The following is a 57,671-nucleotide window of genomic DNA, read 5'->3' as shown; positions in this document are numbered from 1 at the left end:
GGCGCGGTGGCGGCCCCCACCGCCGGACTGCATTTCACGCCGACGCTGGAACGGCGGCTGCGCGAGCGCGGCGTCGGGCTGCAGCGCGTCACCCTGCATGTCGGCGCCGGCACCTTCCTGCCCGTGAAGGTCGATGACACCGAAGGCCACCGCATGCATGCGGAGTGGGGCAGTCTGACGCCTGAGACCGCCGCTGCGCTGAACCAGGCCCGCGCCCAAGGCGGCCGCATCGTCGCGGTCGGAACGACGTCGCTGCGGCTGCTCGAGAGCGCGGCGCAGCCCGACGGCACGATCGCACCGTTCGAGGCGGAGACGTCGATCTTCATCACGCCCGGCTATCGCTTTCGCGCGGTCGACATCCTGATGACCAACTTCCATCTGCCGCGCTCGACCCTGTTCATGCTGGTCTCGGCCTTCGCCGGGCTCGAGACGATGCAGGCGGCTTACGCGCATGCGATTCAAAGCGGCTACCGGTTCTATTCCTACGGCGATGCGTGTCTGCTGTTCCGCCAGCCGGACGAGCGGGTCGTCGAGCCGTAGAGCGCAGAAACGTAGGGTGGGCAAGGCGGCGCCGAAGGCGATGCGTGCCCACCGTCTATCACCCGCTTTCGCGGGTGATGACAGTGTTGGTGAGGAGGGTGCGTGGCCGCCTCACGCCATGGCCTGCTCCGGCAAGAGCTCGGCGATCTGCACCGCATTCAGCGCAGCGCCCTTGAGCAGCTGATCGGCGGCGACGAACATCGCGATCGAGTGACCTGACGGATCGGACAGATCCGTCCTGATGCGGCCCACCAGCACGTCGTCCTGGCCGGAGGCGTCGACCGGCATCGGGAAGTAGTTCTTCGCGCGGTCGTCGACCACGCGCACGCCGGGCGCGGTCGCCAGGATGCGGCGGACGTCGTCCTCGGTGATCGGCTTCTCGCATTCGAAGGTGATCGCCTCGCAATGCGCGCGCAGCACCGGCACGCGGACGCAGGTGACGCCGACGGCGATCCCTTCATCCTCGAAGATCTTGCGGGTCTCGTTGATGACCTTGGTCTCTTCGTCGTTGTAGCCGGTGTCGGGATCGATGGCGGTGTTGTGGCTGAACAGGTTGAAGGCGAACGGGTGCGGCATCACCTTGGGCGCATAGACCTGGCCGTTGAGGCTCGCGCGGGTCGACTGCACCAGCTCGTCCATCGCCGCCGCACCGGCGCCGCTGGCGGCCTGGTAGGTCGAGATGATCATGCGCTTGATGCGGTTCTTCTGGTGGATCGGCCACAGCGGCACCAGCGCCGTGATGGCCGCGCAGTTCGGGTTGGCAATGATACCCTTGTGGTCGCGGATGCGGCGGGCGTTGATCTCCGGGATGACCAGCGGAACGTTCGGGTCCATCCGGAAGGCCGAGGAGTTGTCGACCACCACGGCGCCGGAGCGGACCGCAATCGGCGCAAACTTCTTGGAGATGCCGCTGCCGGCCGAGAACAGCGCGATGTCGACGCCTTCGAACGAGCGCTCGTTGAGCTCCTCGATCACGATCGTCTGGCCACGGAAGGTGAGGGTCTGCCCGGCCGAGCGGGCGCTTGCCAGCGCCTTGAGCTTGCCGACGCGGACATTACGGCGGTCCAGGGTGGCGATGAACTCGGCGCCGACGGCGCCGGTGACGCCGACGATGGCAATGGTGGGATCGTGAGGCACGTCTTCAAGTCTCCGGTTGGAATCTGGACATAAAAAAAGCCCCGGACCTTCATCAGGCGGGGCTTCGGTTCGAAGATGGTCGCAATCGAGTTCGACTACGCGCGCACGCCTCCCGAGGCCCGCAAGGGCTTGGTGGTTTTCGTCGTGCGTTTGGTCGAGGTCGACATGGCGCCGGACCATAGGGGCGGCCGGAACCGCCGTCAACGGCCGAAAGGCACCAAAACAGCGCCATCGCGGTTGAATCGGGGGCGGTCCTGACGCAATAAGCCGGCCATGAGCTCCTCGGTCAGCGACCTTCCCAACCATTTCGAACTGCTCGGCACAGACGGCGCGGCCCGTACCGGCCGGCTGACGACTCCGCACGGCGTGGTGCGCACCCCGGCCTTCATGCCGGTCGGCACCGCCGGCGCCATGAAGGGCATCCACTGGCGCGACGTCCGCGAGGCCGGCGCCGACATCGTGCTGGGCAACACCTATCACCTGATGCTGCGGCCAACGGCAGAGCGCATCGCCGCCCTTGGCGGCCTGCAGCGCTTCACCGGCTGGGGCGGTCCGATGCTGACCGATTCCGGCGGCTTCCAGGTGATGTCGCTGTCGGGCTTGCGCAAGGTGACCGAGCAGGCGGTGACGTTCCGCTCGCACATCGACGGCGCGAAGATCGAGCTGTCACCGGAGCGCGCCATCGAGGTGCAGCGCCTGCTCAACTCCGACATCGCGATGCAGCTCGACGAATGCGTGCGGCTGCCGGCCGAGCGCGACGATATCGAGCGCGCGATGCGGCTGTCGCTGCGCTGGGCCGAACGCTGCCGCCGCGCCTTCGAGAAGGCGCCGGCAGGCTACATGCTGTTCGGCATCGTGCAGGGCGGCGATGTGCCCGCATTGCGCGTCGCCAGCGCGCAGGCGCTGGTCGAGATCGGATTCCACGGCTATGCGATCGGCGGCCTGGCCGTCGGCGAGCCGCAGGCGGTCATGCTCGAGATGATCGAGGCGACCGCGCCGGCGCTGCCGGCCGACCGTCCGCGCTACCTGATGGGCGTCGGCACGCCTGACGATCTCCTGGAGTCGGTCCGGCGCGGCATCGACATGTTCGACTGCGTGCTGCCGACCCGCAACGGCCGCCACGGCGTCGCCTACACGCGCTTCGGGCCGGTGAACCTGCGCAACGCGCGTCATGCCGACGATGACAGGCCGCTGGATGAGGAGAGCCCGTGGCCGGCGGCGCGCAGCTATGCCCGCGCCTATCTGCATCATCTGATCAAGGCGGGCGAGGCGCTCGGCGCGACGCTGCTGTCGGAAATCAACATTGCCTATTTCCAGCAATTGATGGCCGGGATGCGCGAGGCGATTGCACAGGGGCGGTTCACGGAATTCTACGAGCGCACCAAGGCCGATTGGGCGCGCGGCGACATCGCCTCGCGCGCCGGCTGACGGCCGCTTCAGGTGAAGCCCGTCAGCTTGTTGTGAGCCCGGCCCTGTGCGCCGGCCCTCATGAAATTGTGCTGATCATGCACTGCCGACCGGCTCGATGGCCGACGGTTGCGTTATCCTCGGCCATCGAACGGCCGTGACATCACGTCGCGGAACTCTCTCGCCCTGGGGCCGTTCAGTTGCAGACGAAGCGGCTTTTCACGGAGTGCTTGGTGACGAAGCCATAGCCGCAGGTGTCGCAGGTCCAGAGATAGCTGATCGCATTGTCAGCCAAATATGCCGACGCCTCCGCGGCAATCATGGAGTCGGCGCAGACCGGGCATGTCGGCAGATCGCAGCCGCGGGGATTCGGGCGGGCGGTTGCGGTCGACACGAGATCAGCGAGTGCTGACATATTGACCTCCTGGACGATCTCTTTGTTGGCGATCTCTGCTTGAACGACGTCAATTTCGAAAAGGGTCGATTTCGAACAAGTCGCGTTCGAACGGGTCTATTTCCGACGAGTCCAACTTTCGCGGATATCAAATCCGTCACACAAAGAGTTTTGTCTGGGTGGTCTGTTCTTATATCTATTCTACAACGGCGCTGTCGTTTGGCACGAACGCCCCGATTGTATCACTCCGAAGATGACATCTTGCTGATGTCCGCCCGGGTTGCAGTCGACCTGCACCGTGAATCTTCATCCGGCTGAAATCAAGCATACACCGAGTTTATTGACCTTGTCGCAACACAAATGCGTTGGTTTTTCGCAATTTAGCCACGACTTGTTGTGCGCCGCGATCGTCCTAAGATCGCGCAAACGTGCTTGCGCAGCGCAACAGGCTCGCTGAAGATGGTCAGAAGCGTTGTCGACGTCGCGCGGGGCGCGCAGAGGAGTGATTTCATGGAGTCGTCAGCACAGCGTCCAGGACGCGGGCGCGTATTTGATTCAATTGTCGACGCGTTCGGCAATACGCCGATTGTGCGGTTGCGAAAGCTGCCGGAGCAACATGGAGTCAAGGCGACCATCCTCGCCAAGCTGGAATACTTCAATCCCGCCGCGAGCGTGAAGGATCGGATCGGCGTCGGCATGATCCTGGCGATGGAGCAGGCCGGCGTGATCAAGCCCGACACCGTGCTGATCGAGCCGACCTCGGGCAATACCGGCATCGCGCTGGCCTTCGTCGCGGCGGCGCGTGGCTACAAGCTCAAACTGGTGATGCCGGAGTCGATGTCGGTGGAGCGGCGCAAGATGCTCGCCTTCCTCGGCGCTGAGATCGTGCTGACGCCGGCGTCGCAGGGCATGAAAGGCGCCATCGCCACCGCCGAGGAGTTGTTGCGGACGACGCCGAACTCGGTGATGCCGCAGCAGTTCAAGAACCTCGCAAACCCGGACATCCATCGCCGCACCACGGCCGAGGAGATCTGGAACGACACGGCGGGCAATATCGACGTGTTCGTCGCCGGCGTCGGCACCGGCGGCACCATCACCGGCGTCGGCCAGGTGCTGAAGTCGCGCAAGCCCGGTCTCAAGGTCGTCGCGGTCGAGCCGGAGGAGAGCCCGGTGCTGTCGGGTGGGCAGCACTCGCCGCACAAGATCCAGGGCATCGGCGCCGGCTTCGTGCCGGACATTCTCGACCGCTCGGTGATCGACGAGATCGTCAAGATCAACAGCACCACCGCCATCGAGACCTCGCGCGCGCTGGCCCGCACCGAGGGCATTCCCGGCGGGATCTCCTCGGGCGCGGCGATTGCAGCCGCGATCGAGATCGGCAAGCGGCCGGAGAGCGCGGACAAGACGATCCTGGCGATCGTGCCGTCGTTCTCGGAGCGCTATCTGTCCACCGCGCTGTTCGAGGGGATCTGATCATGGCCGACCAGCCGCGGCGTCCGCGCACGCTCGCTGACGCCCGTACCGAGGCCGAGGCCGCGTTCAAGAAGGTGACCACCAAGCCGGTGGAGGCGCCGCCGAAGAAGGCGGCGGTTCCTGGTGTGCGCGAGCAGGTGACGTTGCGGATCGACCAGGACGTTCTCGAGCACTTTCAGTCTCAAGGGCCGGGCTGGCAGGACCGCATCAACGCGGCGCTGCGCAAGGCGGCAGGGCTCTGAGGGGCGGCTGCATTCTAACGAACAAGCCCGGAGCTCGTGCTCCGGGCTTTTTTACGGGGGAAAGACGAAGTCGCTTACCGGCGCAGCGCGCTGCCGAGCACACCGCCCATCATGCCACCGATGAAGGCGGCGCCGGCGGCGTTGCCCGAATTGTCCTGCGGCGGCGGATTGCGATAGACCGGCGCACCCTGAGGCGGCGGGCCGCCGGCAGCCACGTTGCCGGCCGGCTTGGCACGGCGCGGCCTGGCCTCGTCGCCGACTGCGGCGGTCGCCGGCGCGGGCTGCGGCTCTGCCAGCAGCGCCTTGTGCTGCAGCTTGGTCAGGAATCCAGTCGACGGATAGCCTCGGGCCGCCTGCCAGCGCTTCATGACGCCGCGGGTCTGGTCGTCGAACACGCCGGTCATCCTGGTGTCGAAGCCAAGACCGGTCAGCCGCCGCTGCACGTCGCGGCGCTTGGTCTTGTCGAGGCCGATCTGATCCTCGCTGACCTGAGTGCCTTCCTCGGTGTAGGTGGCGGGATCGACGCCCTTGGCGACGTTGCGAGTGGCGGTGTTGATGGCGCCGCTTTCGATCGCGGCGATGCGCGCCATCGCCAGCGACTTGAACTGCCCGTTCGGGTAGGTCGAGAGGTAGGCGTTCAGCTCTTCCGGCTTGTTGGAGTCCTTCACCGAGCGCCAGAATTCGAGCTCGGCTTCGCCTGCGGTCACGGTGGCCGTCGCGACGGCCGGCGTCGTCCCGGCCGTGGCGGCCGTTGCAGCAGGGGCCGCCGCCGGGTTGAGGTAGACGGCGCCGATCAGGTTGGTATGCCCCCAGGGCAATTGGCCCTTGCTGGTCTCCTCATTGACCTGGGCGCGCACGGCGGTCATGGCCTGCTGGATCTCGATGCCGGGCTGGGCGATGTGCGAGATCAGCGCGCGGGTGAACGGGCTGTTGGCGCCGGCCTCGCCGTCGAGGGCGGTCTGGCCCGGGCCGGTGGCGAACGCGATCAGCGTACCCTCGCCGGACTTCATCTCGGCCAGGCCGGTCTGCACCGACACGCTGCGGGTCGGCGAGTTCGACTTGATCTTGGCGGCGAACGGATTGTCGCGGCAGGCATCGAGGAAGACGAGCTTGACCTTGGCGTCGCCCATCGTCTGGTCGAGCGTCACGTCGATGTTGATGGCCGAGCCCAGCTTGACGTCCATCTCCGATTTCAGGTCGGCGTCGACCGGCAGCAGGTAGTTGGTGCCGGCGATCGCAATGCCGTGTCCGGCGTAATAGAACACCGCGATATCGGCGCCCTGCGCCTTGCGACCGAAATCGAGCAGCTTCTCGGTCATCTTGTCGCGGGTGAGATTGGTGCCCTCGACGACGTCGAAGCCGACGTTGCGCAGGGTGGCCGCCATGGCCTTGGCATCGACCGGCGGGTTCGGCAGTTGGGCCACGCTCTTATAGGCGCCGTTTCCAACGACAAAGGCGACCCGGCGGTCGGCCTTGGCGGCTTCAGCGGTCAGCACCACGCAGAGCAGGGACAGGGCGACGGTGAGATAGCGCATCAGGAGATCCCCCAACGATCAAGCGAAGCGTTCACTGCAGCATTTGTCGCGGATCGGCGCCAAAAGTCTTGTTCCCGGTCAAAAAATCACGCTTCCGCCATAAACCAGTTCGCGGGTGTTGCGCCAGATCCACGACGATCGCGTGTAGTGCGGCGGTTCCGTGATCCGGGTCACGCCGCTTGAGGGGATGCTCGGCGCCTCAGGTCCCTGCCGAACTGCCCATCGGCACCGGCCGAGGCTGCGGCGGACGCAGGTTCAGCAGGTTTCCGGCGAGAATCAACGCCGCGCCGACCACGGTCAATCCGTCGAGACGCTCCGCATAGACCAGCCAGCCGACAGTGGCGGTCAGCGGAACGCGGAGGAAATCCATGGGCACCACGATGGTGGCGTCGGCGTAGAGCAGCGCGCGCGCCATGCAGAAATGCGAGAAGGTGCCGCAGAGGGCGACGAGCAGGATCCAGCCCCAGGCGGTGGCCGATGGCGCCGTCCAGAATACGAGCGAAGGGATGAGGCCGGCGACGGATTGCACCACCAGCATCCAGAAGATGATCGACACGGTGGGCTCGGTGCGCGTCAGCAGCTTGACCAGTGCGATCGAGATACCGAAGCCGACCGCGGCGGCCAGCGCGATGAGCTGTCCCGGATTGATCGCCCCGGTATCCGGGCGGACGATCACGACGACGCCGACGAGGCCGAGCCCGATCGCCGCCAGCTTGAACAGGGTGATGCGTTCGCCGAGGAAGGCCGCCGCCAGCAGTGCCGTCCAGATCGGCATCGTGAACTCGATCGCCACCACCTGGCCGATCGGGATCAAGGTGAGCGCGAAGAACCAGCCGAGCTGCGCGCCGTAATGGACGAGGTTGCGCGCCGCGTGCTGCTTGAGCCGCGAGGTGCGCAAGGTGGCAAAGCCTCCGCTGAGGGCGATGACCGGCGAGAGCATCACCAGGCCGATCAGGCAGCGCAGCTCCATCAGCTCGAACACGTTGAGCTCGCGCATCGCTTCGCGTCCGGCCACCGCCATCACCAGCATCAGGCTGAGCCAGCCCGTCATCCACAGTGCGGCAATCAGTTTCGAAGCGGGACGATTCATGCGGTGGCGGGGAGAGCGAGGACGGCGGCGAAGGCGGGCTGTATCACCTCGCGCGCAGAGCAATGCAAACGAAATCAACGGTGCAGCGCACCAACGCCGCTGCAGGCTTTGCTCGCGACGGACGCGCGTCATCGAGAAAAACGTGGAGTGTGGCTGTGTTTCGTCCTAAAGCGACCGCCGCGATACAGCCCGCGAACAGCACAACACAGTCTAAGGCAGCCAGAGACGAGACATGACCGAACGCGCCGCTTCAGCCGACTTCGTGACCGCCTTTGCCACTGGCTGGCCGGAGCGGGAGCCTCATCTCATGGTGCTGTCGCTGACCACCCATAAAGGTGTTCAGGACTTCGCCATGACGCGGGAGCAGGCGCTGCTGGTCGCCAAGACCATCAAGCGCACCGCCGCGCAGCTTGCTCCGCCGCCGTCCGCAGGTGCGGTCCCCGGCGCCAGGCGCGGCAGTTGATCGGGATCACCGCGACAGTGAAATGTTGGCTGCGCGGAACTGGCTGTCGGCCCGGATCGACACGGACTGCCTCTTGCCGCGGGTGGCGAGCGCGATGTTGGCGTTGAAGCCGGCGGTGGTCGCGAGCAGCTGGAAGTTGCCGCCGCCGCCACGGCCCTGCAGCACGCCATTGATGCCGCGGCTGGTCTCACTCCAGGTTCCCGAGATGGCCGAGCCCTCAGCGATCACCTCGGCCTGCAGCCCGAACTTGTAGGCATCGCTGGCGCAGGTCAGGACGAGCGTCATCCGCGGTCCCGAGACGCCGTAATTGGCCCGGCACCGGATGCGCTCGGTTGAGCCGTCCTCGAGGGCAACCGTGCCGCTGCCGCCCCATGTTCCGGCCATGCCCGTGAAGGGACCAGGGTCGGCATGCCCCGGCGAGGCGGTCACGCCCGCCGTCAAAACAACGGCGGTGGCCGCGACCCGCCGCACCATCTTCAGGAGCGTGTGCGCGCCGTTACAGGCGCGAAGCCTGCCAGCGGCCGCTGCAGGGGATGCCTGCCGAGGCGCCGTTCCACTTGCCCGAGCCAGAATTGCCGTTGAGCTGCCCATTCGCATATGCGCCATTGATGGAGACCTTGACGAGGCCTTCGCGTCCAATCGAACCCGACACATTGGCGCCAGCCGCAGAAATCTTACCGTCTGCGACGATCAAGGTCGAGCTGGCCGTGGGCTCGCAGCTGCCACTGTTGGTGACGATCGTCACCTGCCACTGCCCGTCATAGGGCGACTGGGCGAATGCGGGGGCGGCCGAGCTGCCCACCAGGATCGACGCGGCGAAAGCCATTCCAATGCGGTCGAGACGCATGAATCGTTGTCCCTCAAATGTCGTTGATCACGACCTTATTTGGAAGAATTGTGACGAAAATTTGCCGCAGCGCCACAACGGATTTTTATCGAGCAATTTCAGTCCATTAACGATTAATGCGGAACCCGGCTTGGAGGCATTCGGGCGGCATTGTGCGCAAACTGCGCCTTCGCCCACGGCATAAGCGGGCGAACGCCCACATCTTTCCGCTGACCGCCCATGCTGCCGTTCGCAGGGCACCGCGAGGGCGCCAGCGGGGAGGATGTCCACAACTTATCAGGGCGATGCGATCAGATGCTCAGTGCGGGGTGAGGCTGGGCGCCTTGGTCGCGAACTGCTCGTCCTGCGGCTTGGCCGGAATCGCGCCGGTCGCCTTGGCCGATTCGACGACATCGCCGAGCAGCTTGAGCCCGAGCGGTGCGAGAGCGCGCTCCCACAGCTCGCGCGCGGTCTCTCCCTTCTTGACGAAGCACCATTCCTGGGCGGCGATGGCGCCCGCATCCATGCGGTCGGCGAGGTGATAGATGGTGCCGCCGGCGATCGGATCGCCTTCCTTGATGGTCCACTCCACCGCAGCGATGCCCCGGTGACGCGGCAGCAGCGACGGATGGTAGCCGATGCCGCCGAGCCGGGCGGCTGCCACCGCCTCGTGAGTGACGCGGGCGTGGCTATGCGCCGTGACGATCAGGTCCGTGCCGGGGGCGATCTCGCCGGCGGGCACGACCTTCGGATTGGCCTGGACCACGACCTCGATCCCGGCCGCCCGCGCCGCGGCTGCAAGCCGGTCCTCGCCATCATGAACGACGACCCGCGCGATCTCGATTCCTCTCTCGCGCAGCATGTTCAGTGTGGCGACACCGAAATGGCGGGAGCCGACGAGAGTGATGCGCATGGCCAGGGATCTTCCACGGTTGGGGGCTGGATCCGGTCGGAGGCTCTGACCGGGCGAAACGGGTCAAACCAAGCCTTGGCCTCCAGGTCAAGCGCCTGCTGGGCCGTCGTCACAGTCTGGCTTCGTCCGGCCGCCGGAGGCGCTGTGGGACCCAAACGGGAAAGGGGAAGGCCGCTCCGAGCCGGAGTTGGCGGGGACCCTCACGCCTATTGGCGCGCCGATCGCCATGGTCGCCATCAACCTGGCCGCCATCAAGATGCAGGCCGAGACGACCGTGGCGGATGACACGCCCTCGTCGGTACCGACGGCGGCCTCAGATGAACCGGGACGTCAGGACAGGTGCCGGAAATTCGCCTATAGGTTGTGTATAGACCGGTGCTGCATCACGGCATATTGCTCGACACAGCTCAACTAAAGGCGCCGAGCTATCAACTGTACTGATGAGGACAACCGAAGATGCCGCTCCTGTCGGCTCAACGGGCGCGATCTGGTCGGTCTTCGAACGCAATTTACTGGACCCATGGCTGAAGAGGTCATCTAACTTCTGGTTGTGTTATCAGTTGGCGCGTCTGCGTAGTAAAACTGACGCTTCTGCGTATGACGAATATAATTTCTTAAAGCCCCAGGAGCACAATGCTCGAGCCGCTCCGCCGCGCGGCCGGATAGCCGGGTGCCGCGCCTGTCACCGATCCCTGGGCAACAGCACCCGGTTATTTGCCGGCGGTCATGTGGTTTCCGGCGGCGGAAGGTCGATGCCGAGCGCCGCGCACAGCGGCCCAAGATGTTTCTCGTAGCGGCGCCAGCTTCCGATCGAGCGGCGGTAGATCGGCTCGCGCACCTGCATCAGGCTCGCCGTGCGCACCATGCGCTCGGTGCGATGGAAGTCGAGGCAGGCATCCTCCCAGTCGAGCCCGCAATGGGCGAGCACGCGGCGCGACACGCCGTCGAGGTCGTCGACCAGATCCTCGTATTGAACGTCCATCAGGATGCCGGGCGGTAGCACCTTGTGCCAGTGTTCCATCACGCCCTCATAACCCCGGTAGTAGTGGCCGAGTTCGGTCAGGTCGTAGGCGAATGGCTGTGAGCCTGTGAACAGCAGCGAGTAGCAGGAAATGCAATTGTCGAGCGGGTCGCGCCGCGCGTTGATGATCCTGGCGCGCGGGAACGCCGCATGGATCATCCCGACGAACAGGAAGTTCAGCGGCATCTTGTCGACGATGCGCTCGGCTTCGGGCGCTAGCGTCCGAACGCGGGCGGTGTACTCCTGACCGATCTTCGTCATTTCCTCGGGTGGCAGCAGCGTGATCAGATCGGGATACGCCGGAACGACCTTCTGGCGGTTGGCGCATTCGCCGACGAGATCCTTGAAGGTCTCGAGCTCGCCCGCGCCGAAGACCTTGGAATGGCTGGCCAGCACCTGCTCCATCAGGGTGGTTCCGGAGCGCGGCATGCCAACGATGAAGATCGGGGCCCAGGAATCGTCGCCGTGCCCTGCAACCATGCGAAAGAACTCGGGCGTGAAGCGCGTCGCGACGTTTTTCATCATGCCGAGCCGCTGCTCGGAGTCGTAGTCGAAGGTCTTGCGCTTGAGGGTGTTGGCCTTGTGCAGATGCGAGAAGGCCAGGTCGTAGTCCTTCAGGTCGGACAACGCCTTGCCAAACGCGAAATGGGCTGCGATCTGCTTCTCCTGATCGAGCTGGTCGACGCGTTCGATCAGCTGCCGCAGACCAGGAAGCCGGCTGTCGTCCGGCTTGAACTTCGACATGTTCGCGAGATTGAGGTGGATCGGCGCGTCGTCCGGCGCCAGCTCCAGGGCCTTCTGGAACGCTGCCGTTGCCTCCTCGAAACGGCCGAGCGCCTGGTAGGCGACGCCGAGATTGTTGTAGGAGCCGAAGCGTTCCGGCTTGATCTTGATGGCCAGCAGGTTCTGCTCGATCGATTCCTCGAGCCGGTTGAGCTCGAGGAAGGCGTTGCCGAGATTGCCATAGGCGTCGGCATAGTCGGGCCGGCTCGCGATCGCCCGCTTGTAGTGCTCGATGGCGCGCTCGCGATGGCCCTGGCGCAGCAGCACGTTGGCGATGTTGTTGTGGGTCTCGGCATGCTCCGGGCTGAAGTCGAGGACCTTGAGGTAGTGTTTCGCTGCCTCGATGTCTTTTCCTGTCGTGTAGAGCAGGTTGCCGAGTGCGAAATGCGCATCGAGGTGCTGCGGCTTGTTGTCGATCGCCCGCCGGAGCAGGGCCATCGCCTCGTCGATCAGCCCCTGGTTCTGGCGAACCATGGCGAAGGCGTAGAGGATGCCGGGGTGGCTCGGCGCCAGCGCGAGTGCCGTCTCGTAATGCTGTACGGCCGTCTCATAGTGGCCGGCGGAGGCCTCGACGGCTCCGATGCTGCCATGGGCCTCGGCGGATTTGTCGTTCACCGCGACCGCGCGCACGAAGAAGTCCTTGGCCTCGTCGAGCCGGTTGGCGGTGGTGCAGATCATGCCGAGTCCGACCAGCGCGTCGAACTGGTTCGGCTGCCTCGCCAGGATCAGGTTGTAGATCGTCTCGGCATCCTTGGAGTCGCCGCGGCCTTGCAGCCTCTTTGCCACGGCAGCGGCGCCTTCGACCAACGTCTGCAACGATCCGGCCTGCTGCGAAGCGAAGGAAAGCGATGCTGTTGTCGGCGTCACCACGGGCGGGGCCACGTTCACGGGCTGGGGCGGCTTGGCGCCCGCGATCGCCTCGGCAATGGTCGGCCGCACGGCTTCGCTGCCGAGCGCATCGAGCAGCGGCTTCAGCCGGTCGCCATACATCCGCCAGCGGCCGACCGATCCGGAGAACAGCGGCTTGCGGACCTGGACCAGGCTGGCCGTGTTCACCGGACGCTCGTTCTCGTGGAACGACAGGCAGGCGTCATCCCAGTCGAGCCCGCAATGCGCCACGATCTTGCGCGCATGCGCATCGAAGTCACGCACCACGTCCTCATACGCCACCTCCAGCATGACGCCGTCCGGCAGCACCTTGCGCCAATGACCCATCAGGGCATCGTAGGCGCGGTAGTAGCGGCCGAGCTCGGCGAGGTCGTAGGCGAAGGGCTGCGGCTCGGCGAACAGCTGCGTGTAGCAAGACAGGCAGGTGTCGATCGGATTGCGCCGGACGTGAATGATGCGCGCATTCGGTAGCGCGAGATGGATCAGCCCGGCGAACAGGAAGTTCGACGGCATCTTGTCGACGATGCGCTTGGTGTCCGCCGGCAGGTCGGTGAACCGCTCGAGATAGGCGCGCGCGAGGGCCTCAATGTCGGCGTCGGACAGCTTGGCGAGCATCTCCGGATAGTCGCCGCGGGCACGGTCGGTGAACAGTCCCGCGGCGGCCGCGAAATAGTTGACCTCGCCGGCGCCGTGCACGGCGGAATGGCTGGCGAGGAGCTGCTCGACCAGGCTGGTGCCGGACCGGGGCATGCCGATGACGAACACCGGCGCCGGCGATGGATCGCCATGGCCGGCGCGCGCCTGCAGCATGTCCTTGGAGAACACCGCGCGGATGCGCTCGATCTGGCGCAGCGTCTGGTTCTCGTCATAGTTGATGCGGCGGCGCTCGAGAGCATTGCCGGCGTTGAGGTGGACCAGCGACCGTTCGCCGTCCTTGATGTCGGTATAAGCCCGCCCGAGGGTGAAGTGCAGGGCGATGCGCGCATCCTCGGTGAGCGTCTCCGAGTTCGCGGTCAGATCCTGCAAGGGCGCCCAGCGCGCGTCGTCGACCGCGAACGGCTTGACCACGCCGTAGTTGAGGTGCGTGCCGATACTGCGCGGGTTGACAGCCAGGGCGGATTCATACGCGAGCGCCGCCTCGTCGAGCCGTCCCAGGATCATCAGCACGCCGGCGAGATGGTTCATCGTCGTCGCGTCGCGGGGATCGTGGGCGAGGGCCGTTCGATAGCTTGCGACGGCGTCCTCGTAGCGCTTGACGTCGCGCAGCGCATCGCCGCGGTTGCGGTGGGCGACGGCATAGTCGGGGCGCCGGCGCACCGCCTCGGCGTAATGCGCGAGCGCCAGGTCGTGCTTGCCGCGCGATTGCAGGGCATTGGCGAGATTGTTATGGGCCTCCGGGAAGTCCGGCCGTTCGGCGATGGCGCGCTCATAATGGAAGATGGCGGCAGGGACGCTCTTCATCTCCAGGTGCAGATTGCCGAGATTGTAGTGCGCCTCGGCGAGATGCGGGCTCAGGGCAAGGGCCTGCTGATAGGTGCGGATCGCGGCATCGAGCTCGCCGGCGGCCTGCTGGCAGCCGCCGATGTTGAGCAGCACGACCGGCGCATTGGGCTGGATCGCGAGCGCGCGCGTGTAATGGACAATGGCTTCCGAATGCCGCCCGAGCATGCGGCAGGCGTCGCCGAGGCTGGCGGCGGCCGCGGCGAAATCCGGCCGCGCGTCGAGCGCGGCCTCGTGATGCGCGAGCGCGCGCTCGTACTGGTCGAGGCGCTGCAAGGCAAAGCCGAGCGCCTGGTGCGCGTCGGCGCTGGTCGCGTCCGCGGCCAGCACCAGCTCCAGATGCCGAACCGCGCCGCCGGGGTCGCCAAGGCTGGTGAGCACGCTGCCGAGCAGCAGCCGGGCGTCGGTCGAGGTCTCGTCGAGCGCGACGGCGCGCTGCAGATGCGCGCTCGCTTTGGCGAGATCGCCGAGGCCTGCGAAGGTCTTGCCGAGCGACAGGTGCAGATCCGCGGCATCACCGGCTTCCTCTGCGGCCTGGTCGAGCAGGGCGCGTGCCTCATGCGCATCGCCAAGCTGCAGGCGGACCGCGGCGAGGCTGCACAGGGTGCGGAAATGACGGGGCTGAAGCGAAAGAACTTTCCGGTAGGCCTGCTCAGCGATGCGCAAGGCTTGATCGCTGAGCGCGGCCGCCGACGGCTGTCCGCCGTCCGACGCTGTGGGGACGAGGCGGGGGCGGAAGGCGACGGCGTGCTCGTTCATGATGGCAACTTGCTGAATGTTCGACGAATGCCGTTGTCGAGGCGGATTGAAGCGAAACGGAGGCTTAGACGAGGCCGATCGCAAGCGGTCGGCTAGAACCCTTCGAGCAGTGCATGGAATTTGTCCGGCCACGTGCAGCGTCGATGGCCGGTGCTGCCACAACGCAACGAGCCGGCGTAGACCCAAGGGTCTGCGCCGGCCAATGTTGGTCAGGTTGCCGAGGGCGTCAGCCCCACATGTGATGCATCGCGTGGTGGTGGGACATGTCCGGACCGCTCGATGCGGCTGCAGCGGTTGCGGCTGGCGCCGCCGCGGCCGCCGCCGTGTGGTGGCTGCTGTGATGGCTGTGGTGGCCGCCGCAGTGATGGGTCGTGGTGGTGTTGTTGTCGCCGCCGGTGGTTCCTCCGCCGGCCGTTCCACCGCCCGTCGTGCCGCCTCCGGTCGTCCCGCCACCCGTGGTGCCTCCGCCGGCAGTGCCGCCTCCGGTGGTGCCGCCACCTGTCGTGCCACCTCCGCCCATGCCGCCGCCGGGCGTGGTCGTGCTCGCAGGCGTTCCGCCCGTGCCGTTGGCGATGTTCGGCGTGGCGCCCGCCGGCATACCGGTGCCCTGGGCAATGCCATTGACCGCCGTCGCCGTCACGAAGCTCGTCGCGGACGTGACGTAGGCCGATCCGCCGATCGCGATATTGTTGCCCGCGATGTCTCCGGCATTGCCGATGTAGTTCGCGGCGGCAGCCTTCAACATCGCCTGATCGGTCGCCAGGGCGGCACCGGTGTCACCGTTCATGATGCCCATCAGGGCCTTCGTGGCCATGGTGGTGTCGGACTGCAGAGCGCCGGCGGCGAGCTCGTCGTCGAAGCGTCCCTTGAACACCGCGCCCTGCGCCGCATCGAATGCCGCACCGAAGTTCTGGTAGTTGGTGATCTGGTCGATCAGGGCCTGCGACGCCGTCCCCGTTCCATTGGCGACCGCAACCAGCTTCGCACCCAGCGTGTTGCCCTCGGCGAGGAAGTTGGCCCAGAAATTGGTCTGCGCCTGATTGTCCTGGAACTTCGTGACCGTGCCGGTCAGGCCGCCGGGCATCTCCGAGAAGCCGCCGCCGTGTCCCGGCATGCCGGTGCCGCCCGCCGCGGCGTTGAGGGCCGCGTCGTTCTGGAACACGTCGATCATGTCGACGATGTTGTCGGCGGAGCCGCGCAGCGCCGTCGGGCTGGCCATCGTTTCGGCGACGTTGTAGTTGTTGATTTGAAGGTTTGCCTGGCTGAGCAGCGTCATCAGATGCAGCGTCGTCGTCTGGGCATCGACAGCGGTTTGACCTGCTTCAATCGCAGCGAGCTTCGCGGGATCGTTCAGGATCGCTTGGAGGCCCTGCGCCACGGCCGTGAAGTCGGCTTGGACCTGGTTGATATTGTTGGCGCTCATGCCGCCCAGCGAAAGGTCAGCGACGGCATTGAACACCGTTCCGATGGCGGTCAGGTCGCCCGCGGCCGCTGCAGCGAGATTGGTGGCGCTGTCGTTGCCGGCGGGAAGGCTCTGGAACGCCACATCCATGGCACCCGTGTTGGCCAGGAAGGGAACGTTGTTGAGCGCGGCCGAGAGATGCGCGTCACCCTGGATCTGCGCCAGGATCTGCATCTGCACGTTGTGGATGGTCTGGTCGGCTTCGGCGAGGGTCGCCGGATTGGTTGTGTTCGGCGCCGCGTTGATCAGCGTCGTGATCTCGTTCGAGACCTGGGTGAGCACCGCGGTGTCGGTCGCGTTGAGCGTAAAGGCCTTGCCGCCGATCGTGACGTCTCCGGGATTGGCCAGCATCGCGTTGATGTCGTTCTGCACGGCATGCAGGTCGGTGGTGTAGCTGCCGAGGAACGGGTTCGAGTTGCCGCTGTTCTGCGGCGTCGACCACAGGCCGGTCGAGATGCGAACGGCGTCGTTGAAAACGACGCCGGCCTGCACGAGGTCGGTCGACAGGTTGAGCGCCGAGGCGCGAACCAGCAGGTTGGACGTGCCATTCGCCAGCGCCGTCGGGTTGAAGGTATTGGCTGCCATTGATCATCTCCCCAAGTTTCAACCCGGCGTCTGCTGCTTGGCGGTTCGGCAGCACGCGGGCGTTGATCGGGCTGAGACATCTCGTTCACCTCCTCGCGGAGCGGGCGAAATGTCGCAGCCTCAGAGCACCTGGGAATTATTTGCTCCAATGGGGCCAAAAGAAGCGCCGCGGAGTCCTCAAATATGATGTTGTTCGGGCAAACGACGATTGTCGCAGCCGGGTCACGGCCGCGCTCGGAAGCGTACTAACTCCTTGAATTCCGTCGTGGCATCCTTGCAACATCACCGCTCAGCGAAGCTTCGATGCACGGTCCAGACAAGAAGTTGCCCCGATCTTGCGGCTGGTCGCCGATCTCTCCTTAGAAAAGTTCCAGCGTAACGAGGGTTCACAGTGCGGAACGGAACATGCATCTTTGCTGATCTTCAGAGGCTTCCTTTCTTCAACGCGTGTCGTCTCGCCCGGCTCATCGTCCTTCTCATTTCCCCCGGGAGCACTGCGTGAGTTGACCTCATCTGCTTGCTCCCGGGTATCCGATCCGCAGCAGCTGCTGCGGCTGCCTCATCAACCCCACATGTGATGCATCGCGTGGAGATGCGACATGTCGGGACCGGCAGCCGCGGCCTGGTTCGTATGCGCGCCCTGGCTGTGATCGTGATGATGGTGATGATCGCTGTGATGCGCGGCGTTGCTGCCGTTGTTGGCCGTGGTACCTGTCGACGTGCCGCCAGCCGCCGCTCCGCCGGTCGACGTGCCTCCGTTCGCCGCGGTGCCACCGGCTGCCGCGCCACCGCCGGCGGTGGTTCCTGCCGCAGCTGTGCCGCCAGTGCCGTTGGCCAGGTTCGGTGTCGCGGTGACCGGAATGGTGCCGTGCGCGGTGCCCTTGATGGAGGTTGCCGTCGAGACCGTCGTGGCCGTCCCGACATAGGTGCCGCCATTGACGGGAATGTTGTTGCCTGAGACGTCCATGGCGTCCGCCGCGAAGCCTTGGCCTGCCGCGGCGATCATCGCCTTGTCTGCCGCAAGTGCTGCGCCGGTGTCGCCGTTGAGGATGCCTTGCAGGCCCTTGACGGCATGGGCAGTGTCAGCTTCGAGCGTGCCGCTGAGCAGCTCGTTGTCGAACCGACCCTGGAATACGGCCCCCTGCGCGGCGTCGAAATTGGCGCCGAACTGCTGGTAGTTCTGGATCTGCGTGATCAGGGCCGCGCTCGCCTGCGCACCGCCGGTCGAGATCTTCTGCAAGGTGGCGTTGATGGTGTTGGCCTCGGCCAGGAATGCAGCCCAGAAATTCGTCTGCGCCTGATTGTCCTGGAATTTGGTGACCGTGCCGGTCAGTCCACCCGGATCTTCGGCGAAGCCGCCGGAATGGCCGGCATTGCCGTTGCCGCCCGCGGCCATGTTGAGGTTGGTGTCACCCTGGACGATGTCGATGATGTCGAGCAGATTGTCGGCCGTGCCGCGCAGCGCCGCCTGATTTCCCGTGGTCGCCGCCGCGTCGTATTTGTTGAGCTGCAGGTTGATCTGACCGAGCGCGGTCTGCAGGTGGATCGTTGTCAGCGCCGCCGCGTTGGCGGTCTCGCCGGCCTCGATCTGCGCGAGTTGAGTCTTGTTGTTGAGGATGGCCGTCAGGCCCTGCGAGACCGCAGTCAGATCGGTGTTGACCTCCTGCAGGTGCGCCGCGTCGATGCCGCCGGAGGCGAGCTCGACCACCTTGTTGAAGACGAGGCCGACGTCCTTGAGGCTGGCGCCAGCGGTCGCCGCAGCAAGGCTCGCCGGATCGTCCGCGCCGGCGGGCGAGGTCTGGAAGGCGATGTCCTGGCCGCCTGTGTTGGCGAGGAAGGGCACATTGTTCAGCGCGTTCGCCAGATGGGCGTCGTTGTGGATCTCGCCCAGGATCTCCTGCTGGAGCGCATGAATGGTCTGGCTGGCGGCAGCCTGGGTGGTGGCGTTCGCGAACTGCCCCGCCGCCTGCAGCAGCGTCCCCAGCTGACCCTCGACGTTGGTGAGGACTGCCGTGTCAGTGGCGTTCAGTGCGAAGGTGTGTCCGCCGAGCGTGACCTGACCTGGATTGGCCAGCATGGCGGCGATATCGGTCTGCACCGCCGTGATGTCGGCCTGATAGCTGCTCAGGAACGTCGGCGAGTTGCCGCTGTTGGCGAGGCTGAACAGGCCGAGCGAAGCGCGGACCGCATCGTTGAAGACGACGCCGGCCTGCACCAGATCGGTCGAATGCTGAATAGCAGTGGCGCGAGTCAGCAGGTTCGACGTGCCGTTGGCGAGCGCGGTCGGACTGAAGTTGACTGGCGTGGCACCACCGCCGCTGCTCGGCGGCGTCGAAGTGGTGCCGCCGGTGCCGTTGGCGATGTTCGGGGTCGCCGTCACCGGGATCGTGCCGTGGGCGAGGCCGTGCACCGAGGTCGCCGTCGAGACCGTGGTGGCCGTGCCGACATAGGTCGCGCCGCCAATCGCGATGTTGTTGCCGGAGACGTCCATGGCGTCAGCGGCGAAGCCCTGTCCGGCGGCGTTGATCGCCGCCTTGTCCGCCGCGAGAGCCGCGCCGGTGTCGCCGTTCAGGATGCCCTGCAAGCCTTTCACGGCGGCCGCCGAGTCGGCTTCCAGCGTGCCGCTGAGCAGCTCGTTGTCGAAGCGGCCACGGAAGACATTGCCCTGGGCGGCGTCGAAATTGGCGCCGAACTGCTGGTAGTTCTGGATCTGCGTGATCAATGCCGCGCTGGCTTGCGCGCCGCCCGTCGAGATCTTCTGCAGGGTTGCGTTGATGGTGTTCGCTTCGGCCAGGAACGCGGCCCAGAAATTGGTCTGCGCCTGATTGTCCTGGAACTTGGTGACCGTGCCGGTCAATCCGCCGGGATCCTCCGCGAAGCCTCCGGCATGGCCCGGCATGCCGTTGCCGCCGGCTGCCATGTTCAGGTTGGCGTCGCCCTGGATGATGTCGATGCTGTCGAGCAGGTTGTCGGCCGTGCCGCGCAACGCAGCCTGATTGCCGGTCGTTTCCGCCTTGGCATACTGGTTGAGCTCGAGGTTGACCTGTCCGAGCACCGTCTGCAGATGGATGGTCGTGAGCGCGGCCGCGTTCGCCGTTTCGCCGTTCTCGATCTGTGCGAGCTGGGTCTTGTTGTTGAGAATGTTGGTCAGACCTTGCGAGATCGCGGTGAGGTCGGTCGTGACCTCCTGAAGATTGCCGGTGTGGATGCCGCCGGAGGCGAGGTCGACGACCTTGTTGAAGACGAGGCCGACATCCTTCAGCGTGTTGCCTGCGGTCGCTGCGGCCAGGGTCGCCGCATCATCGGCACCGGCCGGCGTGTTCTGGAAGCCGACGTCCTGGCCGCCGGTGTTGGCGAGGAAGTTGACCTTGTTGAGCGCGCCGGACAGATGCGCGTCGCCGTTGATCTCCTGCAGGATCTCCTGCTGGACCGCGTGCAGCGTCTGATCCGCGGCTGTGATCGTCGCAGCATTCGTGGTCTGCGGTGCGGCCGTAAGCAGCGTCGAGATCTGCGCCTGCACGTTGGTGAGAACGGCGGTGTCGGTCGCGTTCAGCGTGAAGGCCTGGCCGCCCAGGGTCACCTGGCCGGGATTTGCGAGCATCGCCGCGATGTCGTTCTGCACGGCGTGGAGATCGGTCGTGTAGCTGCCGAGGAACGGGTTCGAGTTGCCGCTGCCGGCCTGCGAGAACAGGCCGAGCGAGGCGCGCACCGCATCGTTGAACACCACGCCGGCTTGGACGAGGTCGGTCGACATGTTGAGCGCTGAGGCGCGCACCAGCAGGTTCGACGTTCCGTTGGCCAGCGCCGTCGGGTTGAAGGTGTTATTCGCCATAGATCATCTCTCCCCAAGTTCATCCGACGCCCGGCAGGGCCCCGTACCGAAACTGGCCGGACGATGCGGAAGCGCATCGGCCCTGCGTCGGACGTGATGCGCCGCGCCTCACGCCCGTGCGCCGCTGTGTCGCGCGTTCTTCTGACGCGCGCTACTTTGTCGCACCTCGCTATATGCTCGGAGCAATCGGGCCAAAAAAGGCGTGGGGGAGTCCGCAAATATGTTGTTCTCGGGACATCGCGGATCTGTGACAGATGCGCCGCGATCGCGTGCCAAGTGATTGATTTCTGGCGGCAAGCAGCAACTGCGCGGTGCGGCGACCGGGCGCGAATTGCATCTTGTCGTCAAGATGCTGCCTGCATCTCGCCGGTGAGTGGCCGGTCTCCAGCGATCAGACGCAGGGTTGGTCTGATGCTGTCAAGGCTGCCCGGCGACGCGGGCGCGCGGCATTGTCGCAGCGCCATCGCTGGAAAAACGCCACGATGGATTGTCTGTCGGGGGAGTTAGAGGCAAAGGCGCCTGGGCGTGTCGGCCGACCTCGCCGTGCGCCGTTCAGGACGGCGGCGCGGCCTGGCGCTGCGCCAGGAGCGCAGTCCTGATCTTCTGCAGCAGTGTGGTGTAGAGCTGATTCCAGGCCGGGTCATTCTGCCCGTTCGCGTCGAGCCCTTGCTTGGTCAGGCCCAGGCTGATCCGGTAGACGGCGAGGGCGCCGTCGATGTTGCCGAGCGGAAGGAAGGCATCGCCCAGACTCTGATAGGAATTTGCAAGCGCCTGCTGCAGCGACGGGTCGTTGGCGATCGTGTTGGCGAGATGGGTGATCAGCGCGGTGTTGGCGCGACGCTGCTCGAAGGCTTCGGCATGGCGGCCCTGGGCGGTGAGCACATCCGCCAGCAGAGCGTGGCACCAGGCGAGGTCGCGCTGAAAGCTGAGATTGCCGCGATGGGCCGCGGTCAGCTTCCGGATGATGGCGAGGCTGGCGGAATAGGCGGCATGCGCAGCCTCGAGGTTTCGCTGAACGAACAACACGGCGCCGATGCGGTTCAAGGCGACCGAGAGGTTGCGTTGAAACCCGGCGTCGTCCGGATTGGCTGCGGTCAGGTACCTGACGATGGCGATGCTCTGCTTGTAGTTCTGCAACGCGTCCATGAGATCGCTGGCGGTGGCTGCGCGATCGCCTTCCGCGATCCCGGCGGCAGCCTGATCCAGCAGCCTGCCGGCGGCGACCGTGACGCCGACCGCAAGGCCCCCGCGGGCGACATCGCCGCGCGGGCGTTCCAGCAGCGCGGCGAGCGCGACTGGCTCGTCGCTCTCCACGGATTCCGGCGCAGACTCTGCTCTCGAGGCTCGATCCCGATCAAAGGGCGCAGGCGGCGCCTGCTGCTGAGAGGCGCGCGGTTGCGGACGCAATCCCCGTCCGAAGCCGGGAATTCGGCGCAACATGCCCTCGACCTGCGCGGCCGTGATCAGGCGCGTGCATTCGAACTGCCGGGACGTGCCCTGCCATCGCGGGCACCACAGAAAGTCCTCATGGTCGAAGCGATGACGGGCATCATTCCAGCAACTGTTGCAGGCGTGATGGTTGATGACCCGATAGGGGGTCGCAAACTCGTTGGTCGGGTGGGTGAAGCCGCTGATAAGCACGACCGGAGTGCCGACCGCCCAGGCCAGCCATGACAGCCCCGAGGAAAGGCCGATGAAGAACGCGGCGTGCTTGAGCCAGCGGGCGCGCTCGGGCAGCGGCCGGTCGCCGGTCTGATCCTCGGCTTCGGCAGGAATCTGCGTTCGGAAAGCGCCGTGGCTGCGCTCCGCGGTCTGATCGACGCAGATCACGCGATAGCCGGTCGCGCGCAGGAAGGCCACGACGCTCTGCCAGCCCTCCGGATTGTTCCAGTGCTTGCATGCGGTCGTCGCCTGCACGGCGATGCAGACATAGGGGTCCTCGATGGGACGGCTCTCTTCGCTCAACGCGACGCGTGGCGGCTGCTCGGCCGGATCGACGCCGAGAATATGAGCTGCTGTCCGATGCAGACCGACCTGCCGGAAATCACAGGGATGATGCACGAACTCGGCATCGTCGAAGAACAGCGCGACCGAGTAGGTCGCGTAGTATCGCTCCGCCTGGACCGTGTCGTGGCTGAGGAACGTGATGTCTGGGTAGACGGCGCGGAACAGCGGGATCAGCGGCTCGCCCATCGCACAGCTCAGGCGGCATCGATGCAGGTCCTTGAACTTCACCACATAGCTCATCCAGCCGATGATGTCGCCGATCGTGCCAACCGGGAATTGGATCAGGACGTCGCGGTCGGTGGCGTCATAGTCGTGGCACAGCAGCAGCTCGGGCCCTGACCACACTTCCAGCCTGAACGGGACGAAGTAGCGCTTGCTGCTGTTGACGTGCCCAGAGCGCAGGTCGATGTCGAACAGGACGTTGGCGGTCTCGAGATCGCTCAACCGGACGCGCCAGGCGTGTCCGGTGTCGGGCAGCATGACACGACAGCCGTCGTTGAAATCGAAGCGCAGCCCTTGGGGACCCTCCTGGGTCGGCATGGCCGCTGGCGGTGGCAGTCGCGGCTTGCGTGCCTGATCAGACGCCTCGGTGCGGGCGCCGGGCTGGGCGGACGGTAACGCACTCGTCGGCACCATCGCCGGGTCCGAGGTGCGGAGAAAATTTGCAACGTTCATGTTGAGGTGCCGACGCGGTCTGCGTTCATTCGTGAGCGATGGCGCCGACCGCGGCGGTTCGGTCTTGTTACTCCACGAAGGCGCGGCGCCACTGATCGAGAACCGGCTTCATCAGATAGCTGAGCATCGTCCGGCTGCCGGTTTGAACGTAGACTTCGGCCTGCATGCCGGGCATCAGGTTGACGTTGCCGAGCCGCTTGCGCTCCTCGTCGGATAGCGTGATCCTGACCGTGTAGAAGGTAGAGCCGGTTCGTGGGTCATTGGTGATGTCAGGCGACACGAACGAGACTTGGCCGCTCAATTTCGGCGTGGTGCGCTGGTTGAAGGCGTTGAAGTGGACCATCGCATCCTGCCCGGTGTGGACGTGATCGATGTCCTTGGGCTGGACGTGCCCTTCGACCTGCAGTTCGTCCGAATCGGGGACCAGCTCCATGACGGTCTCACCCGGCTTGATGACGCCGCCGATGGTGTGGATCGCGAGCTGGTGGATAGTGCCGGAGTTCGGCGCGCGCATCTCGATGCGATCGAGCTGGTCGCGCGCGGCGACGCCCTTCTCGACCAGATCGCCTTCCTTGGCCTGTGACTCGCTGAGATCCTTGACCACCTCGCTGCGGAAATCCTGATCGATCTTGACGGTCTGGAGCTCGGCTTCGCTGATCTTGGACCTCGTCTCCGCCACGCTGGACACCAATTGGCCGCGTTCACCGTCGATTCGAGCGGCTTCCCGCTGCAGCGTAGTCAGTCGCGTCAGTGGAACGAGCCGCTTGTCATAGAGCTCCTGCACGCCGGCCAGCTCGCCCTTGATCAACTCGATCTGCTTGTTCTTGGATTCGAGCTGGGACTCCATGCCGCTGATCTCGTTGTTCAGCTGGACGATGCGGCCCTGCAGCAGCTCCTTCTGGCTCTTGCGGGTCGTGGCACGGGCCTTGAACAGCGCGTTCTCCGACGCGATCACGGTGCGGACATTCGGATCGTCCTGACGTGAGGTCAGAGTGGACGGATAGTCCGGCTGATCGAGACCGTCACGCTCGGCCGAGAGCCGTGCAATCTTGGCGCGCTGCTCGTTCAATTGCTTGGTGATCGCCTGGAGCTGGGCTTGGCTCTGCGTGGCGTCGAGCCGCACGAGCAGATCGCCCGCCGCGACGCGCGTGCCGTTGTCGACCTTGATTTCCGCGACAATGCCGCCTGTCGGATGCTGAATGGCCTTCACGTTGGATTGCACCACGAGATTGCCGGGGACCACGATCGCGCCGGCGAGCGGCACGAGGGTCAGCCAGCCGCCGCCGAGAACGGCGGCGACAAGCAGCACCCGCAAGCCGAGACGCAGCTCGTTCTCGAACATGCGGCTGACGCGCGGCACCAGCGATTCGTCCGAGCCGTCGTCGAGATCAGCCGCCGTTCCTTGCGTCGCAATGAAGGTCATGCCGGTGGTCAAGGCCGTGCCGGCGGTGCCGACCAGGCGGCCGACCCGGGTTTGCGGAACGACGGGCGCATGCGCCAGGCGGGCAGGGAGGTTCTGCTGTCCTATCGGTCGCGGCGCACCGACGCCGAAATTGCCGTCGCGCCGCGCATCCTGCAGGTCGAGCACGGGCGCCGAATTGCCGCCCGCCACGCGTGCAGGCGGATGGCGCGGCGGCGGCGATAGCTCCGGCTCGTAGCCACGCATCGGTGCGGGCTGCTGCCAGTCCATCTCGCGGATGCCTTCACCGCGGCGTGCCCGGGGCGCCTGGGCACCGAGACCGAACAGCGACAGCGACGCACCGAGGGCGCGGCCCATGGTGCTGCCCTTTTTCTTCGAGCGCGGCTTCGGCCTGCCCTGCGACGGCGGCGGACGCCGGCGCTTCTTGCCGCCGTCACGTGCACCGCGGCGTTGTCGCGGGTCCTCGTCGGAGCCGTCGTCGAATGCGCCCTGCAGCCGCTGCAGCTCGAGGATCAATGCGTCGCCCTGCGGACCGACCGCGCGAGTCTTCGGTCGTACATAGTCGTCGTCGTCGAACGGCCTGAAGTCGTTGATGTGTTTCATTGATCAAGCGCTTTCTGCTGGGGCGGCGCGACGAAGCGAGCGGGCGTTCGGATTTGGCGCCGCTGCGGGAGCAGCAACCCTGGGCGGAGCGGGGGCATGCGCGACGGCAGGTCCCGCGGCCTTGTTGGCCCCGGCGACTCGGGCAAAGATCTCCTGGCAGGGACCGAATGCGATCGCCTTGCCCTCGTACAGCACCAGCGCCATGTTGAGCGCATTCAGCGCGCTGGGACGGTGCGAAATCACGATCACGATGCTCTGGTTCTGCTGCCGCATGATCTGAATGGCGCGGCTGAGCGCGTTCTCCCCGTCGGTGTCCAGATTGGCATTCGGCTCGTCGAGGACGATGAGAAACGGATCGCCATACACCGCGCGGGCCAGACCGACGCGCTGCCGCTGACCGGCCGACAGCGACATGCCGCCTTGGCCGATTCGCGTCGAATAGCCCTCCGGCAGCCGCAGGATGATGTCGTGCACGCCGGCGATCTGCGCCGCCTTCAGGATCGCATCCGAGCTCGCATTCTCGTCGAAGCGGCAGATGTTGTCGGCGATGCTGCCATCGAACAGGGCAACGTCCTGCGGCAGGTAGCCGATATGGCGGCCGAGATCCTCGTTGCTCCATTGGTCGAGCGCTGCGCCGTCGAGGCGGACGGATCCATGCTGTGCAGGCCAGATGCCGACCAGCGCCTTCGAGAGCGAGGTCTTCCCGGAGGCACTCGCGCCGAGCAGCGCCAGACCCGTGCCTGCCTTGATCGAGAACGACACGTTTTGAACGATCGGCCGATCGGTGCCCGGCGCGGTGACCGTCAGCTCCTGTACGGTCAGCTCGCGGAATGGGCGGGGCAACGCGACCGGCGGCGCTTCCGGCCTGGCCGTGGCCTTGCAGATATCACGCAAACGCGCGATGCCCTGGCGCGCGGCGACCAGCTGTTTCCAGCTGCCAAGTGCGATCTCGATCGGGGCGAGCGCGCGGCCCATCAGGATCGACGAGGCCATCATCACGCCGCCGGACGCCTGTTCGGAGACGACGAGCGCCGCGCCGATACCGAGCATGCCCGACTGCAGGATGAAGCGCAGCACTTTCGCGGCGGCCCCGAGATTGGCGTAGACATCGCTGGCGCGAATATTGTCCTTCAGATAGCGCTCGTTGACGGCGTTCCAGCGTGCCGAGAAGCGATCCAGCATTCCGAGCGCGCGAATCACCTCGGCATTGCGCTGGGTGGCATCGGCGAGAACCTGCCGCGCGGCGCTCGTGTCGCTGGCGGATTTGCTCGCCTGACGCGACAACCGGTCGGTCACCAGCGTCATCGAGATGATTCCGGCCGTGCCGATGACGGCCGTGATGCCGATCAGCGGATGAAACAGAAACATCCCGATCAGGAAGATCGGTATCCATGGCATGTCGAGAAAGGCGGTTGGTCCCATGCTCGACATGAAGGCGCGCAGCTGGTCGAGATCGCGCAGCGGCTGCTGCATCAGCATCGGCTTGGTGCCGCGCAGGGGCAGGGTGGCCAGAGCGTGATGAATCGCGTCCTGCAAGCTCGCGTCGAACACGGTCGCCACCCGGCACAGCATGCGGGTGCGCAACGCGTCGAAATAACCCTGAATCAGATAGACGGCCAGAATCATCACCGACAGGCCGACGAGCGTGGCGAGATTTTTGCTCGGAACGACGCGATCATTGACCTGCATCATATAAACCGAGCCCGAGAGCATCAGGATGTTGATGACGCCGCTGAACACGCCGATGCCGGCCATGCGCTTCACAGCCTGGCGCAACCCGCGCGTCACCGGATCGTCGCTTCCCGAGAGAAGGTCGTTGAGGGCAGCCGCGGCTTTCGTTCTCGGGCGCTCTTGAGCCAGACTCATCCAGGCGCGTCTCCCAAAACACAGTGCTTCACTCCGCGCTATTGACAGTCGATACCGACGATTTTCCGGCAACAATTGGACATGTGGGCAATTCCGTCGCAGCGTCGCGGGCACACGACCGGCGCGAGACGCAATGCGCCGGGTCGGCTCTGAAAAGTTGTGGCGTCGTTCGGAGCGATCGGGTCTGTGCGAAATCTGTCCGCGATCGTCGATGGTTGCAGCGTGATAACAGCCATCGGCACGCGACGCGCGTCACACATTCGTCCGTCTATCACCTTGGTTCCGTACTCATTGGTCGCGGTCCGGGCCGAATGACGCCACGAAGCCGAATAAATCTTCCTGCGGTGCAACGCACAGGCGTTGTCATCTCGATCATGCGGTATTCGATGATGGTGCGGAGAACGATCATGATGGCGGCGGCAACACGAGGACATGCGGCCCCGCGCACCAATCCAGGACGTGCAATCAGCTCGGCCAGGCATGGCGGCCGACGATGTGTTCTATCATCGAACGTGCGGCCGCTGTGGAACCAGTGACCCGTCAAGCATCGGGCGCACGAGATCAACATCAGCTCCAGGGAGGACCAAGCAGATCAGTCCGCGTGCAATCCGAGCAACTCGTCACCGGCTCGGGCCACGGCAGTTGATCAACCATAGGCGTGATCCAACCGGTCACGCTCAAGCGTAGCGGGGCAACGATTGGGTGCAGAACGGCGCCGTAACGCCGAAGTCGGACGAAGTTGCTCACTTAGTAAAGCGTATCCGGGGGACGACAAAGTTGCTGAACGACATCACCATCGAGACGCGTGATGCGGGAATGGATTCGGGTCGAGGGGCGGCCCGCAGGAGTGAATACTTCATCATCCTGCGCCGGATCGGTCCGCTGAGACGAAATACGGTCGCCAGGTCGGCGGTAAATCGCGCCGATCGCGTGCGCGCAGCTCTGGAGGCGCACGCATGAAGATCCGCAAGACCGACTATGGAACGATCATCCTGCACTGGACCCTGGTTGGGGCCACTGTGATCGCGTTCTTGACGGGGCTTCGCATGGCGACCGAAGCGCCTGGACACGCGTGGATCGCCAACAATCTCGACTGGCTGCTGCCCCGGCACCGGACCTGGACCTGGCACATGCCGGCTGGGGTCGTGCTTGCGAGCGTCGCCGTCGCCTACATGATTTATATCTCGAAGTCGGGGCTCGGTCGCCGCGTCACCATCGACAAGATGCGCTTCAAGGGCCTGCTCGGCCGCCGGCCGGCGCGGCTGGGCTCGATCAGTGTGATGCTGCACTGGGTGCTTTTCATCTCCATGGCGATCCTGATCGTCACCGGAGGCATGCTCTTCTTCGGCGTGGCCTCCGGCTACGTCACCATGATGATCCACTGGTACGCGACCTGGGTGATCCCGGCCTTCGTGGTGCTGCACGTCCTGGTTCATTTCAGCATCGGCGGAAAGATGCAGCTCTATCGCGTGTTCCGGCCGGCGCCCTTGCCGCCGCCGCCGCCGAAGCTCGATCCCGTCGAACTGCTCACGATGCTGGTCGAGCAGTCGGAAAAGCTGGAGGAGGCGGAGGCGCCTCCGAAGCGGCCTGCGCCGGCCGCGCGGCCTGCAGCGCGTGAGCCGATGCCGGCGCCGCGGCGCATGGAGGAGCCGCTGCGGGCGCGCTCCGAACCGCGGGTGCCGCCAGGCCGCATGCGTCCGCCGCCGGCACCTGCCAAGGGCAACTCCCGTCGCCGCAATCCGAGCTTCCAGTCCAACCCGTTCATGGTCGCGATCGCCGCAGCCATTGTGATCGGCTCGGCGATGTTCGCCGCCGACTACTACGCCGAGGACACCGTCACGGTGTACCGAATCGCGACATCGGATGCGCCGACGCTTGACGGCGATTCGTCGGATCGTGTCTGGCGCAACATCCAGCCGCACATGGTGACGACCAACCAGGGCGACAATTTCGACGGTACCGGCGAATCGCGCGTCTGGATCAAGGCCGCGCATGACGGCACGTGGGTGTATTTCCTCGTCATCTGGGAGGACCCGACGCGGTCGCTGAAGCAGTTGCCGCTGATCAAGAAGGCCGACGGCTGGCATCTGCTGCAGAACGGATTCGACAAGGGCGACGAGAACGACTTCAACGAGGACAAGTTCTCGCTGTTGTTCACGACGCTGCCGATCACCCTGGCCGCGGACCGAACCTTTCACATGAGCTCGCAGCCGATGCCGGACAAGCCGCCGACGCTGTCGGGTCGCGGCATCCACTATACGCCGGCGCCGAATCTCTATGCCGACGCCTGGCTGTGGAAGGCGACGAGCGGCGGCCCGACCGGATGGATGGATGATGATCATTTCGGTCCGCCTGCAGAACCCACGCCGGATCAGGTCAAGGGACTCACGCCCTACAAGGGCGGGTTCGCACCGGATCCGGGGACCGCGAACTATTCCGACAATTTCGTGATCGACAGGGAGGCCGCAAGACTGGGGAATCGGGGCGTGAGACCGAAGCGCCTTCCGAAGGACGTCGCCGCGATGACCGCGGCGATGGGCGAGATCAATCTCGATCCGAACATCGGCGAGAGCGAAGGCGCACGCTGGTTCATGACCGAGGCCGAATCGGTGCCGTATTCGGCCGAGGCGGATGCCCAGACGCCGATCGGGACCGTCGTGCCCGGTGTGCTCGTCAGCGGCGAGTTCACCGGCGATCGCGCGGACATCCGTTGCGCAGCGCGTTGGGCCGCGGGCCACTGGACGCTCGAAATTGCCCGCAAAATGGACACGAAAAGCAAGTACGACGTCCCGATCAAGAACGGTGTCTTCATGCGAGTCGCTGCGTTCGACCACACCCAGATCCGACATACGAGGCAGATCCGGCCGATGCGACTTGAGGTGCAGTGATGGGTAAGATTTGCAAAATCCAGTACAACAGGGAAACGTTCTACGCGAATGTGGGCGATATCCTGCTCGACGGCGCCATCAACAGTGGCGTGGATCTGCCCCATGACTGCCGCAGCGGAATCTGCGGCTCCTGCAAGGTAACGGTCGTCGACGGCAAGCTGTTCGGCGGGATGGAAGGCGACATGGCGCATGCGTGCCAGGCGCGTGTCGTGTCCGACCTCAAGATCATCACCGAGCCCGTGCCGGATACGGTGACGATGAATTGCGAGGTGGGCGATCTCGTGCGGCTCGCGCCCGACGTCGTCGGCGTCACCCTCGAGATGCCGAAGCCGCTGCGATTCTTCCCCGGGCAATACGCCAAGGTCCAGTACCGCGGTTTTCCGACCCGCTGCTACAGCCCGACCTATCCGATGGTCGGCGCGCCCGACAGCCATTTGCTGTATCTGCACATCCGCATCCTGAAGGATGGCCTGGTGTCGTCGGCGCTCGGCCGCGACATCCAGGTCGGCCATCGCGTCAAGCTGACGGCGCCGCTGGGCACCGCGTTCTTCCGACAGAAGCATCGCGGCCGGATCATCCTGGTGGCGAGCGGCACCGGCTTCGCGCCGATGTGGGCGATCGCTGTCGCCGCCATCACCGAGAATCCGAAGCGCGAGATCGTCTTCATCGTCGTGTCGCGCACCTTGCAGTCGTTCTACATGCATCAGGCGTTGTGCCGCCTGGCGCGCTTCCCGAACGTGAAGATCATTCCGATCGTGTCGGAGCCGCAGAACGTCTCGCCCGCGATTCGCAGCGGCCGGCCGACCGAACACATGCCGGAGCTCACGCCCAACGACGTCGTCTACACCTGCGGCGCGCCGGCCATGACTGAGGCGGTCGCGAAGATGTCACGCGCGGCCGGCGCGAAGTGTCATTGCGATCCGTTCGTGTCGTCGGCGCAACCTTCGGAGACCCGCGGCGGACTCATGGATCGTCTCGCCGGATGGCTCGACAGCCAGCGCGGCCGGCCGGCGATGTTCCAGCCGGCCGAATGACATCGAGGCAGCCACGGCCCGTGGCCGCCTCGCGAAAGTCTAGCCGGCCACGAAGCTGAGCAGGGTGCCCGTCGCTGACGCCGGCGGAACAACGAGGCTCGCGCCGCTGCGCACCGCCGCCGCGCCAAGCGCCTTTTCCGTCGTTGCGAGATCATGTGAAGCCAGCACCAGGCCGGCGCCGCCGCGCTCCGGCAAGCCGGCGAGCGACACGCCGGGATAACGCGCTGCGAGCTGCTCCCCGGTCAGGAACACGAAATCGGCGCGATCGCCGCCCGAGGTCACGGTCACGGCGCCGTCGGCCTCGGCTCGCCCGTCGCGATCGATCAGGCGCGACAGATGGGCTGCGTCCTTGGTCGGATCCGGCGTCACGATCAGGGCCTGCCTCAGCTGCTTGGCGGCGTTGGCATGGCGCATCAATTCCGGGATCCAGACCGTCTCGCGCGTCTTGTGCTGGCATGCGAAGATGCGCAGGCCGCCCGGAGCCTCCGCGACCGGCCATTGAAACACCCGGAATTTCGCTGCCGAGATGGAGCCGTCGGGCAGGGGCACCGGCCGTTCGAAATCGATCGGGCCAATCGGCTCAAAACCCTTGGCGCGGATTTCCTCGGCGCCGGCCGCCGAGTCGATCGCGGTGAAGGCGATGCGCTCGATGCCTTCGCCGCGCTGGGCGAGGAAATTGCGGGTCGGAACGTTGTGGTCGGTCTCGGCGAGGATGCCGAGCAGCTCGATGTAATCAGGATCGAGCATGATGGTGTAATTGCCAGACCCCATCTTGGCGCTGTGCGTCCCGCGCGGAGACAGCGTGAAGCCCAGCCGCTTCCAGGTCTCCGCCGCCGTGTCGAGATCCTTCACCACGACGACCGCGTGATCGATACCGATGACATTCTTGAGGGCCACGCGTTTGTCTCCTTGCAGCGAAGTTGGCATATTGGCGGCCGAACTATGCCCAATCGACCCATGCGCCGCAACCGGCGCGGATGGGCGCTCGGCGCAAGGCAAGACCGTCTTCCTGGAGGGCGGTCGATCAGCAGGGATGAGCTGTTCACGATGAGCATGACGATGGAAAACGTTCAATGGCCGCCGTCCTTGTGGGCTGCGCAGACCCCGTCTGGACCTGACCTGTCCGAGCTTCAGGGCAGTGTGCAGGCCGATGTCGTGATCATCGGCGGCGGCTTCACCGGATTGTCGACGGCGCTGCATCTGCGCGAGGCCGGTGTCGATGTCGCGATCGTCGAAGCCATGGAGCCGGGCTGGGGCGCCTCGGGTCGGAACAACGGCCAGGTGATCCCGACACTGTCGCGCCCGGATCCCGAGGATCTCATCGCCCGTCACGGCGCCGCCGGCGAGCGCTTCGTTGCGATGCTGCGCGACAGTGCCTCAGCGCTGTTCGAGACCGTCAGGCGCTACGGCATCGACGCCGAGCATGAGCAGGCCGGCTGGGTCCAGCCGGTGCATACGCCCGGCCGCATCAAGATCGCCGAGCGCAGGTTCAAGCAGTGGTCGAAGTTCGGCGCGGAAGTCGAGCTGCTGTCACGCGACCAGACGCGCGACATGCTCGGCTCGGATGCATGGCATGGGGGCTTCTGGAACAGGACCGGCGGTCACATCAATCCGCTGGCGCTCGCGCGCGGGCTGGCGCGAACCGTGCTGAGCCTGGGGGGCCGCATCTATGCGCGCTCGCCGGCGATCGATTTCGAGCGGCGCGGGAATCGTTGGATCGTCCGCACCACGCAAGGCGAGGTGTCGGCGCGCGCGCTGGTGCTGGCGAGCAATGCCTATAGCGGCGAGTTCTCCAAGGCTCTCGCACCCGAGATCGCGCATGAGGTGATGCCGGTGCTGTCCTGGCAGATGGCGACGCAGCCGCTGTCGGACAATGTGCGGAAGACCATCATCCCGGCGCGGCAGGCGATGTCCGATACTCATGGTGAGCTCTATTTCGCCCGCTACGATGCGCGCAACCGCCTGGTGACGGGCGGCGCCGTGATCGGTCCCGGCAACAAGTCCGAGCGGCTGAAGGCGAGGGTCGCCGAGCGCCTGCAGCGCCTGTGGCCGCAGATCGGCGAGGTCCGGTTCGACTATGTCTGGAATGGCTATGTCGGCATGACCACGGACTACATGCCGCGAATTCACCGCCTCGGTCCCGATGCCTATGGCTGGACCGGTTGCAACGGCCGGGCAGTCGCACTGACGATCCCCCTTGGTGCGGAGCTTGCGAAGGCGGTGCGCGGCGTGCCCGCGAACGAGCTGGCCTTGCCGTTCACGGAGCCGGTCACCATTCCGGCGCACGCCCTGCTGCGTCCATTCGCGCCACTGATGCTGCTCCTGTACCGGTACCGCGACGCGCGCGAGATCGGCTAATACGTGGGATGTTGGGTCCGGGCGAAGTCGCCGCCCGGAATGGCCTCCAGCAGCGCCTGCGTATAGGCATGCTGCGGGTTGCCGAACACGTCGTGCGTGGGCCCATGCTCGACGACGACGCCGTCCTTCATGACCGCGACCAGATCGCAGATCTGGGCTGCGACCCGCAGGTCGTGCGTGATGAAGATGATCGACAGGTCGAGCCGTTCGCGCAGGCTGGTCAGCAGCTTCAACACCTGCGCCTGAACGGAGACGTCGAGCGCGGACACCGGCTCGTCCGCGACCAGCACCTTGGGCTTCAGCGCCAGCGCGCGCGCAAGCCCGATGCGCTGGCGCTGACCTCCGGAGAACTCATGCGGAAAGCGGTCGGCGGCGGACGGGTCGAGCCCCACCAGGCTGAACAGCTCGCGCGCCTCGGTCAGCGCCTGCGCTCGCGCGGTGCCGTGCACGATCGGTCCCTGCGCCACCAGCTCGACCGCCTTGCGCCGCGGATTCAACGAGGCGAACGGGTCCTGAAACACCATCTGCATCTGCTGGGTTCTGTTTCTGACCTCGCTGCGCGAGAGGCGTGCCCAGTCCTCGCCGTCGAGCAGGATCGTTCCTGTGTCGGGATCGATCAGGCGAATGATGCAGCGGGCGAGGGTGGATTTGCCGGAGCCGGACTCGCCGACGATGCCGAGCGTTGCCCCCTTCGGCAGTGAAAGCGAAACGTCCCTGATTGCATGGGTAGTGCGCTCGCCGCGGCCGAGGAAGCCGCCGGTGCGATAGGTCTTCGAGATACCGGAGATGGCGAGGATCATCTGGTCCGATAATCTGCGTGCCGGAGGGGCCGCCACGGGTGGCACCGCAGCGATCAGTTGCCTGGTGTAGTCATGCTGCGGCCGTTGCAGGACATCCGCCGCCGCGCCCTGTTCGACGACGCTGCCATGCTGCATCACGACGACGCGGTCGGCGATCTCGGCGACGACCCCGAAGTCATGCGTGATGAACAGCACCGCCGTCCTGCGCCGCTGCTGCAGCTCTCGGATGAGCTTGAGGATCTGGGCCTGCGTCGTGACGTCGAGCGCCGTCGTCGGCTCGTCGGCGATCAGCAGCTTCGGATCAAGCGCCAAGGCCATGGCGATCATGGCGCGCTGGCGCTGGCCGCCGGACAGCTCGTGCGGATAGGCCTTCGCCGCGCGCGGCGGATCGGGAATGTTGACGTCGGACAGGAGCGACAGCACGCGCGATTTGATCTCGGCTTTCGACAGATCGGTATGGATGTCCAGCACCTCGCCGATCTGGTCGCCGATCGTGCGCAACGGATTGAGCGCGGTCATCGGCTCCTGGAACACCATCGCGACCTCGGCGCCACGCATGCTGCGCATCTCTGCCGCCGTGGCGGTGCAGAGATCGCGCCCGGCAAACAGGATGCGTCCGCCGTCGGTGCCCACACCGTCGGGCAACAGCCGCATGATGGCATTGGCCATCATCGACTTGCCGGAGCCGGATTCTCCGACGATGCAGACGATTTCGTTCTCGGCGACCGAAAGCGAGACCTCGGAGATCGCATGCGTGCGGTCGGCGCCCTTCGGCAAACGCACGCTGAGGCGGTCGACGGTCAGAATGGGCTGTGCGGGACTCATCGCTGTTTCAGCCGGGGATTCAGTGCGTCATTGAGCCCCTGGCCGACCAGCGACACCGCGAGCACAGTGACGAGAATGGCGACGCCCGGGATCGCGGAGACGTACCACTGCACGCGCAGCACGTCGCGCCCGAGCCCGATCAGGTTGCCCCAGGAGGCGACATTGGCGTCGGACAGCCGTAGGAAGGCGAGCGCGCTCTCCAAGAGGATCGCGACCGCCATCACGACACCGGCATAGACGATCACCGGCGGCAGCGCGTTCGGCAGGATCTCGCGCAGGATCAGCTGGGTGTCGCGCATGCCGAGGGTGCGGCCGGCCTGGACGAATTCGCGGCTGCGCAGCGACAGGAACTCCGCCCGTGTCAGCCGGGCCGGTGCCGGCCAGGAGACGATGCCGACGGCAATCGTCACCGTCGTCAAAGTCGAGCCGAACACCGCGACCAGGACCAGCAGCAGGACGAAGTTCGGCAGCGTCTGGAAGGCTTCGGTGATGCGCATCAGGATGTTGTCGACCCAGCCGCCGTAGTAGCCCGCGAGCGCACCGACCAACACGCCGATCGCCACGGCAATGAGCGTGGCGACGCCGCCGATCAGGAGCGAGATGCGGGCGCCGTAGAAGATCTGGGCGGCGATGTCGCGGCCGGAATTGTCGGTGCCGAGCAGGAAGCGCGGATTGGCGAGCGGCCAGATCAGGGGCCGGCCGGCGAGCGCGAGCGGATCGCGTGGATAGAAATAGCCGGCGCTGAGCGCCATGCCGATGACGATCAGCAGGAGCACGAGGCCCAGGACGGCAGCGGGACTGCGGAAATAGCGTTTGACCGCGTCCATGCGCTAGCTCTCCGCCGTGATGCGCGGATCGAGCCGCGCGTAAAGCAGATCGGTCACGAAGTTGACGGCGATCACGAGCAGCGCCGAGACGAAGACGATGCCGAGCAGGGTGTTGAGGTCGCGCTGGACGACCGACTCATAAGCGAGACGTCCGAGGCCGGGCAGCGAGAACACCGTCTCGACCACCACGGAGCCGCCGAGCATCGTGCCGGCCTGGAGTCCGATCAGCGTCACCATCGGCAGCAGCGCGTTGCGCAGCACGTGGCGGGTGACGATGCGGGTCTCGTCGAGGCCCTTGGCGCGCGCGGTGCGGACGAAATCGAGGTTCAGGACCTCGAGCATGGAGGCGCGCATGATGCGGAGATAGATGGCGAGGAAGATCAGGCCGAGTGTCAAGGACGGCAACACCAGGTGTCGTGCGATATCGAGCACGCGCCAGACGCCGGTCGTGACCGCGCCGATATCCTCGAAGCCGCCGGCGGGCAGCCACTGCAGGTAGATCGAGAACACGACGATGGCCATCAGTCCGAACCAGAACGACGGGGTGGCATAGAAGATCAGGCCCACCGTGGAGATCAGCGTATCCGGCCAGCGGTTGACGCCGCGCGCGGCGATCACCCCGAAAACAAGACCGAAGGAGAAGGCAAAGGACAGCGCCGATGTCATCAGCAGCAGCGTCGGTGGCAGCCGCTCCAGGATCACGGCAGCGACGGGCTTGCCGTAGATCGCGGAGAACCCGAGATCGAGACGCACCAGCCGCCACAGATAATTGGCGAGCTGCATCGGGACCGACAGGTCCAGTCCATAGAAGCGACGCAACTCGCGAGCGGTGGCGGCATCGCCGCCGCCCATCTGCGCCATCATCGCGTCGACCGTATCGCCGGGCGCGAGTTGCAGCAGCAGGAAGACGCCGATCAGGATCAGGAACAGGGTGGGGATCGAGGCGGCGAGCCGCCGCCCCGCAAGGCTCAAGATGCGCATGGCCTCATCCTGACGGATTCCGGCTCAGGCGGAAAGCCACAGATCGTGCCAGCTCGACGATCCCCAGCGCGGCGTGTTCGAGTGGTTGCGCGCCTTGGCCGTGATCACGGTGACGAAGATCTGCTCGATCGGCATCCACACCGGCAGCTCGGTATTGGCCTCGCGCACGAAATCGGCATAGAGCGCCTTGCGCTTGGCCGGATCGACCTCGGTCGCCGCGTCATCGATGATCTTGTCGATCTTGGGATCGTCCCAACCCCACTGATTGGTCCACGGCGCGCCCTTGGGCTGGCCGGAGCGATACCAGACCGTGGTCGAAACCGCGGGGTCGTTGCGGTACTGGTGCCAGCCGGTCGCGAGATCGAAGGCGTGCTCGTCATAGACCTGCTTGAGAAAGCCGCCGCCATCGTTGCGCACGATCTCGATCGCGATGCCGACCTCGCCAAGCGACTGCTGAAGGAAGGTCGACCACAGCGAGATGTCCTCACCCCACGGCGCAGGCAGCAGCCGCAGCGAGAAGCGGGTTCCGCCGGCGCCGGGCTTGTAGCCGGCTTCGTCCAGGAGCGCCGCCGCCTTGGCCTTGTCGTAGGGATATTGCGGCGTATTGGCGCCGGGGTAGAAGTCGGTCGAGGTCGACGGGATCGGACCGGTGCCCAGCTTGGCGAAATCGCCGAGGAAGTTCTCGATGAAGAAGGGAACGTTGATCGCATGCGCGATGGCACGGCGGACCTTCACGTCCGCCAGCTCCTTGCGGCGGACGTTGAACTCGAGCGTGTTGGTGCGCGCGTTGCCCTCATTGCCCTTGGTGGACACGATGAAACGCTTGTCCTTGCCGAGCCGCGCCATGTCGGAGATCGTCAGGCCCGAGAACGGGCTGTAGTGCAGCTCGCCAGCCTCCATCTGCGCCGCCGCCGCGGCACGGTCGGTAATCACCTTCCACACGATGCGGTCGAGATAGGGTGCGTTCGGCCGCCAGTAGTCGGCATTGCGCTCGGCGATGATATACTGGCCGCGCTCGTACTTCACGAATTTGAACGGACCAGTGCCGATGGGGGCGAGGTTGGCGGGGTTCTGCCTGATGTCGCCGCTCTCGTAGATGTGCTTGGCCGAGACGTAGCCGAGATCGGGCAGGGCGCGCAGCAGCAGGTTGAGCGGCATCGGCCGCTCGTAGCGGAAGATCGCGGTTTGCGGATCTGGCGTGTCGACCGCAGTCAGGAACAACTGCAGGGTCGATCCGTAGTTGAGGATCTTCTTCCACATGTTCATCGCGGTGAAGGCAACGTCCTCCGACGTGAACGGCTTGCCGTCATGCCAGGTGATGCCCTTGCGCAGCTTGAAAGTGACGGTCTTGCCGTCCGGCGTCGCCTCCCAGCTCTCGGCCAGCACGCCGACCGGCTGGCCATTGGCGTCGAGGTCGACGAGGTTCTCCTGGATCTTGCCGCCGATGATGTAGACACCGGTCGAAGCCTGGAGGCTCGGATTGAGCTGGCGCTGCTCGGCGCCGTAGTGAACGTTGAACACGCCACCCTTGCGCGGCGTCTCCTGGGCGAAGGCGCGGAATGGATTGACCACGTTCGCTGCGATGGCAGCGGAGGTCAGGAGGGCGGTCCGGCGGCTGATCTCGAAACGGCTCGAATTCATCAAGGTCTCCCGAAGGCCAAGCGGGACGCTGGCCGATGGTGCAATCGGGGCGAAGATTACGCGGATCGCGGGTCCAAGTCATTTGCGAATTGCCATGCAGTTCTGCGGCATTCTCGTGCGGCCCATGCAGCCGGCGGCACCGTGGCATACATTGCTCGTATACGAACGAATGAGAGAAGACCTTCGTCGACAAGGCCCTGAATGTGGTGGGGATTGCCGGCGGCGATTGAGCGACCGGAAGCAACTTTGACGTGGCGCCGCAGAGAGCACGCTATCTTAAGTCGGCGTCCCGCGTCTGCATTCGATCGGTAGCCGCAGCACGAATGCGACACCGGTCTCGCTCGGCCGCAGCGAGATCTCGCCGCCATGGTTTGCCATGATGGCGCGCACGATCGCCAGCCCCATGCCGGTACCGCCGCTGTCGCGCCGGGTCGTGAAGAAGGCGTCGAAGATGCGGTCGCGGTTGTCAGGCGAGATCGGATCGCCGTCATTGCTGGCGATGACGATCAGCATCTCCTTGCTCTCCTCGGCCTCGAGGCGGATGCGCAGGGCGCCATGCCGGACGGCGTTGTCGACGAGATGCGTGAGCACGATGAGCACGGTTTCGTTCGGCAATGTCGTGCTACGTTCGACCGGCCCTGATGTCTCGATGACAACCGACGGGAAACGCGATCGCAGCGTGCCGACGGCCTCGGCGATGCTACCGGCCTCGACCGCCGACACCGTCTCCGCCCGTGCCAGCTCGCGCAAGCGCTGGGCCAGTGCCGCGAGGCGGTCGGCGTCGCCAAGGATGTTGGTGAGGAACGTCTCCTGCTCGGCGCGCGTCAAGGTCTCAGAAGGGCTGGCCAGAGAGTCGAGCAGCAGCTCGGCTGCGCCCTTGATCGAGGTGAGCGGTGATTTGAGTTCGTGGGTCAGATGCGCGGAAAAGCTCCTGATGTAGTTGGAGCGTTGCGCCAGTTGCTCGGCCATGGCGAAGAAGTGCTCGGCGAGCTCCGCGAAGTCGCGGGTGCCGTAATGGGCGAGCGGACGGAAGCCTGCGGGATCGTTGCGTCCGATCCGGCCGGCGCGATCGACCAGCTCGCGCATCGGGCGCGTGATCGTGCGCGCCACGATGAGGCCGACCAGCAGCGTCGTGAGGACAATGGTGGAGCCGGCCGCGATGAACTTGCCGCGCTCCTGATAGAGATGCTCGAAGATGTTGCGCGGCGTGCGCGAGGTATAGATGACCCCGGCGACGTGATCGTCGACGATCACGGGCATGGCCGAGAACACATGGACGCCGACGCCGCGGCTGATCGAATAGATCGGTGGTGGGGCCTTGTCGGGAATGCGGATGCGGAGCGCGGCGCTGTAGCGTCCCTTCAGGGCGGCGGCCACCTCGTCGATATGGGCGAGGGATTTGCCCATCTCGTCGCGGCCGGCGATCACGACGCCCTGGGGATCGAGCACGCGATACCCGGCCAAGGTGACCTTCTGCGTCTCCCTGACGATCGGCAGCAGGCGCGCGCCGATCGCGACGTAGGCCGGATCCGCAGGATGGACCGCATCGCGTGCGTCGGGCCGGCGGACGAACAGATCGTTGGCCAGGAGATCGAGCAGGGGGCGAATCGGCGTCACCTCGTCGGAGGCATCTGGACGTGACTCGGGCGGGATCTCGGCGCCGAGCGGCACGCCGGCGGCAAGGCGCGCGGAAACCTCCTCGGCAAAGACCGCCGCCAGCACGCGGCTCTGCGCGATCAGCTCCGCCTGGGTCTGGCGGATCAGCTGGTTGTCATAGATGCGAAAGAAGAACAGCCCGACCAGCGGCAAGGTGCCGACCAGCGCCAGAACGCCGAAGACGATCTGTCCCAGCGACGGCCGCCATTTTGCCTTGGGCTTGGGCGCGATCATGGGGCGCCGCAGCGGCCGAGCCGGAAGCCGACGCCATGCACCGTCTCGATGGCGTCCTCGCAATGCGCGGCTGCCAGCTTGGCCCTGATGTTGCGGATGTGGCTGTCGATGGTGCGGTCGGAAACCTGGATGTTGAGCTGATAGGCGGCGCTCATGATCTGCTCGCGGCTGAACACGACGGCAGGGCGCGTCATCAGCGTGCGCAGGATGCTGAATTCCAGGGCGGTAAGTGTCAGCGGCGCGTCGCCGAAGCGCGCCAGATGCTGCTGCGGGTCGAGACGAAGCCTGCCATGCGCCAGCTCCTCCGGTTCGGGCGCACGATCCGCCCCACCGGATGAGACCCTGCGGAGAATGACGTTGACGCGGGCGACGAGCTCGCGCGGACTGAACGGCTTGGTCACGTAGTCGTCGCCGCCGATCTCGAGCCCGAGAATACGGTCGATCTCCTCGTCGCGCGCCGACAGGAACAGGATCGGCACCTGCGAGGTCCGGCGAATCCGCCGGCAGACCTCGAGGCCGTCGTACTCCGGCATGCCGACGTCGAGCACGATCAGGTCCGGACGGTCTTCGGCGAACCTGGCCAGCGCGGCGCGGCCGTCGGCGGCTTCCTTGACCGCCATGCCGGCCTTGCTCAAGGCCACGCGCAGGACCTCGCGGATATGCGGGTCGTCGTCGACGATGAGGATTCGGGGAGACACGTGCTTTCCTCCGCGGCGAGGCATCAGCTTGGTTTCTGCGACACGGGATGTGTATCGAGATAGCGCTGCAGGCGCCAGCCGCGAAAACTCCAGGATCGCCAGGACGCCATGCTGCTTTGCTGTTGCGCGAGGAGCCGATCGCGGTCGCTCGCCAGTCCCCGGTCCGTCGGTCGCAACAGCATCGCCCGCTCGATGGCCGGCAGCGCCTCTGGCCCGAGCCAGACGAGATAGGAGCCGTCGATGAGAGGGCCGCTCTGCCCCGCCTCACGACTATGGGAGACATTGAAGTCTGCGATCGGCCGGTCGAAATTGATCAGTGCACAGCCGTAAATGGTCGCCGAGAGCACCAGGATGTTCATGCGGACGAGCCACGCGTTGGACTTGGCGAGAGCGATCCTGAGCACGATGAGGATCAGGCCGATCGCAACCAGGATCATCCATATCAAGGCCGCGATCCGCCAATAGGTCAGAGCATAAGTCTCGATATACATGTGAAGCCGTTGGATCGAGGATACGACCAGCATCACGTTCTGTGCCACCCAGAGATAGACCAGCGGCCGGACCAATCGCGACTCGTTTGCCGTGGTCTCGGAGCGGACGGCGACGATGACGAAGGCCGCCGCGAGCAGCGCTGTGACGATCAAGGGATAGGCGCCCCGGTGCGCATAGGCCGCATAGGTCATGCCGTCCGGAAGCGCGGCATGTCCCCACAGATAGGCGCCGTCGAGCGCCGTCTGGAGAGCAAACAGGATGTTGAACAGGATCAGCGCCCGAAGCACCGTTTCAGGGCCGAGCACGGTCGCCAGGATTGACGGCTGATCGGGTTCGCTTTCGATCGGCGAGCTCCAAGTCTTGGTCCGCTCGCGCCAGCGAAGATTGATGAACGGCCAGACCATGGACAACGTGACGAGCCAGAAGATCGCGCGCCCCATCGTGAGTTGGGAAGCGACCTGCTCGGGACTGAGAACGGCGAACCAGCGCTCAATGACCGGATTGGCTGCCGCGAACAGAGCCAGGAACACGCAACCGAGTGCCAGCGGGATGCTCCAGACAAGGAGAGTTCGCATGACCATGTTCGTGCGTAGCGTCACGATCGCATCCGGTATCAGCCGAAACGGTCCGATGAGCAGCAATTGCCGTGCGGCGGTCAGCGGAAGCCGGAAGCCGCGCGCGGATCGGTTGGTCGCCAGCGCGACGGCCGACAGCGTCGTGAGCAGCAGGACAGGAAAAGAAAGCAGGTTCAGTTCCTCGATGGCGGGAGCCAGGCCGGCACCGAAGAGAACTGCGGCTCCGACCAGACGGCCTCGATTGGTCTTGGCGAGGTTGGCAAGAACGCTGGCGGAGGCGAGCGCGGCGAAAAACAGCGGGAATGCCAGGCCAATCGGCCGGCCGTCGTACAGCAGCGGATCGGCGAGGCCGACGAGGCCTGCAGCGAGGGCGAATTTGAGCCACATGGAATCGGGCGCGACGGGTGCAGCCGTCGGCTCGGCAAGGGTGGTCATGGAGGAATCCTTGGTTTGGGTCATCGCTCGGGCCGGAAGGCACAAGCCGATGAGCCCAGCATGACGCCTGCCTATGCAGCGGCTCACGAGGGGATCTGCAGCATTTCAGGATTTGTTTGCAGATTTGGTGCAGACGCGATTCTGCTGCTGGCGCGGGCGAAACGTGATTGTTACGCAATGGCCGTCTTTCCCCTGGGATGATCGGCTGCACACATGCTTGGACGTATCAGGACCGCGGTTCTCTGGATCCTTGCTCTGCTCTTCATTTTCGTCACGCTGAACAGCAACGAGCCCTATCTGGTTCGGCTGCGGGGCAGCGGCCATGTGGCCCTGCTCCTCATCGGGCTTGCTGTCCCGCTGCTGCTGATGCTCGGCGGCCGGTGGCGGCAGGGGGCCGCCGGACGCGCGCTCGTGCTGGCATGGTGCGTTCCGCTGATCATGCTGACGTCGACGCAGTTCATGTTTGCCTGGCGCAAGTACGAGACGTTCCGCACGCCCCCGGACGTGGCGCGTCTGCTCGGCCGGCATTTCATCGTCGGCTACACGGCCGTGGGCGACGCAGCCGCGTTGGCGCGGCAGGGGTTGATCGCGGGAGTCTATGTCACTCACCACAACGTCCGTGGCCGGACCGAGCCGCAACTCCGTGCCGAGATCGCGCGGTTGCAGGACGCGCGCCGGAGTGCCGGGCTGCCGTCCCTGCTGGTCGCGGCGGATCAGGAGGGAGGCTCCGTCGCGCACCTGTCTCCGACACTGCCGAACATGCCCGGCCTCGCCACGCTGGCCGATCTGCCGGCCTCGCGGCGCGCGCAGGATGCGTTCGCGATGGGGCGCGCCCAAGGTGAGGCGCTCGCGGCTGCCGGCATCACCTTCAACCTGGCGCCTGTCGTCGACCTTCGCCCGAGCTGGACACGCAATCGACTGGACTTTCACACCTTGATCGGCCGCCGCGCGATCTCCAACGATCCCGCGGTGGTTGGCGACATTGCGCTCGGCTACGTCCGTGGCCTGGAAGCTAGCGGTGTCCGCGCGGCCATCAAGCATTTCCCTGGTCTGGGTCGCGTCGCAGCCGATACGCATCATTTCTCGGCACAGCTCGGCACACCGGCAGATGTCCTGGAACGGTCGGATTGGCGGCCATTTCGACAGGTGCTGCAGGGCTCGCACGCGGCGATGATGGTCGGTCACGTGACGGTCGATGCGGTCGATCCGGAGCGGCCTGCCTCACATTCCAAAGCCGTGCTCGAGGGACTCATTCGCGGCCGCTGGAACTATCAGGGTGTGATTGTGACGGATGATCTCGTGATGGGGGCGATCTACGGCCGCGATCTCTGCAAAGCTGTCGTGGAGGCTCTGAACGGCGGTGCCGATCTGTTGCTGGTGGCCTATGACGGCACCCAGTTTCATCGCGTGCTGGCCTGCGCCAAGGAGGCTCTGGCGCAAGGACGCATCGACCTCGATGCTCTCAGCCGAAGCGATGAGCGGCTGAAGCGCTGGGCGCCGGCGGTTGACAGATCAGAGCCGTCGAATGTGTCCACGGTTCTGCAAGAGACTGGAGCCGAGCATCAGAAAATCGTCGACTGAAGGGCAGGACAGCGCGAGTCCTCAGCGCGGGCCGTTGCCGGTCCAGTTGCGCCAGGCGACGTTCGAGAGGCTTCTCAGGTCGGTCGCCAGCGGGCGTCGTACTTGTTTGTCGTGCTGGGTAATGAGGTGCTCGGACTCGCGTATCTTGAGCTGGAGTTCCGCGACCTGCCGCTTGGTGTGTTCGAGCGCCTTCGCATCGGCGCTCTCGCCCACCGTGAACCGCGCCGTCTCAATCTGCTTCAAGGCAGCACGATTCTTTTTGAGCTGGGCGCGATGCCAGGCAACCTTGCTGTCACTGTCCGCAACCATGGTGGACTCCCGCGAAATGCCGCGAAGACTAAACGACCGATTTCTGATTCGCGACAGCCTAGGCCCGGCATCGGCAACATCGGAATACCGATCTGCCGAATCATCGTCTCGATGACTTGAACTTGGCCAGCTCAATCCAACCTCGCGGCGCGTCTCATCTCATCGATCAGTTCGGACGCTTCAGCCTTCGTCATCTCCGCTTGCGTGGGGGCAGGGCGACCGGCCTGCTCGCTGAGCGTCTTCAAGCAGGACGCGTGGGCATCGGTCATCGGATCGGCTCCGGAACCCCAGTCCTCGGGTTCTTTCTGCAGCCGTTCAGCCATGGGGCTCTGCCGTTCTTGGCGGGCTCAATGCGCCAGCTTGCAGAATGTTCCCATTTTGTTCTATGGTGTAATGATCATCGTCTGAGGGGGGCTCCATGCGCGATCTCGATCTGGTTCGAGCCGAAATCGACCGTCTGCGCCTTCAGGTCGGGCGGCAGCGTCGCGAAATCGTGCAATTGCGGCGGGCCGGCGTGCCGGCGGCGGCGGCCGAAGCGCTGTTGCAGCGGATGTTGGGAACGCTTGAGGGACTGCGGCAACAACGCGAGCAGCTCAAGCTGGAAGAGGCGAGCAGGCTGCCTCCCAGACAGAGAGGGGCCCGGCACGCATGACATTCCGGCGACAAGGTCGAGCGATCCGCTGCTCGTCGGTATTCAGCTCGCCGAGACGGCCATGGCGGGTCCGCGCCCGGTCATGAGGAGGTCCGCGTCCTTGGCTTGGGCAGCGAGGGCAAAGGTGGGTCGGCGGTCCCGTGCCGCTCGCCAACATGGGGCGTGTGAGCTTCGGGCAATACGATGTCCGGCGGTACGGCCGTCAGCTCTTCCGGAGTGGCCTCGCATGATTTGATCTCGAAATTGTTGTCCAGAATTTTCTCGCCATGCGTGCCGAACGTGATGAGATCGGCCTGTTCCGCGGCCTCCCAGACCTCGCGCTCGGTGCGAAACGGGCGGGTCATCTGTTCGTCATTCTCAAACAATGCGTAGGGCACGAGCGCCTCCAGATTGCGATCCGCCGACGCAGCGATGCCGTGCCGCCCGACGCCGCCCATCCATTTCAAGGCAGGGACGTCCAACAAACTGCGGCACGTGCGGGCTGGTTCCACCCCCCGGGAGAGCGTCAAGCGATTGACCAGTTGTGACGGTCCTCGCGCTTTCCAGGTGGAACATGCCCGCCAGCGGGAGGTTGCCCGCGGTGCGAATGGCCAGGAGAGTTCAATGGATATCAAGGGAAAGAAGATCGCGATCCTCGCAACCAACGGGTTCGAGCAATCCGAGCTCGAAGTGCCCCGCGATCGCCTCAAGCAGGCGGGCGCGACCGTCGAGATCGTCTCGCTCGCGCTGGGCGAGATCAAGGGATGGAATGAGAAGGATTGGGGACGGCCCGTCAAGGTCGACAAGACGTTGGACCAGGCTTCTGCTGCGGACTACGACGCCGTCGTGCTGCCGGGCGGCCAGATCAATCCGGATCTGTTGCGGCTCGAGCCGAAGGCGCTGCGGTTCATCAAGGAGATCTTCGAAGCCAAGAAGATCGTCGCGGCGGTCTGTCATGCGCCGTGGCTCCTGAGCGAGACCGGCATCGCCAAGGGGCGCAAAATGACGTCGTACAAATCGATCAAGACGGACGTTGCCAATGCCGGCGCGCAGTGGCAGGACGCGGAGGTCGTCGTCGATCAAGGCGTGATCACCTCGCGCAATCCCGGCGATCTGGAAGCTTTCAGCGCCAAGATCATCGAGGAGGTCAGGGAAGGCCGCCATCTCAAGCGCAGCGCGGCTTGAAGCTGAGATCGGAAGCCGGGAGAAATCCCGGCCACCTCAGGAGGGACAGGCCCAGCGCCCGAGGGGTCGAACGCTGGGCCGCAGTCCACACGGAGTGCCTCCAGCGAGATGGGGGAACGCCGCCAGAGGCACGGACATGACTCGCGGCGGGCTGGGTCGTTCCTAATTCCTATGTTCGGCCCTTCGCCCGCGTGACTTCGATGATAGCCTCGCAAGGTTCAGTGAGGAATCGGAACTTCGCTGCTCATCCCGGGTTTGCCGCTTTTGACCAGGCCGCGGAGATGCGTCGTGAGCGAGAAGGCAAAAATCCAGGACTACAAATCTCCGGCTGGCGGTTGGGGGTCGGTGCACGCGGTCGCGAGCATCCTGACGCAGGAGGAGGTGACGCTGCTCGGCAGCGAGATCCTGCTGAAACAGAACAAGCCGGGCGGCTTCATGTGCGTCAGCTGCTCCTGGGCCAAGCCGGCAAAGCCGCACCCGTTCGAATTTTGCGAGAATGGCGCCAAGGCGACCGCGTGGGAAATCACCGGCAAGACCGTCGGACTGGAGTTCTTTGCTCGGCACAGTCTGACAGAGTTGCGAGGCTGGTCGGATCATCAGCTCGAAGAGCAGGGGCGTCTCGCTCATCCCATGCGCTACGACGCTGCGGCGGATCGCTATGTTGCCGTGAGCTGGGACGAGGCCTTCCGCGACATCGGGGCGGAGTTGAACAGGCTCGATCCACGGTCGGTCGTGATGTACACGTCGGGCCGGGCCTCGCTCGAGACGAGCTACATGTATCAGCTGTTCGGCCGGATGTACGGCACCAACAATTTTCCCGACAGCTCCAACATGTGCCACGAGTCGACGTCGGTAGCGCTGCCTGAGGTGATCGGCGTGCCCGTCGGCACGGTGCTGCTGGAGGATTTCGACAAAGCGGATTGCATATTTTTCTTCGGCCAGAACACGACGACGAACTCGCCGCGCATGCTGCATCCGTTGCAGCGGGCGGCGCAACGCGGCGTACCCATCATCACCTTCAACCCGCTGCGTGAGCGGGGGCTGGAGCGCTTCACCGATCCGCAGAACCCGATTCAGATGGTGCTGACCGGCGGGACGCGGATCAGCACGCAATATCATCAGCTGCGCGTCGGCGGAGATGGGGCGACGCTGCTCGGATTGTGCAAGGCGGTCATCGAGGCGGATGACGCGGCGGTCGCCACGAAGAGCCCGCGTGTGCTGGATGTCGCCTTCATCGAGCAGCACACGTCCGGCTTCGAGGCCTTTGCGACCTTCTGCCGGCAGGCGTCGTGGAGCGATATCGAGCGGTCTTCCGGCCTCGAGCGCGCCGCTATTCTGGAGGCAGCCAAGGTCTACGCGAACTCGCACGCTGTGATCGCCAATTACGGCATGGGAATTACGCAGCATCGGCATGGCGTCGAGACGGCCAAGATGATCGTGAATCTCCTGCTGTTGCGCGGCAATATGGGCAAGCCCGGGGCCGGCATCTCGCCTGTCCGCGGCCATTCCAACGTGCAGGGTCAGCGCACCGTGGGAATCTCCGAGAAGACCAAGCTGGTGCCACTCGACAAACTGGCCGATCTCTATTCCTTCGAGCCGCCGCGATGGAACGGTCTCAGCACGGTGGATGCCTGCCAGGGCATCATCAAGGGCGACGTGAAGGGCTTCATCAGTCTCGGCGGCAACTTCCTGCGCGCCGTCCCGGAACGTTCGCTGATGGAGCCGGCGTGGTCGAAGCTGCGGCTGTCTGTGCAGATCGCAACCAAGCTCAATCGCAGCCACATCGTCGCAGGCGAGGTGACCTATCTGCTGCCGTGCCTCGGCCGCATCGAAATCGACCGGCAGGCCAGCGGAGATCAGGCGGTCTCGATGGAGGACTCCACCACCTGCATTCACGGCTCGCGCGGGCAGCGCCAACCCGTCGCCGAGACCCTGTTGTCCGAACCAGCCATTGTCGCCGGTCTCGCCAAGGCCACCCTGAAGCCAAATCCGCGCGTCGACTGGGATGCCTGGGTTGGCGACTACGCGCGCGTCAGAGACGCGATCGAGCGGACCTATCCCGAGCAGTTCAAAGACTTCAACAAGCGCCTGTTTGAGCCCGGCGGCTTTCCGCGGCCGCTTGGCGCCCGCGAACGCAAATGGAAAACGCCGACCGGCAAGGCGAACTTCACCGTGCCCAAGGCGGCGCTCAATCCGCCGGAGGAAGGCAATGGCGTGTATCAGCTGATGACCTTGCGCGCCGACGGCCAGTTCAACACCACCATCTACAACGAGGACGACCGTTTTCGCGGCGTCACCGGTGGCCGTCAGATCGTCTTCATGAACGCGAGCGACATGGCTGATCTGGGCATCAAGCAGGGCGAACCGGTTCGGCTCTCGACCGAGGCCGATGACGGCGTGGAGCGCTCGCTGGGCGGGCTCCAGGCAGTGGCGTTCGACATTCCGCGCTACAGCGTTGCGGCCTACTACCCCGAATGCAACGGATTGATTCCGCTATGGCACTATGCGGAGGGCAGCAAGGTGCCCGCCGCCAAGTCGATCCCGGTCCGGATCTCGCGCGACATGGCCTGAGCTACCCGGGGCGGTCAGCCCGCAGCCCGTTGTCGTGCGTCGTCCGGAGCCGCCGTTGCGCAAGGGCTCGTGATCTCCGGCGGGGTCGCGCCGGGGCGGAGCGGGACGACCAGCCGGCACACCAATCCCTCTGGACGCCAGTCGAAGGAGGCGCGCCCACCGAGCTGGCTTTCCACACTGGCCATCAGGCTGCGCGTGCCGAAGCCGCGCGAGGTCGGTGCGCGCACCAAGGGACCGCCGGTTTCAATCCAGATCAGATCCAGGCGCTCATCCTCGATGGTCCATTTGACCGAGAGATGTCCGGAGCGGACCGACAGCGCGCCGTATTTGGCCGAGTTTGTCACCAGCTCGTGCAGCGCCAACGCCAGCGTCTGTGCGGTCGCAGGCTCGAGTTGCAGCTCGGCACCGTCAAAGGCGACCTGGCCGCCCGGTGCATAGGGTGCAAGTTCTTCGGCCACCAACCTGCTTATCTTCGCACCTTCCCAGCTTGATAGCGAGAGGATGGTGTGAACGCGGGCCAGTGCGCTGATGCGCCCCTCTACCGCGTTGACATAGGTCTTCACGCTGTCCGCCTTGGTGAGCCGCACGATCGACTGGGCCAAGGTCAGCGCATTCTTGGCACGATGATCGACCTCGCGGGTCAGCAGGTTCTGTCGTTCCTCGGCGCGCTTGCGCTCGGTGATGTCGATCGTGACCCCGCTGACGCGGATCACGCGGCCAGTCCTGTCGGTGGTCGCCGCGGCCGTTCCAACGCACCACCGCTCTTCGCCATCGGGCCGGTTGATCCGGAACTCAGCCTCATACGAAGCCGTGCCACGGCTGAATTCCGCGACCACCTGGCGGGCGCGCTCGGCATCCTCCCGGTGCAGCAGCGCCATGATGTTCACGGTGTTCAGCTCGAAGTTCTGCGGCGTGACGCCGAAGATGCGGTACTGGCCCTCGTCCCACATCCAGTCGCCATTGACACCGTCCCAGTCCCATGAGCCCATCCGGCCGGCCGCGATCGCCATGCTCCGACGCTGCTCGCTCTCGACGAGCTTTGCTGTTGATCGCTCAAGCTCGGCCGTGCGAGCCCGTACCCGGTCCTCCAGCTCAAGGTTCAGATGTTCGAGCTCGCGTGTCTTGCGATAGAGCTCGGCAAAGACCTTGATTTTGGCGCGCAGCACCTCCGGCACGACGGGAACCGGCACGTAATCGACGGCGCCCATCTCATAACCGCGCAGGCGATCGAAGTCGCTTACCTGGATGGCGGAGATGAAGATGATCGCAATCTTCTGGAACCTCGGATGCTCACGGATCATTTGCGCCAGCTCGAAACCGTCGAGCTCAGGCATGCAGACGTCGACGAGGATCACGGCGATCTCGTTCTTCAACAGAATTTCGAGCGCCTCGCGACCAGAGGTGGCGACTACGAGGTTTTCGCCGAGTTCCTTCAGGATGACCTCGTAGGCCAGCAGCTTCGCGGGCTGATCGTCGACCAGGAGGATGTTGACCTTCGCATGTTCCATCATGATGAGCCGTTCAGCGGTGCAGCCACATGCGAATCGCAAGAAGCAGCTGCTCGGTGTTGACGGGTTTTGCCAGATAATCGGAGGCGCCGGCCTCGAGACACTTTTCGCGGTCTCCCTTCATGGCTTTCGCGGTCAACGCGATGATGGGGAGCCGGACGAAGGCGGGGTTTTGCCTAATGACGCCGATCGTCTGATAACCATCCATCTGCGGCATCATGATGTCCATGAGGACGATCGCGATTGCAGGATTGCTCTGCACCAGGTCGATCGCTTCGCTGCCGGTGGTCGCCGTCAGCACTTTCATGCCGCGGCGTTCCAGCACGCTGGAGAGAGCAAAGATGTTGCGGGCGTCGTCGTCGACCAGCAGCACCGTCTTGCCGATCAGATCCTCGTCGGAACTGTTCAGCTTCTCGAGCATGCGCTGCTTCTCGAGCGGCAGTTCCGTAATCACACGGTGCAGGAACAACGACGTCTCGTCGAGCAGCCGCTCCGGCGATTCCACGCCCTTGACGACGATGCTCCGCGCCATCGTATGCAGTTCCGCATCCTCCTCGGCCGACAATTCCCGCCCGGTGAAGACGACCACCGGAACGCTCGACAAGAACTCGTCGGAGCGCAATTGATCGAGGACGTCGAACCCGCTCATGTCGGGCAGCCGCAGATCGAGAACCACGCAATCGCATGGGGCGCGACGCAGCGTATCGAGCGCCGCAGCTCCCGTATCCGCCGCGATGATCTCGATGTCGTCGTGATCCAACAGCTGGCGGATGCTGAGCTGCTCGGCCGCGTTGTCCTCGACGATCAGCAGCCGCTTGCGTCGCGGCTTGGCGTATTCCTTGATCTGCGACAGTGCCGCGCTGACGCCTTCTGTTGTCGTGGGCTTGCTGACAAAGGAGAAGGCGCCACGCGCCAAAGCGTGCTGGCGATCTTCGTCGAGCGTGATGATCTGCACCGGGATGTGCCGCGTCAGCGGATTATGCTTGAGCTGGCTCAGAACGGTCCAGCCGAGCATATCCGGCAGGAAGACGTCCAGAGAGATCGCGGCTGGTTGATACTGCTTGGCGAGATCCAGCGCTTCGGCGCCGCGGCCGGCGATCAGGACCTTGAAGCCCTTATCGCGCGCGAGGTCGATCAGGACGCGCGCGTAGTGTGGATCGTCCTCGACCACGAGCAGGATCGTATCGCCGGGTTCGAGATCGAGACGATCGTCCGGCGGCGGCTCGATCCCGCGCTCCGGCGCGGCCGCTTGCTGCAGGGCTGGAGGTTGAACGTAGGGAACGGGCGATGCGGGACTGACGCGCGGCGTCGTTGCGGGACCTGAATATTTGAGCGGCAGATAGAGCGTGAAGGTGCTGCCTTTGCCGGGGGCGCTCTTGAGATGGATCTCGCCGCCCAGGAGGTTGGCGAGCTCGCGGCTGATCGCGAGCCCGAGACCGGTGCCGCCATATTTGCGGCTCGTGCCGGCATCCGCCTGCTGGAACGCCTCGAAGATCAGCTTCTGCTTGTCTTGCGGAATGCCGATGCCGGTGTCCGAGACCTCGAACGCGATCACGGCCGGCGCAGTGTTGAGCACCGGATGTTCTGCGCTCCATCCGCCGAGCGCCGCAGACACCTTCAAGCGCACCCCTCCTTCGGCGGTGAACTTGAAGGCGTTCGAAAGCAGGTTCTTCAGCACCTGCTGCAAGCGCTTGGAATCCGTGACGATGCTGCGGGCCAGGTTCGGGTCGACGTCGATGTTGAAGGCGAGCAGGCGGTTTTCTGCCTCGTGGCGGAACGGACGTCCCACGGTATCCAGGAGGTTGGTGGTGAGGATCTCCTCGGCATCGACCGTCACGGTGCCGGACTCGATCTTGGAGAGATCGAGGATGTCGCTGATCAGATTGAGCAGATCGGTGCCGGCGCCATGGATGGTGCGGGCGAACTCGACCTGCTTGAGAGTGAGATTGCCGTCCGGATTCTCGGTCAGCTGCTGGCCGAGGATCAGGATGCTGTTGAGCGGCGTGCGCAGCTCGTGCGACATGTTGGCGAGGAACTCGGACTTGTACTTGGATGTCAGCGCGAGTTCGGTCGCCTTTTCCTCGAGCGCGCGGCGGGCCTGCTCGATCTCCTGGTTCTTGCGCTCGACCTCGACGTTGCGCTCGGCGAGCTGTTGCGCCTTCTGCTCGAGCTGTTCGTTGGTCTGCTGCAGCTCGCGCTGCTGGGTCTGAAGCTCCGCGGCGAGCTGCTGCGACTGCTTCAACAGTCCCTCGGTCTGCATCGTGGCTTCGATCGAATTGAGCACGATGCCGATGGAGTCGGTGAGCTGCTCGAGGAACGTCATCTGCGACGTCGTGAATGGGCTGAGCGACGCCAGCTCGATCACCGCCTTGACCTGGTTCTCGAACAACACCGGCAGCACCACGAGGTTCTTCGGGACGGCGCGGAGCAGGGCGGAGCCCACGGGGATGACGTCGGCTGGGATCTCCGAGACCAGCCGCTGGCGTTTGTCGATCGCGCATTGCCCGATGAGGCCCTCGCCGAACTGGACATGCGTCCGGTGAGGATAGATGCCGTCATCGGCGTATGAGGCGAGCAGGCGCAGCTGTGGCGCGGACTCGGTCTCGACCTGATAGATCACACCGCGATGGGCGTTCACCAGCGGCGTCAGCTCGGTCAGCAGCAGGCGGCCGACGGTGGTCAGGTCGCGCTGGCCCTGCAGCATGTTGGTGAACTTGGCGAGGTTCGTCTTGAGCCAATCCTGCTCGGTGTTGAGGTCGGTGGTGAGCCTCAGATTGGTGATCATCGTATTGATGTTGTCTTTGAGCTCGGCCACCTCGCCGCGGGCATCGACCTGGATGGAGCGGGTGAGATCGCCCTTGGTCACGGCCGTCGCGACCTCGGCGATAGCGCGCACCTGGGACGTCAGATTGGCCGCGAGCAGGTTGACGTTGCCGGTCAGGTCCTTCCACGTGCCGGCCGCGCCGGGCACGTTGGCCTGACCGCCGAGCCTGCCCTCGACGCCGACCTCGCGGGCCACGCTCGTCACCTGGTCGGCGAAGGTCGCCAGCGTCTCCGTCATGTTGTTGATGGTGTCGGCGAGCGCTGCGACCTCGCCCTTCGATTTGACCGTGAGATTCTGCTTGAGATCGCCGTTGGCGACGGCGGTCACGACCTTGACGATGCCGCGGACCTGCTCGGTCAGGTTCGCGGCCATGAAGTTCACGGTATCGGTGAGATCCTTCCAGGTGCCGGCAACGCCCGGCACCTGCGCCTGCCCGCCGAGCTTGCCTTCGGTGCCGACCTCGCGCGCCACGCGCGTCACCTCGCCGGCGAAGGCGTTGAGCTGATCGACCATGGTGTTGATGGTGTTCTTCAGCTCGAGGATTTCGCCCTTCACGTCGACGGTGATCTTGCGCGACAGGTCGCCGCGCGCCACCGCGGTGGTGACCTCTGCGATGTTGCGGACCTGCGTGGTCAGGTTGGCCGCGAGCAGGTTGACGTTGTCGGTCAAATCCTTCCAGGTGCCGCCGACCCCGGGCACAACGGCCTGGCCGCCCAGCCGGCCCTCGGTGCCGACCTCGCGCGCGACGCGCGTCACTTCGGCCGCGAACGAGCGCAACTGCTCCACCATCGTGTTCAGGGTGTCCTTGAGCAGCAGGATTTCGCCGCGCACGTCGACCGTGATCTTCTTCGATAGGTCGCCGCCGGCGATGGCGGTCGCGACCTCGGCGATGTTGCGGACCTGCGCGGTCAGGTTCGAGGCCATGAAGTTGACGCTGTCGGTGAGGTCCTTCCAGGTACCAGCGACTTCGGGCACCTCGGCCTGGCCGCCGAGCTTGCCTTCGGTGCCGACCTCACGGGCGACGCGCGTCACTTCGGACGCGAAGGCGTTGAGCTGGTCCACCATCGTGTTGATGGTGTTTTTCAGCTCGAGGATTTCGCCCTTCACGTCCACGGTGATCTTGCGGGAGAGGTCACCGCGCGCCACGGCCGTGGTCACCTCGGCGATGTTGCGGACCTGGGCCGTCAGATTGCCGGCCATCGAGTTGACGCTGTCGGTGAGATCCTTCCAGGTGCCGGCGACGCCGGGGACGTTGGCCTGGCCGCCGAGCCGGCCCTCGGTGCCGACCTCGCGCGCCACGCGCGTCACCTCGCCCGCGAAGCGGTTGAGCTGATCCACCATCGTGTTCAGCGTCTCCTTGAGGCTCAGGATCTCGCCGCGGACGTCCACCGTGATCTTGCGCGACAGGTCGCCGCCGGCGATGGCGGTTGCGACCTCGGCGATGTTGCGCACTTGGGCGGTCAGATTGCCGGCCATCGAGTTGACGCTGTCGGTGAGGTCCTTCCAGGTGCCGGCGACGCCGGGCACCTCGGCCTGGCCGCCGAGCTTGCCGTCGGTGCCGACCTCGCGCGCCACGCGGGTGACTTCGCCAGCAAAGGCGTTGAGCTGGTCGACCATCGTGTTAAGCGTCTCCTTCAGTTGAAGGATCTCGCCGGAGACGTTGACCGTGATCTTCTTCGACAGGTCGCCCTTGGCGACGGCGGTGGCGACCTCCGCGATGTTGCGGACCTGGCCGGTCAGGTTCGAGGCCATCGAGTTGACGCTGTCGGTGAGGTCTTTCCAGGTGCCGGCGACTCCACGCACCATGGCCTGGCCGCCGAGCTTGCCCTCGGTGCCGACCTCGCGCGCCACGCGCGTCACCTCGCCGGCGAAGGCGTTGAGCTGGTCGACCATCGTGTTGATGGTGTCCTTCAGCTCCAGGATCTCGCCCCGCACATCGACGGTGATCTTCTTGGACAGGTCGCCATTGGCGACGGCGGTCGTCACCTCCGCGATGTTGCGGACCTGCGCCGTCAGGTTCGACGCCATCGAGTTGACGCTCTCGGTGAGATCCTTCCAGGTGCCGGCAACGCCGAGCACGTTGGCCTGGCCGCCGAGCCGACCGTCGGTGCCGACCTCGCGCGCGACGCGCGTGACCTCGCCGGCGAACGCGTTGAGCTGGTCGACCATCGTGTTCAGCGTTTCCTTCAGCTGAAGGATCTCGCCGGAGACGTTGACCGTGATCTTCTTTGATAGATCGCCGCTGGCGATGGCGGTCGCGACGTCGGCGATGTTGCGGACCTGGGCCGTCAGGTTCGACGCCATGAAGTTCACGTTGTCGGTGAGATCCTTCCAGGTGCCGGCAACGCCCGGCACCTGCGCCTGACCGCCGAGCTTGCCCTCGGTGCCGACCTCGCGCGCCACGCGCGTCACCTCGGAGGCGAAGGCGTTGAGCTGGTCGACCATCGTGTTGATGGTGTCCTTCAGCTCCAGGATCTCGCCGCGCACGTCGACCGTGATCTTGCGTGACAGGTCGCCGCGAGCGACCGCAGTGGTGACGTTGGCAATGTTGCGGACCTGAGCGGTGAGGTTGCCGCACATCGCGTTGACGGAGTCGGTGAGGTCCTTCCAGGTGCCGGCAACGCCGGGAACGATCGCCTGGCCGCCGAGCTTGCCGTCGGTGCCGACCTCGCGCGCCACGCGCGTCACCTCAGAGGCGAACGAGCGCAACTGATCGACCATCGTGTTGATGGCTTCCTTCAGCTGCAGGATCTCGCCGCGCACGTCGACGGTGATCTTCTTCGACAGGTCGCCATTGGCCACCGCGATCGTCACCTCCGCGATGTTGCGGACCTGGCCGGTGAGGTTGTTGGCCATCGAGTTGACGCTCTCGGTCAGGTCCTTCCAGACGCCCGTGACCTCGGGAACCTGGGCTTGGCCGCCGAGCTTGCCCTCGCTGCCGACCTCGCGCGCCACGCGCGTCACCTCGGAGGTGAAGACGCTGAGCTGCTTGATCATCGTGTTGACGATGGTCGCCGACTGCAGGAACTCGCCGCCCAGAGGCCGCCCATCGACGTCCAGCTTCACGGTCTGCAGGAGGTCGCCTTGGGCCACGGCGGCGACCGCGCGCGTCACCTCGCGGGTGGGCCATAGAAGATCGTCGATCAACGTGTTGATCGAGCTCTCCATGTCCGCCCAGGAGCCGCTGGCAATGCCGAATCGCACGCGCTGGCGCGTCTTTCCCTCCCGTCCCACGACCTGGCCGACGCGTTCGAGCTGCTGCGCCATCCGCTCGTTGGCTGCAATGATCTCGTTGAACGTGTCGGCGATCTTGCCGTCAATGCCGAGATAGTCGCCGCTCATGCGCACGGAGAAATCTCCGGAACGCATCGCCTGGAGGACACGGAGCAGATCCTGGCTGGCATCGGCCGCCTCGGCTCCGTTGCCTTGGCGACCAAACCCTTGGCGCAGGGGCATCGGACCGGCAGCAGAATCGACATCGCTCATCAAGTTCCCCCGTGGCAGACCGCCTGCCAGCAAGAATCCGAGATTCGTATAGCCGGCGGCATACAAGCCGCCGCAACTACCCAAATCAAGCCGGGACGCCGATTTCTCAGGCTTATGGAACCGGCTTCTGCTGGCACAAGCGCCTCAACTCCCCTCCAGCAAAAGGGTTCCAAAGGATTTAACTGCCAACGAGGACGGCCATTTCCATGGAACAACGAAGAGACGCCGTCGGAGAACCGCGGGTCGAGATCGGTAGCTCAGTCGCCGCGATGGCCTCCGAAGGCACGACGAGGAATGGTGCGGGAGACAGGAGGAGGTCGGATGGCGCTGCAATGCGCGCCATGTTCCATCGAGCGCAGGGCGAATATTAATATCATGTAACAGAGTTGCACCGCTCCGCCGCGTCTACCAACTCATTGGGATGAAACAATCAGATCTTTTCAGAGAGAACGCAGACAACTGTCTTCAGCTCGCGGAGCGCGCCGACGGAGAGCCGGCGTTCCGGCGCTATCAACGGATGGCCCAGGGCTGGAACGCCCTCGCCCTCCAGCAGGATTGGCTCGATGGCGAGATTGCGCCGCTCGGAGAGCCCCGGACTGCGCTGCCCAAGTAACAAATCCGAATGGAGGAGCGTCCCATGACAGCCCGCACCGTTCTCATTGCACTGCTGACGGCCTTCGGCCTGGCATCGGCCGTCGCTGCGTTCACGAC

42 protein-coding genes (2 of these 42 cut by a window edge) are annotated in these 57,671 nt (G+C 65.2%); 15 read left to right on the top strand and 27 right to left on the bottom strand.

Going from position 1 to position 57,671, the window contains the following annotated elements; translation table 11 throughout:
* On the top strand, positions 1 to 540 hold the final stretch of the coding sequence (gene queA, locus ACQR1H_RS13400) for a tRNA preQ1(34) S-adenosylmethionine ribosyltransferase-isomerase QueA (RefSeq protein ID WP_316178612.1). It extends 555 nt beyond the left edge of the window; the window shows 540 of its 1,095 coding nt (coding positions 556-1,095); its start codon lies beyond the left edge, outside the window; it ends in the stop codon at positions 538 to 540.
* Between the two features lie 111 nt (positions 541 to 651).
* On the opposite strand, the gene ACQR1H_RS13395 is transcribed toward queA, so the two are convergent.
* Positions 652 to 1,677 carry an aspartate-semialdehyde dehydrogenase gene (locus ACQR1H_RS13395; RefSeq protein WP_315799862.1) on the bottom strand — a complete coding sequence of 342 codons (1,026 nt, stop codon included), beginning with the start codon at positions 1,675 to 1,677 and terminating at the stop codon, positions 652 to 654.
* A 273-nt stretch (positions 1,678 to 1,950) separates the two neighbouring features.
* Here ACQR1H_RS13395 and tgt point away from each other — a divergent pair, with 273 nt between their 5' ends.
* Complete coding sequence (gene tgt, locus ACQR1H_RS13390) at positions 1,951 to 3,105, top strand: tRNA guanosine(34) transglycosylase Tgt (RefSeq protein WP_316178614.1); 1,155 nt, start codon at positions 1,951 to 1,953, stop codon at positions 3,103 to 3,105.
* A 175-nt stretch (positions 3,106 to 3,280) separates the two neighbouring features.
* Here tgt and ACQR1H_RS13385 read toward each other — a convergent pair whose 3' ends face one another.
* A complete protein-coding gene (locus ACQR1H_RS13385) occupies positions 3,281 to 3,499 on the bottom strand; it encodes a hypothetical protein (RefSeq protein ID WP_315711782.1) in 219 nt (72 codons plus the stop codon).
* Between the two features lie 489 nt (positions 3,500 to 3,988).
* Between ACQR1H_RS13385 and cysK the strand changes: the two genes are divergently transcribed.
* On the top strand, positions 3,989 to 4,951 hold the full coding sequence (gene cysK / locus ACQR1H_RS13380; RefSeq protein WP_434895084.1) for a cysteine synthase A: 963 nt from the start codon (positions 3,989 to 3,991) through the stop codon (positions 4,949 to 4,951).
* A gap of 2 nt (positions 4,952 to 4,953) precedes the next feature.
* A complete protein-coding gene (locus tag ACQR1H_RS13375) occupies positions 4,954 to 5,193 on the top strand; it encodes a BrnA antitoxin family protein (RefSeq protein WP_315799865.1) in 240 nt (79 codons plus the stop codon).
* Between the two features lie 74 nt (positions 5,194 to 5,267).
* On the opposite strand, the gene ACQR1H_RS13370 is transcribed toward ACQR1H_RS13375, so the two are convergent.
* Positions 5,268 to 6,728, bottom strand: a complete 1,461-nt coding sequence (locus ACQR1H_RS13370; protein WP_315799866.1) for a caspase family protein — start codon at positions 6,726 to 6,728, stop codon at positions 5,268 to 5,270.
* Positions 6,729 to 6,927: 199 nt separating this feature from the next.
* Positions 6,928 to 7,818 carry a DMT family transporter gene (locus tag ACQR1H_RS13365; protein ID WP_316236430.1) on the bottom strand — a complete coding sequence of 297 codons (891 nt, stop codon included), beginning with the start codon at positions 7,816 to 7,818 and terminating at the stop codon, positions 6,928 to 6,930.
* Between the two features lie 232 nt (positions 7,819 to 8,050).
* Here ACQR1H_RS13365 and ACQR1H_RS13360 point away from each other — a divergent pair, with 232 nt between their 5' ends.
* Positions 8,051 to 8,281, top strand: a complete 231-nt coding sequence (locus tag ACQR1H_RS13360) for a hypothetical protein (RefSeq protein WP_315799868.1) — start codon at positions 8,051 to 8,053, stop codon at positions 8,279 to 8,281.
* Positions 8,282 to 8,287: 6 nt separating this feature from the next.
* On the opposite strand, the gene ACQR1H_RS13355 is transcribed toward ACQR1H_RS13360, so the two are convergent.
* From ACQR1H_RS13355 to ACQR1H_RS13315, 9 genes are all read right to left on the bottom strand, one after another.
* A complete protein-coding gene (locus tag ACQR1H_RS13355) occupies positions 8,288 to 8,755 on the bottom strand; it encodes a hypothetical protein (protein WP_315799869.1) in 468 nt (155 codons plus the stop codon).
* A gap of 22 nt (positions 8,756 to 8,777) precedes the next feature.
* Positions 8,778 to 9,128 carry a hypothetical protein gene (locus tag ACQR1H_RS13350; RefSeq protein WP_315751045.1) on the bottom strand — a complete coding sequence of 117 codons (351 nt, stop codon included), beginning with the start codon at positions 9,126 to 9,128 and terminating at the stop codon, positions 8,778 to 8,780.
* A gap of 298 nt (positions 9,129 to 9,426) precedes the next feature.
* Positions 9,427 to 10,020: a formyltransferase family protein gene (locus ACQR1H_RS13345; protein WP_315799870.1), complete on the bottom strand. Its 594-nt coding sequence runs from the start codon at positions 10,018 to 10,020 to the stop codon at positions 9,427 to 9,429.
* A 724-nt stretch (positions 10,021 to 10,744) separates the two neighbouring features.
* Positions 10,745 to 14,971 (bottom strand): sulfotransferase, encoded by a 4,227-nt coding sequence (locus ACQR1H_RS13340; RefSeq protein ID WP_434907649.1) that lies wholly within the window; start codon positions 14,969 to 14,971, stop codon positions 10,745 to 10,747.
* A gap of 226 nt (positions 14,972 to 15,197) precedes the next feature.
* Positions 15,198 to 17,018 (bottom strand): hypothetical protein, encoded by a 1,821-nt coding sequence (locus tag ACQR1H_RS13335; RefSeq protein WP_316215867.1) that lies wholly within the window; start codon positions 17,016 to 17,018, stop codon positions 15,198 to 15,200.
* 562 nt (positions 17,019 to 17,580) lie between these two features.
* On the bottom strand, positions 17,581 to 20,850 hold the full coding sequence (locus ACQR1H_RS13330; protein WP_316215866.1) for a beta strand repeat-containing protein: 3,270 nt from the start codon (positions 20,848 to 20,850) through the stop codon (positions 17,581 to 17,583).
* A 552-nt stretch (positions 20,851 to 21,402) separates the two neighbouring features.
* Positions 21,403 to 23,532: an autotransporter strand-loop-strand O-heptosyltransferase gene (locus ACQR1H_RS13325; RefSeq protein ID WP_410051399.1), complete on the bottom strand. Its 2,130-nt coding sequence runs from the start codon at positions 23,530 to 23,532 to the stop codon at positions 21,403 to 21,405.
* A 67-nt stretch (positions 23,533 to 23,599) separates the two neighbouring features.
* Positions 23,600 to 25,555, bottom strand: coding sequence for an HlyD family type I secretion periplasmic adaptor subunit (locus ACQR1H_RS13320; protein ID WP_316215864.1), 1,956 nt, complete (start codon positions 25,553 to 25,555; stop codon positions 23,600 to 23,602).
* A gap of 3 nt (positions 25,556 to 25,558) precedes the next feature.
* Entirely contained in the window at positions 25,559 to 27,421 is a 1,863-nt protein-coding gene (locus ACQR1H_RS13315; RefSeq protein ID WP_316178628.1) for a type I secretion system permease/ATPase, read from the bottom strand.
* Between the two features lie 777 nt (positions 27,422 to 28,198).
* Here ACQR1H_RS13315 and ACQR1H_RS13310 point away from each other — a divergent pair.
* The 3 genes from ACQR1H_RS13310 to ACQR1H_RS13300 are packed head-to-tail and all read left to right on the top strand — an operon-like array spanning position 28,199 to position 31,343.
* Positions 28,199 to 28,381: a hypothetical protein gene (locus ACQR1H_RS13310; protein WP_315799877.1), complete on the top strand. Its 183-nt coding sequence runs from the start codon at positions 28,199 to 28,201 to the stop codon at positions 28,379 to 28,381.
* A complete protein-coding gene (locus tag ACQR1H_RS13305) occupies positions 28,378 to 30,309 on the top strand; it encodes an ethylbenzene dehydrogenase-related protein (protein ID WP_315799878.1) in 1,932 nt (643 codons plus the stop codon). The genes ACQR1H_RS13310 and ACQR1H_RS13305 overlap by 4 nt, the downstream gene beginning before the upstream one ends.
* The gene (locus tag ACQR1H_RS13300) at positions 30,309 to 31,343 is read left to right on the top strand and encodes a 2Fe-2S iron-sulfur cluster-binding protein (protein ID WP_315799879.1); all 1,035 of its coding nucleotides are present in this window, start codon (positions 30,309 to 30,311) and stop codon (positions 31,341 to 31,343) included. The genes ACQR1H_RS13305 and ACQR1H_RS13300 overlap by 1 nt, the downstream gene beginning before the upstream one ends.
* A gap of 39 nt (positions 31,344 to 31,382) precedes the next feature.
* Here ACQR1H_RS13300 and ACQR1H_RS13295 read toward each other — a convergent pair whose 3' ends face one another.
* Positions 31,383 to 32,240, bottom strand: a complete 858-nt coding sequence (locus ACQR1H_RS13295; protein ID WP_434907648.1) for a VOC family protein — start codon at positions 32,238 to 32,240, stop codon at positions 31,383 to 31,385.
* A gap of 150 nt (positions 32,241 to 32,390) precedes the next feature.
* Here ACQR1H_RS13295 and ACQR1H_RS13290 point away from each other — a divergent pair, with 150 nt between their 5' ends.
* The gene (locus ACQR1H_RS13290) at positions 32,391 to 33,701 is read left to right on the top strand and encodes an NAD(P)/FAD-dependent oxidoreductase (RefSeq protein ID WP_434907647.1); all 1,311 of its coding nucleotides are present in this window, start codon (positions 32,391 to 32,393) and stop codon (positions 33,699 to 33,701) included.
* Here ACQR1H_RS13290 and ACQR1H_RS13285 read toward each other — a convergent pair.
* The 8 genes from ACQR1H_RS13285 to ACQR1H_RS13250 form a co-directional block, all read right to left on the bottom strand.
* Positions 33,698 to 35,326, bottom strand: coding sequence for an ABC transporter ATP-binding protein (locus tag ACQR1H_RS13285; protein WP_434907646.1), 1,629 nt, complete (start codon positions 35,324 to 35,326; stop codon positions 33,698 to 33,700). The two genes, ACQR1H_RS13290 and ACQR1H_RS13285, sit on opposite strands and share 4 nt — an antisense overlap.
* Positions 35,323 to 36,153, bottom strand: coding sequence for an ABC transporter permease (locus ACQR1H_RS13280; RefSeq protein WP_315799883.1), 831 nt, complete (start codon positions 36,151 to 36,153; stop codon positions 35,323 to 35,325). Before ACQR1H_RS13280 ends, ACQR1H_RS13285 begins: the two co-directional genes overlap by 4 nt.
* Before the next feature lie 3 nt (positions 36,154 to 36,156).
* Positions 36,157 to 37,134 (bottom strand): ABC transporter permease, encoded by a 978-nt coding sequence (locus ACQR1H_RS13275; protein WP_434907645.1) that lies wholly within the window; start codon positions 37,132 to 37,134, stop codon positions 36,157 to 36,159.
* Between the two features lie 24 nt (positions 37,135 to 37,158).
* The gene (locus ACQR1H_RS13270) at positions 37,159 to 38,775 is read right to left on the bottom strand and encodes an ABC transporter substrate-binding protein (RefSeq protein WP_316178640.1); all 1,617 of its coding nucleotides are present in this window, start codon (positions 38,773 to 38,775) and stop codon (positions 37,159 to 37,161) included.
* Positions 38,776 to 39,051: 276 nt separating this feature from the next.
* Positions 39,052 to 40,665, bottom strand: coding sequence for an ATP-binding protein (locus tag ACQR1H_RS13265; RefSeq protein ID WP_434848642.1), 1,614 nt, complete (start codon positions 40,663 to 40,665; stop codon positions 39,052 to 39,054).
* The gene (locus ACQR1H_RS13260; RefSeq protein WP_315799887.1) at positions 40,662 to 41,363 is read right to left on the bottom strand and encodes a response regulator transcription factor; all 702 of its coding nucleotides are present in this window, start codon (positions 41,361 to 41,363) and stop codon (positions 40,662 to 40,664) included. The genes ACQR1H_RS13265 and ACQR1H_RS13260 overlap by 4 nt, the downstream gene beginning before the upstream one ends.
* A 23-nt stretch (positions 41,364 to 41,386) precedes the next feature.
* Positions 41,387 to 42,865, bottom strand: a complete 1,479-nt coding sequence (locus ACQR1H_RS13255; protein ID WP_434907644.1) for a DUF4153 domain-containing protein — start codon at positions 42,863 to 42,865, stop codon at positions 41,387 to 41,389.
* Positions 42,866 to 42,970: 105 nt separating this feature from the next.
* A complete protein-coding gene (locus ACQR1H_RS13250) occupies positions 42,971 to 43,189 on the bottom strand; it encodes a hypothetical protein (RefSeq protein ID WP_434885606.1) in 219 nt (72 codons plus the stop codon).
* Between the two features lie 42 nt (positions 43,190 to 43,231).
* Here ACQR1H_RS13250 and ACQR1H_RS13245 point away from each other — a divergent pair, with 42 nt between their 5' ends.
* Complete coding sequence (locus tag ACQR1H_RS13245) at positions 43,232 to 44,446, top strand: glycoside hydrolase family 3 N-terminal domain-containing protein (RefSeq protein WP_434889374.1); 1,215 nt, start codon at positions 43,232 to 43,234, stop codon at positions 44,444 to 44,446.
* Positions 44,447 to 44,467: 21 nt separating this feature from the next.
* On the opposite strand, the gene ACQR1H_RS13240 is transcribed toward ACQR1H_RS13245, so the two are convergent.
* The gene (locus ACQR1H_RS13240; RefSeq protein ID WP_434907643.1) at positions 44,468 to 44,755 is read right to left on the bottom strand and encodes a hypothetical protein; all 288 of its coding nucleotides are present in this window, start codon (positions 44,753 to 44,755) and stop codon (positions 44,468 to 44,470) included.
* A gap of 131 nt (positions 44,756 to 44,886) precedes the next feature.
* Positions 44,887 to 45,078, bottom strand: coding sequence for a DUF3072 domain-containing protein (locus tag ACQR1H_RS13235; RefSeq protein WP_315799891.1), 192 nt, complete (start codon positions 45,076 to 45,078; stop codon positions 44,887 to 44,889).
* A gap of 95 nt (positions 45,079 to 45,173) precedes the next feature.
* Between ACQR1H_RS13235 and ACQR1H_RS13230 the strand changes: the two genes are divergently transcribed.
* Positions 45,174 to 45,407 (top strand): hypothetical protein, encoded by a 234-nt coding sequence (locus ACQR1H_RS13230; protein WP_315799892.1) that lies wholly within the window; start codon positions 45,174 to 45,176, stop codon positions 45,405 to 45,407.
* Positions 45,408 to 45,487: 80 nt separating this feature from the next.
* Here the strand turns inward: ACQR1H_RS13230 and ACQR1H_RS13225 are convergent, their stop codons facing one another.
* Positions 45,488 to 45,844, bottom strand: coding sequence for a hypothetical protein (locus ACQR1H_RS13225; RefSeq protein WP_316178948.1), 357 nt, complete (start codon positions 45,842 to 45,844; stop codon positions 45,488 to 45,490).
* Positions 45,845 to 46,010: 166 nt separating this feature from the next.
* Between ACQR1H_RS13225 and ACQR1H_RS13220 the strand changes: the two genes are divergently transcribed.
* Positions 46,011 to 46,571: a type 1 glutamine amidotransferase domain-containing protein gene (locus ACQR1H_RS13220; RefSeq protein WP_434907642.1), complete on the top strand. Its 561-nt coding sequence runs from the start codon at positions 46,011 to 46,013 to the stop codon at positions 46,569 to 46,571.
* A 288-nt stretch (positions 46,572 to 46,859) separates the two neighbouring features.
* Complete coding sequence (locus ACQR1H_RS13215; protein ID WP_434907641.1) at positions 46,860 to 49,142, top strand: FdhF/YdeP family oxidoreductase; 2,283 nt, start codon at positions 46,860 to 46,862, stop codon at positions 49,140 to 49,142.
* A 14-nt stretch (positions 49,143 to 49,156) separates the two neighbouring features.
* Here ACQR1H_RS13215 and ACQR1H_RS13210 read toward each other — a convergent pair whose 3' ends face one another.
* Together ACQR1H_RS13210 and ACQR1H_RS13205 are read right to left on the bottom strand one after the other, a co-directional pair.
* Entirely contained in the window at positions 49,157 to 50,650 is a 1,494-nt protein-coding gene (locus tag ACQR1H_RS13210; RefSeq protein ID WP_316215912.1) for an HWE histidine kinase domain-containing protein, read from the bottom strand.
* A gap of 13 nt (positions 50,651 to 50,663) precedes the next feature.
* Positions 50,664 to 56,843, bottom strand: coding sequence for a HAMP domain-containing protein (locus ACQR1H_RS13205; protein WP_434907699.1), 6,180 nt, complete (start codon positions 56,841 to 56,843; stop codon positions 50,664 to 50,666).
* Between the two features lie 538 nt (positions 56,844 to 57,381).
* Here ACQR1H_RS13205 and ACQR1H_RS13200 point away from each other — a divergent pair.
* Together ACQR1H_RS13200 and ACQR1H_RS13195 are read left to right on the top strand one after the other, a co-directional pair.
* The gene (locus ACQR1H_RS13200) at positions 57,382 to 57,573 is read left to right on the top strand and encodes a hypothetical protein (RefSeq protein ID WP_315799896.1); all 192 of its coding nucleotides are present in this window, start codon (positions 57,382 to 57,384) and stop codon (positions 57,571 to 57,573) included.
* Positions 57,574 to 57,597: 24 nt separating this feature from the next.
* A protein-coding gene (locus ACQR1H_RS13195; protein ID WP_316178652.1) for a hypothetical protein crosses the window boundary here: on the top strand, positions 57,598 to 57,671 show its 5' portion. The gene runs 58 nt beyond the window's last position; the window shows 74 of its 132 coding nt (coding positions 1-74); its start codon is at positions 57,598 to 57,600; the stop codon falls past the right edge of the window.

Origin of the sequence: Bradyrhizobium sp. HKCCYLRH2015 (assembly GCF_051168215.1) — a bacterium.
In the GTDB taxonomy this organism is placed as follows: domain Bacteria; phylum Pseudomonadota; class Alphaproteobacteria; order Rhizobiales; family Xanthobacteraceae; genus Bradyrhizobium.
The sequence above is the reverse complement of the archived record's forward strand: the minus strand, read 5'-3'. Positions and strand labels throughout refer to the sequence as shown.

What these genes read in the sequence shown, in the direction of transcription:
- tgt (WP_316178614.1), top strand. Translation starts at nt 1,951, where the DNA reads ATGAGCTCCTCGGTCAGCGACCTTCCCAACCATTTCGAACTGCTCGGC.
- ACQR1H_RS13385 (WP_315711782.1), bottom strand. Translation starts at nt 3,499, where the DNA reads ATGTCAGCACTCGCTGATCTCGTGTCGACCGCAACCGCCCGCCCGAAT.
- cysK (WP_434895084.1), top strand. Translation starts at nt 3,989, where the DNA reads ATGGAGTCGTCAGCACAGCGTCCAGGACGCGGGCGCGTATTTGATTCA.
- ACQR1H_RS13375 (WP_315799865.1), top strand. Translation starts at nt 4,954, where the DNA reads ATGGCCGACCAGCCGCGGCGTCCGCGCACGCTCGCTGACGCCCGTACC.
- ACQR1H_RS13370 (WP_315799866.1), bottom strand. Translation starts at nt 6,728, where the DNA reads ATGCGCTATCTCACCGTCGCCCTGTCCCTGCTCTGCGTGGTGCTGACC.
- ACQR1H_RS13365 (WP_316236430.1), bottom strand. Translation starts at nt 7,818, where the DNA reads ATGAATCGTCCCGCTTCGAAACTGATTGCCGCACTGTGGATGACGGGC.
- ACQR1H_RS13360 (WP_315799868.1), top strand. Translation starts at nt 8,051, where the DNA reads ATGACCGAACGCGCCGCTTCAGCCGACTTCGTGACCGCCTTTGCCACT.
- ACQR1H_RS13355 (WP_315799869.1), bottom strand. Translation starts at nt 8,755, where the DNA reads ATGGTGCGGCGGGTCGCGGCCACCGCCGTTGTTTTGACGGCGGGCGTG.
- ACQR1H_RS13350 (WP_315751045.1), bottom strand. Translation starts at nt 9,128, where the DNA reads ATGCGTCTCGACCGCATTGGAATGGCTTTCGCCGCGTCGATCCTGGTG.
- ACQR1H_RS13345 (WP_315799870.1), bottom strand. Translation starts at nt 10,020, where the DNA reads ATGCGCATCACTCTCGTCGGCTCCCGCCATTTCGGTGTCGCCACACTG.
- ACQR1H_RS13340 (WP_434907649.1), bottom strand. Translation starts at nt 14,971, where the DNA reads ATGAACGAGCACGCCGTCGCCTTCCGCCCCCGCCTCGTCCCCACAGCG.
- ACQR1H_RS13335 (WP_316215867.1), bottom strand. Translation starts at nt 17,018, where the DNA reads ATGGCAGCCAATACCTTCAACCCGACGGCGCTGGCGAATGGCACGTCC.
- ACQR1H_RS13330 (WP_316215866.1), bottom strand. Translation starts at nt 20,850, where the DNA reads ATGGCGAATAACACCTTCAACCCGACGGCGCTGGCCAACGGAACGTCG.
- ACQR1H_RS13325 (WP_410051399.1), bottom strand. Translation starts at nt 23,532, where the DNA reads ATGAACGTTGCAAATTTTCTCCGCACCTCGGACCCGGCGATGGTGCCG.
- ACQR1H_RS13320 (WP_316215864.1), bottom strand. Translation starts at nt 25,555, where the DNA reads ATGAAACACATCAACGACTTCAGGCCGTTCGACGACGACGACTATGTA.
- ACQR1H_RS13315 (WP_316178628.1), bottom strand. Translation starts at nt 27,421, where the DNA reads ATGAGTCTGGCTCAAGAGCGCCCGAGAACGAAAGCCGCGGCTGCCCTC.
- ACQR1H_RS13305 (WP_315799878.1), top strand. Translation starts at nt 28,378, where the DNA reads ATGAAGATCCGCAAGACCGACTATGGAACGATCATCCTGCACTGGACC.
- ACQR1H_RS13300 (WP_315799879.1), top strand. Translation starts at nt 30,309, where the DNA reads ATGGGTAAGATTTGCAAAATCCAGTACAACAGGGAAACGTTCTACGCG.
- ACQR1H_RS13290 (WP_434907647.1), top strand. Translation starts at nt 32,391, where the DNA reads ATGAGCATGACGATGGAAAACGTTCAATGGCCGCCGTCCTTGTGGGCT.
- ACQR1H_RS13285 (WP_434907646.1), bottom strand. Translation starts at nt 35,326, where the DNA reads ATGAGTCCCGCACAGCCCATTCTGACCGTCGACCGCCTCAGCGTGCGT.
- ACQR1H_RS13280 (WP_315799883.1), bottom strand. Translation starts at nt 36,153, where the DNA reads ATGGACGCGGTCAAACGCTATTTCCGCAGTCCCGCTGCCGTCCTGGGC.
- ACQR1H_RS13275 (WP_434907645.1), bottom strand. Translation starts at nt 37,134, where the DNA reads ATGCGCATCTTGAGCCTTGCGGGGCGGCGGCTCGCCGCCTCGATCCCC.
- ACQR1H_RS13270 (WP_316178640.1), bottom strand. Translation starts at nt 38,775, where the DNA reads ATGAATTCGAGCCGTTTCGAGATCAGCCGCCGGACCGCCCTCCTGACC.
- ACQR1H_RS13265 (WP_434848642.1), bottom strand. Translation starts at nt 40,665, where the DNA reads ATGATCGCGCCCAAGCCCAAGGCAAAATGGCGGCCGTCGCTGGGACAG.
- ACQR1H_RS13255 (WP_434907644.1), bottom strand. Translation starts at nt 42,865, where the DNA reads ATGACCACCCTTGCCGAGCCGACGGCTGCACCCGTCGCGCCCGATTCC.
- ACQR1H_RS13250 (WP_434885606.1), bottom strand. Translation starts at nt 43,189, where the DNA reads ATGGCCGCTGCCCCGCAGCCGAACCAGATAGGGCTCGTTGCTGTTCAG.
- ACQR1H_RS13245 (WP_434889374.1), top strand. Translation starts at nt 43,232, where the DNA reads ATGCTCGGCGGCCGGTGGCGGCAGGGGGCCGCCGGACGCGCGCTCGTG.
- ACQR1H_RS13240 (WP_434907643.1), bottom strand. Translation starts at nt 44,755, where the DNA reads ATGGTTGCGGACAGTGACAGCAAGGTTGCCTGGCATCGCGCCCAGCTC.
- ACQR1H_RS13235 (WP_315799891.1), bottom strand. Translation starts at nt 45,078, where the DNA reads ATGGCTGAACGGCTGCAGAAAGAACCCGAGGACTGGGGTTCCGGAGCC.
- ACQR1H_RS13230 (WP_315799892.1), top strand. Translation starts at nt 45,174, where the DNA reads ATGCGCGATCTCGATCTGGTTCGAGCCGAAATCGACCGTCTGCGCCTT.
- ACQR1H_RS13225 (WP_316178948.1), bottom strand. Translation starts at nt 45,844, where the DNA reads ATGGGCGGCGTCGGGCGGCACGGCATCGCTGCGTCGGCGGATCGCAAT.
- ACQR1H_RS13220 (WP_434907642.1), top strand. Translation starts at nt 46,011, where the DNA reads ATGGATATCAAGGGAAAGAAGATCGCGATCCTCGCAACCAACGGGTTC.
- ACQR1H_RS13210 (WP_316215912.1), bottom strand. Translation starts at nt 50,650, where the DNA reads ATGGAACATGCGAAGGTCAACATCCTCCTGGTCGACGATCAGCCCGCG.
- ACQR1H_RS13205 (WP_434907699.1), bottom strand. Translation starts at nt 56,843, where the DNA reads ATGCGTTCCGGAGATTTCTCCGTGCGCATGAGCGGCGACTATCTCGGC.
- ACQR1H_RS13200 (WP_315799896.1), top strand. Translation starts at nt 57,382, where the DNA reads ATGAAACAATCAGATCTTTTCAGAGAGAACGCAGACAACTGTCTTCAG.